Source organism: Mucilaginibacter sp. cycad4 (assembly GCF_034263275.1).
Lineage (GTDB): Bacteria > Bacteroidota > Bacteroidia > Sphingobacteriales > Sphingobacteriaceae > Mucilaginibacter.
This window is the reverse complement of record NZ_CP139559.1, coordinates 1,959,664-2,017,334: the sequence shown is the minus strand read 5'-3', so window position 1 is coordinate 2,017,334 and position 57,671 is coordinate 1,959,664. Positions and strand designations below refer to the sequence as shown.

Sequence of the window (57,671 nt, the reverse complement as noted above, 5' to 3'; positions counted from 1 at the left end):
TAACGCCATCTCTGTATAAAAGCTTTTTCGGGTTTAATTCGCCTATCATACAACCGCTGGCTATTCAGCCTTAACTTTAATATTGGTACTTATAAAATTTCCGGAACCCGAGTATTGGCTCAATGGATCCGGTTTTGGCGGTACCGCCAAATCTTTGGCCGGGCTTTGCACCTCAAATTTTGCCGTAAATACACTTCCTTTCAATATAATATACTTGCCTGAATCCTTTGCTATCTTAGACAACTGACTGGCATCCAGGGCGGCAATTTTCAATGTTCCCGTTCCCGGTATAACAAACTGTGGGGTAACATATACGCAACCCGGCACCTCCACCTTTTTTTCGTCGCCGGCCAGACATACTTTTTTGCCATTAACGGTAGTTTTCCCCGAAGCCATGATTTTGCCAGGCCGCACTGCAACTACAGCAGTTCCAAATACGGGCATAAATAAGGCATTATCCCCATCGGTGATGATGATATCAATCATAAAAGTTAAGCAATTTTAAATTCTTCATATTGTGGCTTCGTTGATATAAAACGGGTAAACCATATTATAGCGGTTATTGGTAGCCCGTATGGTATACTCAATAGCTATTAATAATTTCCCGGGGTCATTATTATCAACGCTTACCCGCACCCCTTCTGTTTTTACCCGGGGTTCATTATTCAATATCGCGTCTGATATGCTTCCCTCTAACGCATTGATGAGCGCCTGCCCCATTTCCTCAAAAATATAATTAGAAATATCGCAGCCATAATCCGGAAACATTACCCGCTCCATCAATGACGTACCCAATAAAATACAAAGGCTTTGCTGAATATCTGCTTCTCCGGAAACCATGCCGACACCGGCGCCTGCCGAGAAGAATTCAGGAGGGAAACCCCAGCCCCTGCCTAAAAACGCTTCATTATTTTCCATACGCTTATTGTATCATTCTTTATCATCTGCTTTTCGTTTTCAGGCAATAGTAATTTTATTTTGCAATGGTGTATTATTAATTATCTGTAAACGGCTACTTCATTAATGGATAATATTTATCTCATCCTTTAACCAGGCTGAAGATATCTGTCGTTTAAATCATGTCAATTGCCGATCCTTTTATTTTTACATTTTTACCTTCGATGGCAATATTGCCGGCCGCGCTTACTGTAATATTTTTATCGCTTTGCAGTGTAATTCCGTTATCGCTTAATTTTACAATATTGCCGGTAATGTCTTTTAGTTCAATAAACTTATTCTCCTCATCAATCAATACTTTGTTATTCTCAGATGTGAGAATACTCAATGTTTTCTTCTCATCGTCGAACAGCACTTTCATTCCTGAGCGTGTAGCAAAGCCCTTTTCAGGATTTTTTTCAACGGGGCTTATTGGTGGCGTGTTTTTTTTGCCGTACAACGATCCTAAAATTACAGGGTGACGCGGATCGTCATTAATGAAACCCAGTAATACTTCATCATTTGCATCGGGCCAAAAAACAGATCCGTGGTTTACCCCCCCGTCTAACGCAGCTAACCTTGCCCAAACCGTTTTGCGTTCGCCATCTACTGCCGGTATTTCAACTTTTACTCTGAACTGTTCTTCCGGATCAGCTTCAAATGCCTGAACAATACCTATTTGAAGACCGTTTACTCCGGGCAAAAGCCCGGCAGCTTTTGAATCGGAAGTATGAACCACAGACGAAAACCAATCAGCCGAAAGACCGAACTGAATCGTTGTGAACCAGCCTTGGGGGTTAAACCGGTGCCTTACACCTGTAACCAGGTTTTCCCCGGAAAATTTTGCGCCAGCCCCTTTTAATTCAAAGATATCGCCGATTTTAACTGCTGTCGACCCATCTATCCTGAAACTGCCCTTTAGCATAGAAAGCCTTGTTTTTACCATCCACGCATCTGCCCATGCCTTTGCTTCGCCGGGAGACGCGGGTATGGTAGCTATCAGGTCATTGTCGATACCACCCATTGCCGACGCAACAATTGATGCGCTTAAATTGCCTTGCTTTAACACCACATCCGACGCATTCGATGTTTCGGTCATTTGATTGGCCGAGGCGTCCCAGGTTCTGCTTTTTATGGAAGCGTATTGGTTTCGGCTGTCCATTTGCAATTCGAAATCAAATACCTCGTCTTTGCCAATCTCAACAGCGTATTTAGCCGCGGCATCTAAATCCGGCCGTTGCGCCGAAATAACACCGTTTGTTGTTTTAACCAGCAAACCGTTAACTTCTGCCCGACTTAGCATCATATCCCAATTAGTTGTATTGTATTGGACTATTTGACGATGCGATGTGCTGGTGGCATCAACGCTGCCTACTGATAGCCCGCAGTCTTTGATCAGTTTACTGATCACGTCCTGATCTGTTATATCGTTAAATACATAACTTTTTCTTTTGCTGGTCATTTTAACAGCGCGGTCACTAATCTCCACGCTTAGTACGCCACTTGATCCTGATTTTTTTAGCGAATGTTTTATAACAATCCCCTCGAAAACTACTTTTTCCCCGGCAGGTTGATCGGCATACCATAATTTAATTTCGATGGGCTTACCCGGGTTAAAAAAACTGGTATCGCTGATGATAAATGCCTGTTTAGCAAAGTCGCCATCTAATAAAGTCAGTTCCGCATAAGCAATGCGGTTAACATCATTCACAATATCAATATTTACCAGTTGATAATAAACCGGCATTATTTCGCCTTCGCTTTTTACAGAAAATGTTGCCGAACTCATATTTATTTTTTAACGGGCGGAAAAAAGAGCTCTTGCCCTGGCTGAAGGCTCCGGAAATTATCGAGCTTGTTGGCCCTTGCAACTTGTATATAACAATTCCCGGTGCCATAAATCTCTTTGCACAGTAATGGCAAAGTATCATGCGCTTTTACCACTCTTTTGTGCGTAAGATCGGGCGAGGTTTTATTTTCAGATTTAACCCGCTCACTGTCTTTCAGATCACTTATAAAAGTAGTATCCAATTCAGCACGCAATGGTTTACCGGCTTTATCAAATAACGTATAGCTAATGTTAACGCTTTTTAACCGGCACTTAAAAATAAGAGTGCCCCATTCTATTTTTAAAAATTTGGGCTCGTGGATATTTCCATCCATGTACGCTGCTAACTCTAAAAATTTATTAACTTTTTTTGAAACATCAAGATTGGCATTGGGTGCAGATGCTACATAATCAGATACGCCTGTACCGTCAATAATCAACTTAAAACCCAAATCGGATGGCTTGCTTAAAGCGTACTTAGCACTTTTCCCACTGGTGTTAATGCCCTGTGCCTGACTATATACATTTTCATATTTCAATGCATACGACTCGGGATTGAACATCACATCAAACGTATCTACAGGCACACCACTTCTTTCAATGGTACGATAAACTTTTATCTTTAATTTCTCAAGTTTATTAAGACTGATCGAGGCCATTGCTATCTTTTTTTGTTATTTTCAATAATCCTGATCACTTCTTTTACGCACTCTTCAACCAAAAGGGCATGCTCCGTTGCACTTATTGCAGGCGCGGGTGTCATCTCCCCCTCGTCCCGAATGATGGTGGCCCTTATTACCAGCTCTCTAATTTCAACAGCCATATTTTATACTTCAACATTTTGAAACATCGTATATGCAAGCTCCATAGTTTCTATGATTACGCTGCTTGCATTGGCGTCCAGGTCGCCAAATGACCATTTAACAGGGAACGCTTTATGAAACAGCCAGCCGGTAGCTGGTTTATTTTGATCATTATACACAGTAACCAATACGCTGGCGGGCGAAAACTTAAAGAAAGTAAACACATCATTAAAAGATGTTTGCACAGAAGATTTGATAACAATTCCCCTCTCCAGGATCAGGTTACCATAATCGGCACGTTTCGGAATGCGGTGTGTGTATAAATTCTCCCCCCCCTCGGTTATACTTCCCATAGTCATGTCGGCCCGAAGCCCGGAGACTTTTTGAAAGCGGATGTCCACCATGTTGGGTTGAACGCCACCTTCGAAAAAGAAAACCCCAAACCGGTAACTTAAAATAAGATCAGGATCCTTTAGCTTCATCAGTTTATAAATATTCGATATTGAGGTCGCGAACAATAAGCTCCATGTGCTCTATTGCCAATTCATTGCTGGAGGCGCTGAACGAGGGCGCATCTATTTTTAAGGGCATTGCACTTATCAATTTCCATCGAATAACCGGTATTCCCATTTCATCGCAAAGGTCAATAAATATGTCTTTTAATGATTTTTCCTGTAGCCACATATTTAGCTCTTTCCTATGGGATGTCATGCCCCTTTTAAGACTGATAGTTGCCTGGTTTTTTTGCGCACGAATAATAGTTGGCCCGGTTAAGTGGCTCATACCATCCTTATACACCACCTTTTCGTAACTGATATTAAGTCCGGATACTTCCGAAAATGACATGGTTCGCGTACCTATCGAAACCTTATAATTATAGGCCGGTAGCAAATAGCCGGTTTTTATGGAAATCATAGTAGCAGGTAACTCAATGTGCATTAGTTTTCACTCATTTCCAGGCTGCTTGCCATCAATTCCATCGATTCGATAGCCACTTCATTAGAGTTTGCGTTGAAACTTGGAGCCGACAACTTGACCGGGAATGCGTTGATCACTTTCCAGCGCACTACCGACTCACCTTTTTCATCACAAAGGTGAACGGTTACATCCTTTTTTTCGGTACGGTTCAGCTGTGTTGCATTAACCCAGTGGTATAACGCCTGCATACTTTTGCCTTTTACATAACCTTTTTTAAGGGTAATATTAAGCGGTTTTCTGGTACCGGGCATTAGCATAACGTTGGGGCCGGCAATGCCCGAACCAACCTGGCTCTCTTTATAGGTTATAGTTTCGAAAGAAAGTTCAAGTCCTGATACTTCGGAGAAGGCAATGGTGTCGGCACCAATATCTACTCTGTAGTTATATACCGGAAGCGGATAGTCTGTTTTGATTTGATCTTGAGATAAAGCCATGATTGCTATATTGTATTGGTTAAAATATTTGAGTTAGTTATGCTTCCTGAAGTTTATGCGAAAACCTAAGGACGATAAACTCGGCCGGCCTTACCGCTGCAATACCAATATCAATTATCATTCTTCCTTCAAGTATATCCTGTGTAGACATTGTTGAACCCAGGCCTACATTTACAAAGTACGATGATTTGGGTGTTGAACCGGCCAAGGCGCCCTGTTGCCACAGGTTATATAGAAAACTCTCTATCATACTTTTGACTTTTAGCCAAGTACCGGAATCATTTGGTTCAAAAACCGCGAAAAAAGTTGCTTTCGCCGCCGAATCTTCTATCATGTTAAACAGCCTGCGTACCGAAACATACCGCCACTCATTATCGTTACCGGCAAGCGTTCGTGCACCCCATACTATGGTGCCCCTACCTGTAAACGAGCGTATAGCGTTGATAGACTTGCCACTTGTCGTGTCTACATTTAAATCCTGCTGGGCCTCTGCCGTGATCTTTTCGAGCGGGCCTATCACTGCATTTAAACTGACATTGGCGGGGGCCTTCCAAACGCCACGTTCGTTGTCCACTGTAGCATATACCCCGGCTATAGCAGGCGATGGGGGAAGTTCGACCCTAAATTTAAGATCATTTAATTCGAGTTTAATCTTACTGTATAAAGCGCTATCCCTGGCTTTAAAAGAATCCAGGTTAGTTTCTTTATTAACCAGTTGTTCCCGCACCTGCATAGCTGTGTTCCAAACGGCTGTCGCGCTATTGCTGATCACTGTCTGGTCAATAGTGGCTTTTTCTAATTTTGATGAAACATCAAGCGCAGCCTGCTTTTCTGCAGTTGCTTTTTTCGCTGCAGCAGCGGCAGCGTCCTTTTTTACAGTTGCAGTTTTTGCCAATTCATTTAACGCTTCTTTTTCGTCGTCTGACGCAGCTGCTGCTTTTTGTTTCGCGGTTGCTTCCGAAGCAGTTGCGGCATTTAAACTTTCTATCGCTGCTTGCTCTTTGGTTATCGCTTGTGCTGTTTTAGTTTTTGCCTCTTTTTCTGCTTTCTCTGCTATTGTTACTGCTGCTTCCGCATCGTTCTTTGCTTTTTCGGCGAGATCTAACTTTTTGTTCGCAGCAATTACTGCGTCAGTTAGCGGGATGGCAGTGCGTGTGTCAATAACTGTTACATCAGTATCCTCTACCACGTAACTTAACGAAGTTTTAAGAAAAGGATAGTAGGCCGCGCCGGATTTTAGATTATTGGCACCAATGGCACTTCTGAATACAACATCAGCAGCTTCTCCCCCATCCACTTTTTTTAATACGTCTATAATACAAAACCTGTTTTTAAATTTCTTACAATGATCTAAAGCAGTACTGCATAAACTATAATAATCAACAGTACCCAGCGAACAGGCTTCAGAGAGTACAATAAGTGTTGGCTCCTCCTCTTTCGCAAGGGCCTTAATCCCGTCTTCAAATCGTATTTTTTCCTTTTCTGCGGTGTGAGAACCCAGTGACAGGATATAGCAAAAGCTCCCGCCGTTTTTAAAAAACAGGTCGAGTGCATAATACAATTTGTGGCGTGGCTCAACAACTGTCGCCACCGGCTTTTCGGCGTTGTCTTTAATGGTTACATTAAACCTGGTTTGATCCGGACCGCCAAAAATCTGTTTGTATTCCAACATACTACTGATCCGTATTGGAACTATGTCGTCTGTGTCACTATTTTTAGGTACAACCTTGGTATAGCCCAAAAAGGCGGGTATAGCTGTTGATCCTTGTACAATGGATGGTGGGAGCGTTGAAATTTCATCAATATAAACACCGGGCGTAGCATAATTGGAAACTGGCATAATTGGAAAAGGTTTAACTAATGTTAAAGGTAAAACAAAAGGTTAATATTTAATTGAATAGGTTAATAATTTTAATACCGTTTTCTTGAGCATTAGGGTTGGGTAAATGGTTCATGACGATCACATTATTGAATGAGTTTCTTAAACGGATGTTTTTTTTGCCGGTGCGGCTTAAGACAATCTCTTTATCTGATTCAAATACCGAAATAATTGCGGCCGGAAAACCGGCCGCCAATGCGCCGGCTATCGAATCGTTTGTTTGACTATCTGAATTTTGCTTAATGAATGCTACCCCGGGTAAGCTGCTATCGATAACCGGATGGGGAAGATTAGTATTAGTAAGCACGTAAAATTTCCACTTTACAATCGGAGCTTCGAATTTTAAGGTGACAGAAACAGGCGATGGTGAATTAAAAGTAAGCCTCATCACGCCAAATACCTGAGGGCTGTTTTGGAGATTAAACTGTGATTTAGAAACAACGGTTAATTTTAAATCGGGTTTATCCTTTTGATTAATGAACAAATAAATTTCGTCATCCTTTTTGGGAATCAGCCGGGTATAGGTTGAAAATTGATTATCAGTTGCTGAAATAAGAAAATCAAAAAATTGACTGGCTGCCGGTTTGATCTGACTTGAGGCATCATTTTCTTCCCCGGCCGAAAAAATTATAAATTCTATTCCATATTTTGTCAGTAGTTTGAATTTTTTCAGCAGCCGCCCGCATTGCGGCGTTGGGCTGATACTAATTCCGGGGGCCTGCCCCTTGTCGAAGTAGTCGTGCTGAATATTGATGCTAAGTTTTTTGTCAAATACCATTATTGAGAAACGAAATTAGTCTGAATTCCGCGAACACTCCCTGAAACTTCCATGGATTGATCATCTTCAAACACCAACAGGCTTACTTTGTATAATGCCGAAGGCTGGTAAGGTGCTTTTAGCGAACTCCATAATTCGTTCCGTTCGTTAAAAGGTAATGTTATCAATTCCATTCTTAACTTATCAATGCCGGGGCTTAAATTCGGTGTATTGTGATGATCGTGTACATTATTACGCTGAAAAAACCTGATAACCAATGATAAGAATTTCATGGTTTGTTCATAGTCGGAAAAACGAACGACAAACAACACCATCAGATTAAGCTGGATAGCGGGGTTCCCTCCTGTTTTGATACCTTTATTTACTGTGCCCTCAAATCGGTTTGCGGCACGCATATTTTTCTCCTCCTCAAAATTAACCAGAATAGGTGTGACAGAATTTACAGGAAACTGGTCGGGATCTAAATTAGCACCGTCAGGGAACATAACCTTGTCTTCAGGCGAGCTGGTTGTCAGCCTGCAATAATCGTTAAGCTTGTCTTTGAGCACAACCAGCACATCGTTGATCATCTTACCGGAATTAGGTTAATGTAGAAAATTTGGTTTTTGGTATAAGTTCTAAATATAGAAGATAATTATAATAAAAAGGCTTTTTTTAAAAAATATATAATTATCACCATCATCTGCATAATAAGCCATATTGGTTGAGCTGTGCGACGTTGTACTTGCAGGAGACGAGCCAGTGCGGCTGCTCGGGAAATAACTCAAAAAAACGGCAACATATCGTTTTATAAGCGGTTTATTATACTGCCGATAGCCTATGCTTACCGGCAGGCCATGATCATATGTTCATTGCCTGCTTTCTTGGAGACGTTAAATCCAATGAATAGCCATTTAACTCGATATTTTCGTATATTGTAAATATTAAATAAATTGTCTTACTATGAGTACAAACGCCGGCAAAATCCAACAAAACAGAGGCCCGTCAGCCGGTAAGGTAACTGTTCAAAAACAAAACAGCGATTGCGCGGCTTTTAATTTGGTTGACAACAGACCGGAAGCTATGGCGCAAAAAAACTTGCAGGATGTCATAAATAACAGCCCGCGTGTACAGCAATTGAAAGCTTACCAGGAAATGGCAGATAATACCACTCTGATGAATCAACGGAAGGCCTGTCAGCCCGCGGCGCATAATAACAGGGCTAACACAATACTGCAACAGAAGGAAAATATATTACAGGAACCTGCACAGCAAAAATTTGAGCCGGTACAAAAGCAAGCCAATAATACAGGCCTGCCCGAAAATTTAAAACAAGGTTTGGAGCAACTTTCGGGTTATGCCATGGATGATGTAAAGGTGTATTATAATTCGTCGCAACCAGCCCAGCTAAATTCTTATGCATATGCCCGCGGAACCGATATACACATTGCGCCCGGGCAGGAAAAACATTTACCGCACGAGGCCTGGCATGTAGTGCAGCAAATGCAGGGCCGGGTGTGGCCCACCTTACAAATGAAAGGCGGCCTTGCGGTAAATGATGAGAAGGAACTGGAGCGGGAGGCTGACGTAATGGCGATGGCGGCCATTCAATTTAAGAAGGATGTGCCGGCTAAGGAAATATACCATACTAATAAAAGTCAATCTGCCGGGCCTATCATGCAGATGAAAAAAATCTCTATAGATGACATTTGTATTTTGGGGCGAAAATTCAATCCTGATTTCAAAGATATAACCAGGGTAAAAGCCATAAAAGCGTTAAAAAAATTCGTCGATTACGCTGAAGATGGTTATGATGAGGAAGATGTAAAGAATCTAATGGAATTGAATGTTTTTTATCTTAATTTGATAAAACATCAAAAAGCCATTTCAATGATTGACAGCTCACTTGTGTTGGCCGCTAATAATGCAGATGGCAGCGTTGAAGCAAATACTGCCCGATATATAAGAGACAGGAATGTTAAAGTATATGCGCTGAACAAAATTGGGCGAAAATATTTCCCTGCTATTCCGAGCCTTTTCTTCTACCTGGGCACACCTCTTGCGATTGAGAATATCATGGATGAAGGAAACAGAACTATAGAAGCCGGTACAATGCAAGGATTTAGAAGAGGCGATGCTATAGCAGTTGTAAATGCTGAGTCGTCAACCAAAGAAGATGTCTTAACTACCCTTATTCACGAGTTGCAACATATTGTGGACGGTACCATGAACGAAATTGATGATGCTGACGGTAAATTAGCAAACAAAGAAATAAGACGCAGAGCAGGACTTCTTTATTTTAAAACTGAAATCAGAGCACATATTATTTCAAAAGAATTCCGTCCCGATCAATTTAAGGAATTATATAATTACTTAAAAGAAAGTTATCCCTTGATAAAGAAGCTTGTTAAGGAAGATGAAGAAAATAGACATTATAACAGGAAATATAAAAAAAGATGGAAAAGAAAGGGAATAAAATCAAAACCGACACCTTTTCTTGATATTATTGAAAGTAAAGAGGCTGGTCTTGAAAAAATTCTTGCCGAAAGCCACAACAGATATAATGAGGCGCCGGGAGCACGGGAAGAAAAAAAAGCTAACGAACAGAGAAAGGAAGAGAAAAAGAGAGCGGACGACCTACAGAGAGCTGACCTTAGTAAGTCGATGGAACAAATAGTAGCAGATATAAGGGCAAGGAGAGCGGAAGAGAAAAAAAAGGAAGCAGATGAGTTGGCAGACCGCATTATACCACCACCTCCTAATGAGGCAACGTTGGAAGAAGAGCCGCCACCGCCGCCACCACCTAATGAGGCAACACTTGAAGAAGAGCCGCCACCGCCGCCACCACTGCCTGGTGATACAACGATTGAAGAGCCGCCACCGCCGCCGCCGTCAGATGATAATCATTAAGAAAAGGCAAAACCGCCCTGCTATTGACGGTACCACCAGCTTTTAAGTGATTTAAAATATAAAGGATTTGGTGTATTAAATGTTATATAACACCAAAGCCCGATACTGGCGTGGATCGGGCTTTGGTAGCTAACCGGGAAATTTTCAGAATTTAGAGGCGTTTTTACGGCTCATTGGGCCCACTATCCAAAATTTAAAAATCAAACAGTGTCAGTGCCATCTATTTTAAACCTTATTTAGTTGCGTTTTGCAGTCTGAAAAGAACGTTTTGCAGATTCTGAATTTTGCTTATTTAATCGTTACGTCCTGCGTGGCTGTGTTCAAGCCTTCTCCTGAAGCAGAAAGAAGGATTTTACCTGGTTCCAGGCCCTTTATCAGAAATGCAGCAATCCCGGCTTCAGCTTTCATTTCTTTTTCTCCAATCACATTCCCGCTACCGCTTATGTTTAGCCTGATCAAATTGGTTGCAGTTGGAACCTCAGTACCGTTTTCGTCAGTTACTGAAGCATAAACAAACGCCACATCGTTTTTGCCTGCAACAAGTGGCTTGCCACTGTAATCAACCGATAATTTAATCTGTGCAGGCTTTCCGGGTGTCTTTCGTTCGGTGGTAATTACGGGTTGCCCGTCGATATAACCTTTTGCGGTTAATGCACCAGGCTCATAAGCTACATTAAATGTAAATGGCGCATGTTTAAGATTATTGCTCATGACGCCCGTATCTGGTTTTTGCTTACCTATCAACCTTCCGTTCAGCAGCAGCTCCACTTCATCACAATTGCTGTAGATCTTTATACCATTGGTCGACTGGCTATTCCAGTAATTAGCGATGAATAACATTGGCTTGCTTTCGGCAACATCCCTTTGACTTTGGTAAAAGTAATAAGCAAACTTAGGCAGCCTGAAAATATCCATAATCCCCGATGATTCAATATCGGGTGCATAACCTCGTTTATAATCAAACATGAGCCAGTTGGCATCGCCGGCAATGTTCCCGTTAAGGTTATCGTTATGCGATTCCTGGAAATTTATCGCTTGCTGCAACATTCGCTTTTCGCCATTACCGCGTAGCTGACGCGATGTTTTTTCTTCGTCGGTAAGGTCTTTATACTGGGTTTGGTTAAAACCCGCGTTCTGGGCGTAATATTCCCAATCGCCATATTCGGCTATCAGGATAGGTTTTTGGTTAAACTTTTTCCAGTAATCAGGCGCTTTGGCGTGCTGGCGGGCGGGGATAAATACATCATAAACCGCATTCATCCAGCCACAGGTATAGGTATCGGCATAAGGCAATTCCTGATGAACAATGGCCTGCGCCTTTTCCATATAATCGCGCTTCATTTCGGTTTCATTAAGCGAGGCTTCCCACAGGATAATGGAAGGATGGTTCCTGTCGCGGTGCAGCATATCGGTAATAGCCTGTAAACTGTTCTTCTGAAAAGTTTCATCGCCAAAAAATTGCCAGCCGGGGGTGGAATCCATCACAAAAACACCCAGCTCATCGCAGGCATTTAAAAACGCAGGTGATGGCGGATAATGCGAGCAGCGCACAAAATCAAAGCCCGCCTGTTTTATTTTATAGGCATCGCGATATTGGGCATTATCGCTCATGGCATAACCTATATAAGGGTATTCCTGGTGGCGGTTGGTGCCGCGTAATACATATTTGCTGCCATTAAGGTAAAAACCGTCGGCTTTAAAGCTGATTTGCCTGATCCCGGTTTTTATCGATACCGAATCAGCCAGCATACCATTACTTTCAACACTTACCACCACTTTATACAATTGGGGGTGTGCAGGCGACCATAACTCTGGATTTGCCACCGTAAGGCTTTGCTCAAAAGTATTGTTGTTGTTTGGCTTGATAACAGCAGCAGGCATGCTAACCGCAGCAACAGATTTCCCGGAAGCATCATAGAGTGTAGCTTTTAATTTAACAGCTTTCTTTGCAGCATAATCATTTCGCACCTGGACCTTAATATTCAGGCGTGCGCTTTTTGATGAGATGTTATCATAATGCAGCAGTACCCCGCCACCGTTCACCTGTCCGGCGCTAACGGCATCGGTTATATAAACCTTATTTTTTTTGATAAGCCAGGCATTGCGGTAAATGCCGCTATAAAAGTTAAAGTCAAGGTCTTTAATGGGCTTGCCCGGCGGAATCACCGGGTTGTCCTGGTTATTGAGCCGGATGACAAGGCAATTTTCTTTGCCATACAAAGCCTTATTGCTGATATTGATATAAACAGGCAGGTAACCGCCAATATGTGTTTGCAGGTGTTTACCATTTAAATAAACATCAGCCAGGTTCATGGCCGCATCTATACGGATGGCGATGTATTTGCCGGCGTCTTTTTTATCCAGGGAAAAAAACTTGCGGTAAAAACAAATGCCCTGCCATTGCTGTGCGGTTTTAATAACCGGCTCAATATTGGCAGTATGCGGCAGGCTCACCTGCTGCCATGATGAAGCGCCTGTGTGGCTAAAAAGTTGATCATTAATACTGGTATCTGCGTTTTTCACAAACTGCCAGTCATTATTGAAAAGGGCAACAGCTATTTTTTTATCGCCTTTGCTTTGCGCTTTCACGGCTGCAACCGTGCAGGCAGCGGCAAGGGCCAACAGAATAATTTTCTTCATTTAGTGGAGCTTACTGGCTAATGTGGTATTGATTTTTGATGCTATCATAGGTGGCCATGTGTCCGTTGGTATTGCCTTGTTTATCAACAAAGGTTTCGCCCCAGCTAAAGGGCTCCCAAATAAAAGTGCCTTTAACTTTATTACCGGGTAATGAAAAGGCTATATCATTTACCTCGCGTTTGTGCTGTGAATATTCGGCAACCATCACATCCTGCTTATAGCGGGCGGTGAGGCTGGTGAGGTTATTTTTTAAACTATCGGGGGTGCCATGCCATTCGGGATAGTATGATTCGCCGATGATGTCGAAATTTACCCCGCGTTTAAGCATGTTATCAACAAAGTAAATTGATTCGGCATTTTGCCCGCCGCAGGCTATGTGCAGCATGATCCTGATGTTACCGCTCACCCCTCTTACACCGCTGATGCCTGCTTTTAAGAAACCTGCTAAGGTATCCAGATTTTTCAGTCGGCCATCGGGCCATAAAATGCCGTGATTAATTTCGTTTCCTACCTGCACCATATCGGGCAGTGTGCCCTGCTTTTTAAGAGCCAGCAGGGTAAGCTTTGTAAATGCTTTGATAGAATCCTGCAATTGCTGGTTGTTAAGTTTTTTCCAGGCAGCAGGCTTGTATTGCTTACCCGGATCGGCCCAGGTATCGCTATAATGAAAATCAAGTAAAAAGCCCATGCCGGCTTCTTTAATCCGCAAAGCCATCTTTTTGGTATCCTCCAAACCGCAGTAGCCTTTTGCCGAGTAACCGCTATCGGCCTGCGGGTTATTGAATATGCGCAGCCTTACATAGTTAAAGCCATGATCTTTCAAAATGGTGAATGGATCCTTGCTTACACCGTTATCATAAAACTTGCGCCCTTCGGCTTCCAGCTGTGGGATAAAGGAGATATCGGCCCCCATGATCTGCTTAAACTTAGCCGGAACATTTTTTGCCGGCGAAGGCTTATAAGCCGATAGTACCCCGATGCTTACCAGGCCAATTGCTATTAATACCAGTTTGCTTGTACTGATCTTCGTTTTCATATAAATTGTGTTAATAATCAAAATTACATAGTAAAATTGGTTGGGTGTGTTTGTTGCTGCAATCAAAGTTTCGCCGTCGCTCGCCTCCAGGCAAGTGGCCATTTCCCAGGCCTCTGGCCTACTTGTATCACGGCGGCCGGAGGCCGCTTGATAGTCGCCACTCGGCAGGAGCCGAGCGGCAGCGGCATATCTCAATACACCCAACCAATTAAATTTTAATGCACAAAGGCATCCATGGCAACGGTTGGTTTGCCGCTGCTATCAAACGCGCCCATGGTATAACCCTGCCAGCTGCCATAAGCTTCCGGCTCCCAGTAAAACACGCCCAGGCCGCCCGATACCGATTTTGTTTTAGTTATCAGATCGGTTAAAAAGGCTTTGCTGGTTGTTGCTGCCGATACATCCATACCGGCCTCACAAATCATTACCTGTTTGCCATAACGGGATACCATATCCTGCATATTGGCCAATACCTGGCTGTTAACTGTCGACCAGGTGCTGGTTGACGGATATACCGAAAACCCGCAAACATCCCAGCTGGCACCGTTTGATTTAAGGCCGTCAAAGATCCAGCGCGTGGTGGTGTTGTTAAAGCCATTAGCCACATGCACAATAACTTTTGCCGATGGAAAAATGGCTTTGGTGGCATTGTAACCGCAGTTCACCAGCCAGGCAAAGTTTTTAAAGTTTGTTGCCGATACCGAAGCGCGGCCGTCCTGCCATAACATGCCATCGCTGGTTTCATTACCTACCTGCACCCATGTTGGGGTTATCCCGTTTGATTTAAGAGTATTTAAGGTATTGTAAGTGTAATTGTACATGGTGTTCATTAAACTGGTAAAGTCAAGACTGGCCCATGCAACAGGTTTGGTTTGATTACCCGGATCGGCCCAGGTATCGCTGTAATGAAAGTCAATGAGGATACTCATGCCTGCCGCCGCGGCCCTTTTGGCTTTAGCCACCACATCGGCGGTTGAATTATAGGTTGATGAGGGATTTACCCATACCCGTAAACGGATGGCGTTAATACCTTTACCACCTAAAACGGTAAACAGGTCCTGCTGAGTGCCGCTGCTGTTGTAAAACTTTTTGCCCGACGCCTCCATCTGCGTTACCCAGCTCACGTCCGAGCCGTAGGCAAATGTGGAAGTGGCTTCGGTTTTCAACTTTCCTGCGTCCGTGCTTTGTGTAGCGGCAGTTTGTTTGTTAGCTTCTTTGGTGCAGCTCATGCTTAGGCAAAGCATTACGGCTGATGACAGCGTGATGATTTTTTTCATAATTAAATTGATTTATTGGTATTTGTAAAAAATTGGTTTCGTGCTGAATGGCATAAACTATTTAAATGCATCAAGTGCCACGGTTGGCCTGCCCGATGCGTCAAACGCCCCGAGACCATAACTTTGCCAGTTATAGGCCTCCGGTTCCCAATAAAAAACTCCCAATCCCTGCCCGCCATTCACTGCACCAACCTTGCTTAACAGATCTGTTAAAAAGGCTTTGCAGGTTGCTGCTTCGGCTACGGGCATTCCAACTTCAACTATCATTACCGGAGAACCGTACCGGGTAAACATATCATTCATGTTAACCATGCATTGTGCATTATAAGTTTGCCAGTTAGTTGTTGAGGGATATAAGGACATGCCTATAATATCCCATTTGCCGCCATTGGCTTTAAGGCCATCAAACATCCAGCGAAACAGGCTGTTGTCATAACCATTTGCCAGGTGTACAATTAGTTTTGTAGTACTGCTTACTGATTTTACCGCATCATAGCCTGCAGCAACCAGCGCCGCAAAATTGGCCATGTTTTTTGAAGCGCGGCCGTCTTCCCAAAGCATGCCATCATTGGTTTCGTTGCCAACCTGTGCCCAGTCGGGCGTAATGCCTTTTGCTTTAAGGGCATTCATTACGCTTATGGTGTAGTCGCTTAGTGCAGTTTTGAGATCGGTAAAACTGAGGCTTTGCCATGCAGCGGGTTTAGGCTGTTTACCCGGATCGGCCCAACTGTCGCTGTAATGAAAATCGATCATGATCTTCATGCCCAGTTTTTGTGCACGCACAGCCTTGGCAACCACATCGTCGGTATTGCACCAGCCATCGGTTGGATTAACCCAGGCACGAAGCCTGATGGCGTTCATCCCCTTATCCTTCAGGATCCGGATCAGGTCCTGCTGCGTACCGTCTGCATTATAAAATTTATAGCCCGATGCTTCCATTTGGGTAAGCCAGCTTACATCGGCCCCTTTAACAAGGGCCGATGTGGTGGTTTTTGTAGTATCGCCCGTATCAGGTTTTTTCGTGCTGGTTGAGCCGCCATCCTTTTTACATCCTATCGCTACCGTTAACAGCATCATTCCGGGCAATACAATATTCCTGATCTTCATAGCAATCAATTAATAACCTGGTGTTTGGGTCAATTTGCCTTTACTGGCGGTAATTTCATAAGTTGGCACCGGGAACAGGTATGGGCCCGCAGTTTTACCTACCGATGTTAAAGCACTTTGCCACTGGCTATGCCTTACCAGGTCCATCTTGCGCTCGCCTTCAAAATAGGTTTCCCAACCTTCTTCTTTTAGCAGCCAGGTATCAAAAGCCTGTTTGGTAGCAGTGGCCGATGAAGGTACATTACCTATAGCAGCGCCGCCATGAGCTAAACGCACCTGGTTCACCAGGCCAACAGCTTCGGCGGTGGGCCCGCTGTTTTGGTTAATGGCTTCGGCAAGCTGCAGCATTACATCTCCTAAACGTGCTTTAGGAATGTCATTACCCTGGTAAGCGTTTAATGATGCGCCGCCAAGATCAGGATATTTAGCAATGACCGGACCCGATAAACCGTTTGCCTGGTTGCGTACCACACCACTTTTGTTGGTATAGCTTGCCACCAGCAGGTTGCGCCTTTTATCAGCCGCATCAAACGAATTGTAAAATGCCCAGGTTGTTGATAACGGTGCATCGCCGCCTGCAAATGAATCTTTTACACGGTTGCCCGGATAATCTTTTGGATAGGTATAAAAAGCCCACGGATTAAAGCTGGCGTGGTTTTCGTTGCCGTCCTGGTCGGGTACGCATGATACTGCCCACATGGTTTCGTTGTTTCTTTCGGTAGCTTCCATGAAAAGGCTTGAATAGTTATTAACTAATGAATACCCCATGGTCATGATCTGTCTGCCTGTTTTTTCGGCATTTACAAAATCCTTTTCGTTCATATAGGTACGCATCAATACGGTAAGCGCTATAGCCTGGTTAAACCGACCGTAATCTGATGGTGATTTTGGCAAATTTGCGGCTGCATAACTAAGGTCACCAACTATCGATGCTAAAAATGCTTCGCGAGTTGGACGGGTCAGGTCAGTCTCTGCCGAGGTATTGATCTTTGATGCATCCAATATCACCGGCACCGGGCCATATAATTGCAGCAGGTAATACATATTCCATCCGCGCGACATGCGGGCTTCTGCAGTCAGCTCCTTTTTTGCAGCGTCGCTGATGGTTGATTTGTTGATATCGTCAATGATCTGGGTGATGCGGGTTACAAACCTGATCTTTTCAAAATGATTATTGCCCGTGCCCTGGTTTGCCAGGAAAGTAAAACTGGCAGTACTGAACTGGGTAAAAATACCTCCCCATCCTGTAAAAACGTTCATCTGATCGGTAGGGTAATCAAACATCATGATATCGCCGTACTCGGGGCTAAACCAATCGTTCTGATAACCCGCCGGGTCATTATATCCCCATTTCGACTGAAATGGTTTGTAAACCTCGGTAACATAATTTACAAAGTCAGTCTCGGTTTTAGGAAAGTTGGTGGTCGATAATGAGCCATAAATTTGCGGCTCCAACCCTTTTTTACAACTGCTTACCGTTACAGCAGCAGCCATTAAGCATATGGTTATAATTTTTTTCATGTTGATTGCTGTTTTAAGATTAAAAACCGGCCCTTAAGCCAAATGAGAACGTCCTGAACATTGGATACGGAGCATAGCCGCCTTTAACACTGGCATAGCTCACTTCCGGGTCAACACCTTTGTATTTGGTAATGATGAACAGGTTTTGCGCATCGGCAAATACGCGTACCGATTTGGTGAACTTATTTAACCAGGGCGAGTTAAAAGTGTACCCCAGCGTAAGATTGCGGCAGCGCACAAAATTGGTGCTTACGAGGTTTATGTCCGAACCTTGCGGCAAACCGGTGGCGTTTTCAATATAGTTTACGCCCGGCCTTGTACCACCTTGATTAACCGATGTCCAAACGTTAAGCGCCTGCACGGTACCGCTCTGGGTACTTGATACGATGCTGTTAGGATCGCCCCAGGCATTGTTGTAATTGGTTCCTTTACCACCAAACTGGCCGTAAAAGAAAATGCTCAGGTCAAATTGCTTGTAGTGAAAATCGTTACCGAAACCAATGCTGATCTTAGGATCAGGGTTCAGTTTGGCGATATCAGCACCTGTTAATTTGCCGTCACCATCGGCATCAACATAAATTGGTGAACCTGGCAGGTTGGCACCACCCGCGGTTGGCTGCGATGCCGGTACAGTTTGGCCGGGCTGTAAAAGGCCTTTTGTTTTAAAATAATAGATCTCATTTACCGGGTCATTAACTGCCTGGTAAGTTACGTCCTGATAGGCAAGCAGATTATCATACACAAAGCGGCTTTTCCACCTGTAGGTATAATGAGATACGTTTATGGCCGAGTTCCAGGTAAAGTCATGTAATTTCAAATTTTGCGTGCTCAGCGAAATATCATAACCCTGCCTGTACTGGTGGCCGCCGTTAACCGGCTGGGTTGACAGGTACGAAAGCGGAGCGGTTGGGCCTGTTGTACGTAAAAGGTTGGTGATATCATCCTTAAATACATCAACCGAACCGGTTATCCGGTCTTTAAACAAGCCGAAATCCAAACCAATGTTCTTGTTCTCCGTTTTTTGCCAGGTTAATTCCGGATGATCAATAGCGTAACGGGCTATGGTTGCATAGTTTACAGCTCCATTGGTGAAAAAGATGGTGTTACCATCAGGAGCATAACCTCCATAACCTGCCGCGCCGATAGTGCTGCCGGTTGTACCCGCGCTGGCACGTAGTTTAAGCAGGCTCACAAAGCTTACATTCTTCATGAAATCCTCGTTGGTGATCTTCCAGCCCATAGATGCTGAAGGGAACGAAGCATATTTTGTATTAGGGAAAAACAAGCTGTAACCATCATAACGGTATGACAGGGTTAGCAGGTATTTATCCAAAAAGCTGAACGAGCTACGTGCAAAATATGAGCGCGTTTTGCTGGCTGTTTTTACCGAAGTGATGCCGATATTGGCAGTTGAGGCTGAAAGATTGGTTGCACCAATTACATCAGCACCGCCGGCACCCTGGCTGCCAAAAGCATTGTAGGTATTTTTATACTGGCCTACACCTGCAACCGCATCGATATTTAAAAACTTGGCTATGTCTTTTTTAAAGGTTACCGTGGCCTCTAAAGTCTGGTTTTCGCGGTTGTTATAGTTCATGGATGCCCGCGACAGGTTTTGTGAGAAATAGAAAACCGTGCTTGGCACAAAAAAGGTGCGGTTAGCAGCCTCATAATTATCACCAAACAACAGGTGACCGGCTAACACACCGGGGATAATTTTCAGATCGGCAGATAAATTGGCGTTTAATGAATGATAGCTGGTATTATCCTGCACATCCAGTAATGACACCGGGTTGGCAATTACACCGTAACGGGTATAAGCACCGCTTGCATCACGTACAGCTACATTTGCAGGATAACCCAAAGCAGCCTGAATGATACCGAAGCCTTGTGTTCCCGAACCGCCTGTTTGCCCGCCCGATGACGAGTTTAAATAGCTGTTTGTATTACCGGTGAAGTTTGCATTCAGCGTTAAGAATTTAGCCGGGGTAAATGACAGGTTAGCGCGACCGGTGTATTTATTCAATCCCGCGCCTTTTAAAGTACCGTCTTCATTATAATATCCGCCCGAAAAATAGTAGGTAGCTTTTTCGCTGCCGCCGTTGATGTTTACCTGGTGGTTATTGATAGCGCCGGTACGGAAGATCTGGCCCAGCCAGTCGGTACCGTTTCCTGCTGCTGCAATATCGGATGCACTGTATTTTGGCGTTGGCAAGCCCGATTGTGGGTTAGGTCCGTAAGGCTGCTGTTGTTTGCCTGCCAGGTATTGATCAACAATAAGCTGGTTATATAAGGTTTCGTACTGGTTGGCTTTTAGCGGCTGCAGATATGGATAATTTTTCTCGAACGAATAGCTGCCGCTGTAAGTAATGTTCAACCTGCCTGCCTTACCTTTTTTGGTAGTGATCAGGATAACACCATTTGCGGCATTTACACCGTAAATGGCTGCGCTGGCGTCCTTCAGCACCTCAATAGATTCCACATCATCAGGGTTTAAACCGGCCAGGCCGCCACGGCTTACACCATTGGTTTCGCCGGCAATGGTGCCGTTGCCCGGTTCAAGGCCATCACCCGGAAATATCACCCCATCAACCACGTACAGGGGGTTACCACGGCCACGGATAGACAGGTTGATATTACCGCCCGGCTGTGAACTTCCCTGCGATACCTGCAGGCCCGAAGCCCGGCCAAACAGCAACTGCGGAATGGAGCTATTTGCTGCCTGCGGGATCTTTTTAGGATCGACCTTGGTTACGGCAGTGGTAATGTTTTGGCGGGTAGTTGTACCATAGCCGATAACCACCACCTCGTTAAGGCCGTTTTGCTTAGTATCTAAGGTTACATTTAAGGTACTGCCGCTTACGGTTACTTCTTTAAGATCGTAACCCAAACCACGGAACAATAATACCGTACCGCTGGCTGCTTTAATGCTGAATTTCCCGGCAGCATCGGTAGCCGTTCCCTGCGATGTACCTTTGATACTGACAGCAATGCCGGGCAGCGTTGTACCGTCTTCCTTTGAGGTAACCGTACCCGTTACGGTTTGCTGGGCATAAACACCGGAGACTGAAAGCATAGCCAGTGCAAACACCAGCAGGCATAATCTTCTCCAAAATTGAAAAGTAGAGTTTTGCATATTTGATTTTTTAATTGGTTTAAAACAGGCTTCTTACTCCCAATACTGATGCATGCGACAGCGATTTAAGCGTGCGGAATTAATTGCTGCAAAAATCAGCGGCCACACACAACATCATCATGAAAGGAAAAAAGCAATTGGTTTACTGTACAAATGACAGGTTTAAATAATGATTGGCTTTGTGCAGATGTTCATTTTTTTGGTTCAAACTGTTATTTATTGAGTTAAAACCATAAGCGGTGGCTGGAGAAATGGCTTTTGAAACATGTATACAAATTAGAAAACGATGAATGAAAAATTTTCACATTAATTTTTCCGAATTAATCGAATTACACGAATTAGAAAACTGGGCAAATTTGACATTCGTGTAATTCGATCAATTGTGACGAACTTGAAAAGCATTAGTGTGAAAATTTTTCTTCACGATTATTAAAGCAGATCATACTATTTATTTGAATGCGCTCTTTTTTAGCTGTATTTTTAACATTTATTATTAATATTGCTCAATACCAGTTGAAACCCAATAATTGCTATTGTTTTTTTAGTTCGAATTACCCGTGCCTCGTAATAAGATATTTAAGCTAAACAATTGGCCGTGCAGCATAGGGATGCTTGCCTGCGGATTGGTCACTGCTTTATTTTGTTTTATACAACCGGCATCGGCCCAGGCGCCCAAACTAAAATTCAGCCATATTAACAGCCTCCAGGGCTTATCAAACAGTACCATCGAAGCCATTTACCAGGATAACCGCAAGTTTATCTGGTTTGGTACCCGCGACGGGCTTAACCGGTACGATGGTTACCAGATCACCATATTTAAAAACAACCCTGCCGATGTTAATTCCATCAGCGATAACTACATCCGCTGTTTGTTTGAGGATAGCCGCCATAATTTGTGGGTGGGCACCAGCAACGGGCTAAACAAGTTTAATCCGTTCAAAAACACTTTCACCCGTTACAAGCATAGCAATACCGATAAACAAAGCATTTCAAACAATGCCGTAAACTGTATTTATAATGATAAAAAAGGTAACCTGTGGATAGGCACTGCCGATGGCTGCCTCAATAAATATGACACGGTAAGTACCCGCTTCGGCCATTTTTATGATGACAGCAGCATAACCAGGAATGAGGGAAGCAGGCAGATCAATTGTCTTTACGAGGATAGCCATAATAACCTTTGGGTAGGCACCGGCAGCGGCTTAAAGATTTTTAACCGCCGTAATAATACATTTAGCACCGCAATAAACGGGTTCGGGGTTATCAACAACCCGGTAAACCGCGTGCAGGAAGATAGTTTACATAACCTTTGGCTGGGCGTTGAGAACGAGGGTCTCATGGTATTAAACTTTAAAGATAAAACGCTTAAACATTACCGCCACGAACAGCAGGTTAACGGCAGTTTGGCAAACGACCAGGTTAAAAGCCTATTGGTGGATAGGAAAGGCAATATCTGGGCCGGGGGGATCAACGGTGGTTTAAGTTTGTTTAATCCTCAAAATAACACTTTCAGCAACTATCAAAACGTATCCGAAAATTCAAGCAGTTTATCGCAGCGTACGGTATCGGCCATTTTTGAGGACGACCAGAGTAATTTGTGGGTAGGCACGCATCGTGGTGGAGTCAATTTGTACACGCCTAAGGCCTACAAGTTCAGGTTGCTGCAAAACGAGCCGGACAACAACAGCCTAAGCTATAACGATGTGCGGGCCTTTTGCGAAGATGAAGCTCACAACATATGGATAGGAACCGATGGCGGCGGGTTGAATGTTTTCGATCCGCATAAAAACACATTTAAACGCTACCGCTATAACCCGAACAATAACAATAGCCTTGCCGCAGATGCCGTGCTGGATATCATGGTAGATAAAAATAAGGTATGGGTGAGCACCTGGGGCGGCGGTTTGAACTGCCTTAATAAAGCAAGCGGCAACTTTACACGCTTCACCGCCAACCCTGCTGATAAAAACACCATCAGCTCAAACTACGTTCAAAAATCATTTAGAGATAGCGATGGCAATTTTTGGGTGGCAACCTATTATGGCGGGCTTAACCTGTTTAATGAAACTACAGGCAGGTTTACCCGGTTTACCGAATCAGTCGATAAAAAGGGCCGCATCCTGGGTAACAATATTGTATCTATCAATGAAGATCGCAATAAAAACCTTTGGATAGGCACAGATGATGGCGGGCTGAACTGCTATAACCTCCGCACTAAAAAAATCAGTCATTACTTTACTCATCTCGAAAAACTGCCCGACCTGCGGGTGATTTTCGTTGACCACATCGGCAGGCTATGGCTTGGACAGGCGGGGCTCTATTTGTTTAACCGGGCAAAAAACAAATTTGAGATCTATACCAGCAAAGCCGGGCTCGGGAATGAATTTATCAAGAGCATGGAAGAAGATGCCGCCGGCAACTTCTGGATCTCCGGCTCAAATGGGATGATCAAATTTAACCCCTCAAACCTGCAATTTACCCGGTATAATGCCGCCGACGGTTTACAGGGACAAGAGTTTGAAGCCAACTCATCGTTAAAAGCAAAAAACGGCTACCTGTATTTTGGCGGGGTTGATGGCTTTAATATTTTTAACCCTTCGGCCATTGTTGGTAACCATTATATTCCGCCGATTTATATTACCGGGCTACAATTATTCAATAAAATAATTGAGCCCAACACGCCGGGATCACCGCTTTCGGGTGATATCAGTCTTACCAAATCGGTTACGTTAAGCCACGGGCAATCAACCATAGCTTTGTATTTTGCGGCCCTCAATTATACCGCTGCCGAAAACAATAAATACAGCTACCGGCTGGAAGGCCTCGACCCTAACTGGTACTATACCAATGAGCGCAAAGCTGCCTACACCAATTTAGAACCGGGCACATACACCTTTACAGTAAGAGCTGCCAATAACGATGGCTTATGGAACCGTACCGGCACATCGCTGGTGATTATCATCACCCCGCCGTTTTGGGCAACCTGGTGGTTCAGAACACTGCTGATCGCCGTTATTATGTTCAGTATCTATGAAATACTACGGTTTAAGAAAAACCTCGATCTGCGCAAGATAGAAGAAAACAAGCGCGAGGAGATCCACCAGTTGCAGCTGCAATTTTTCACCAATATTTCGCACGAGTTCCGTACGCCATTGTCGCTGATATTAGGTCCGCTGGAAACATTGCTGGAAAAAGGAAAATCGGCGACAAGCCAGTATTACGAGGTAATGTACCGAAATGCCAACCGCCTGCTGTTGCTTATCAATGAGCTAATGGATTTCAGAAAAGTTGAATCGGGAGCACTGAGCCTGAAAGTGATGCCTGGTAATATAAACTCCTTTATTGAGGAGCTTGCCGCCGAATTTAAAGAGGCAGCCCTGCAAAAAGGTATCACCTTAAATGTGCTTTTGAACAATAGCCCGGACAATACTTGGTTTGACAGGCAGGTTTTGGAAAAGATTGTATTGAACCTCATCAACAACTCGTTAAAATACACTCCTGCAAATGGCGTAGTTACCATTGAGGTTTTGGATAACAAGGAGGCTTTTAAATCCGGCTTTGAAAATGAACTGGTATTAAAAAATAACTTTCGGGCGGGCCGTTATGCTTATATCAGAATTTCGGATAATGGCATCGGTATATCTAAAGATTCCATCCAGCATTTATTTGAACGCTATTACCGCATCACCGAAACACATTTAGGCTCAGGCATAGGTTTGGCCTTTGTAAAAAGCCTTACCGTTTTGCATAAAGGCGATATTTATGTGTATAGCCAGCGATATGCCGGTACCGAGATTATCATCGGTTTGCCTGTGGCCGAAAGCGATTACGGACCGAAAGAAAAATGGAGCGAAACCACAGAACCGGGCGGTACAAGGCTGGAGAGTATCCAGATGGAGCCCCTTGCCCCCACCGGGCCGCTTTATCCTGTAAAAGCGACATCAGCCAACAGCAACCACAAATACCGGATCCTGATAGTTGAAGATAATGACGAGATCAGGGCATTTATCAAAAGCTCGCTTGAGGGAAATTATGCTATTATCGAAGCTATTGACGGAGCCGATGGCTTAACCCAAGCCAAAGAACAACTACCCGACCTGATCATCAGCGACGTGATGATGCCGGGCATGAACGGTATTGATTTTTGCCATGCCATAAAAGAAGACCTGGATACCAGTCATATCCCCTTCATTATGCTTACGGCCAAAACCAATTTACAGGCCGAAATAAAAGGTATTGACTCAGGCGCCGATCTGTACCTGCCCAAGCCCATCAGCATTAACCTGCTTACCCTAAGCATCCGTAATATTTTTGAACAACGGCAAAAACTGAAGGAGCGCTACCTTAAAAATCATCATATTGAAGCACGGGAGCTGGTTCATTCATCAAAGGATAAGGAATTTATGCATAAGCTGCTATTAATCATTGATAAGGAATTGAGCAACCCCGACCTTGATGTAGACCAGCTTTGTAATACCATTGGCATGAGTCGCACCAAGCTTTATCACAAGATCAAAGAAATATCAGGCCAGGCGCCAAACGAGTTTATCAGGAGCATCAGGCTGAAGAAGGCCATTGAGATCATGACCCATGAGGATGTACTGTTAACAGAGGTAATTTATCGTGTAGGTATCCAAACACAATCGTACTTTACCAAAGCTTTTAAAAAGGAGTACGGAAAAACACCAACACAATTTTTGCAGGATCTGCAGCCGGTCAGGAAGAAATAAGCTTTTACCTGTGCCTGAAAATAAAACCTAAAAATACCCGCATATAGAAATCAACCCAACATGAAATTAAATTAGTAACCACTATCTGTTAAACTGACCATTTCGCGTCGCTCGCCGGCCCATCAATTCAATAAAAGCCCCCCCGGAACCCAGGTATGTTGGCCCGGGTTCCGGGGGGGGTAGCACAGAATTGCGTATTTACTGTTCGCGATTCGAAATATCCGGGAAACGCCTTTTCCTTTGTCTTTCTGGTCGCTTATCTGAACTATAGGAATTATATTTTCACAAAGCCCCATTGCTGATTACGGCTTCCGGAATAAGTCCATTGCTCAACTGCAATGCCGTTGTTAAGCGAAGCTCCGGTAACGTCCAGGGCCTTCCCGCTATTTGCGTTGATAATTTTATAATATCCGTTGTCGGTTAGCTGAATTGACCATTTCTGATTTGCGCCGCCGCTGTAATCCCATAACTCTACCTGACCGCCGTTTCCGGTGTTCCAGCCATAAACTTCCAGGCACTTCCCGGTGGCATGCATAGGTGTTAATCTATAGTAGCCGCCTCCTGCATCTTCTACTTTAAATTGTTGGTTTGCACCTGCTAAATAGTCCCATTGGTCGGCCTGCGTTTGATTGGCCGTTCCCCAACCCGCAAATTCCAGGGCTTTAAAACTGTTTCTGCTGTAAATCTGGTAAACCTGCCCAACCTGGATGGTTGACGAGGTATTATTTTGCACTCCTTGCGCCACAGCAGCATAGCCTTGCTGATCAGCTATATTATTGTTTTGCCTGCTGATGATCCTGAACGCGTTATTACCTGTAGCGCCGTCATCGAAGTAAAACGGACGTAAGCCATATTGCAGTGCCTTATGTGTAACATAATTAAGATAGTATGCCCTGCCTGCCAGATGCAACGTCAATGCATCCCCCGTCAGCGTTGTTGACCGGCGGATAGCTCCATACTCGCCCAATATAACCGGAATACCTTTATCGATAAACTTAGATTTCATCAAAGGAAACTCTGTAACAGCATCCGACTCTTCACCATAAGTGGGATTTCTTGAAGCATCAGTTGTAGAATGATAACCATTGCCCCAATAATAGAACATATTGCCCCAGCTTGCATCCGCAGACAAACCTGCAAAATTAAAGGGAGTATAATAGTGTACTTCAACCATCAGGCGATTGGATGCAGGATCTGTAGGCAGAGTATTCATTAAACTGTTGGTGTTGTCAATATTGGTACCTGGACCCTGAACAAGAAGAACCCTGTAACTATTATGCCCCCCGGTTGACCTCACTGCATTTACAAACGTTTGGTGATAGGAAAGGAGCACACTCATTCCTGTCGCATCTGATACATTTGGTTCATTTGCGCTGGCAAAAATCACGTGTTCATCAAAACCACGCATTTGAGTAGCTATTTGCTCCCAAAAAGCTTTTTGTTTGGCATTAACTGCGGCCTGCGCGGCGGTTGTACAATTATTCTCCAGCCATCCCCCATCCCAATGTATGTTTAATATCACATATAAACCGTCGTTAACGCAATACTGAACAACTTGCTGCACCCTGGTAAGCCATGATTGTTGGATTTGCCCGGTATTTTGGTCAGAATACTGATCCCAATCGCAAGGGATACGAACTGCGGTAAAACCTGCTTGTTTTACTTCGTCAATAAGCGCCTGGGTAACCAGTGGGTTTCCCCAATTTGTTTGGCTGCCTGTTGCCTCAAGTGAATTACCAATATTCCAGCCCAATTGAAACTTTGCTGCAAGCTGGGCGGCTGTACTGCCTACTCCGGTTTGATCTGGCGCAAGGGGCGATGTATTGTAATTTGGATAACTGGTTATAGCCAATGTTTTAACTGTTTTGGAAACAGGCGGCTTAACACCCGGGCTGTTAATTTGTTGCTTTTGGCACCGGGTAAACAATAAAATTGCGGCAACGCCGAAAAAATAGTTAACTGTTCTCATATTTAAATATTAATTGGTTTATAGCAAAAAAGAACAATTAAACAGAGCACATAAACAAACGCCTTGTAGCGATTGTGCTTCTGTTTCAAATCCGTGCAGGTTGTTTTTTGGTTTAAGCCACTCTTCGGCTATTGGTTTGGGAGCCAAATATATAGGCCGGTAAGGCCACAAAAGTGAATAAATAGGGTAACGAATGTTTAATTTAAAAGAAAATCTACCACTGGGCTGCTTTATTCCTTATACTATCGATACAATACAGGATAAAATATAACGAAAATTATTATTGACTGAGATTAAGACCGTTCTAAAGCAATTTAAATAAAATCCATTCGTTTTATTCCCGTAAGTTGTAAATAGTAGTAATTTAGAAGTTTCATTAATACCTCAACCTATTTCAAATGATTAACAAAATAGAAAAAACAGCCGTGACGCTGTCCGTAGGTTCGCCACTGCAAAATTTCGAGTTTTATACTTCTCTTACTTTGATAACGGCAATAGTGATTTTTCAAATCCGGTCTTCAACGAAAAAAAAGAAACCCTGAATACCATTTAAGTATCTATAAATTATTTACAAAATATGAGGCCAATGGTAAATATTGTACATCGGCATGCCAAACCATTTGCCAACCTGAGTACAGGCGGATAATATTGCAGATTGAATGTCTGCATTAAATTAAGTAAATATGCAGGCAGCTCAATTTAAGCTACCGAAACGAAAACGACAGGCTAATACGTTTCCTTTGCGAATTGATATAACAAACCATACCGGTAATATAATACAGGGTGATACTTTTAAATTAGTACCACCCTGTTCTCAATATTAAAATGGAATAACCGGAGATTTATTTAAGCTTTATGATATTGATAAAAGAAACATCATTCTCCCTGATAGGAAGTTTCTTTAAAACTTTACCCGAAGTATTTACTGTGATGTTCCCCTGCCAAACAGCTGCACCATTATTCTCTTTTTTAAGTTTGTCGACCTGTGCCTTTGTCAGTTGATTGGGTTTATTGAAAGACAGGTAACTTGTGTACGGATCATTTACTTTATAACCTGTTTGATAAATCTCCATTCGGTATTTGCCGCCGCTGGGCATACCGGATATAACCAATTCAACCTCCCCTTTTGATTTAGCGGGAAGGTTGCGGACATAGTAAGCCTGGTTATTGACAGAATCAGGTAAGGTATAAGTATAATCCCATAACAACACCTGAACATCACCTTTTTTGTTTTTACAGGCCCAGGATGAATTGTCCTGATCCACTATTTCCGTTTCACCTAATTTATTTAAAAAAGAATAAGCAAAGAACGCTGGTTTTTTTATCCCCTGAGTATTTAATAAACCGAAACCTCCGTGGAATGGCGTAAACCGTGGCCCAGCCTCTTCAAAGATATCAGTAAACGTCCAGTAAGACATGGAATTGGCTGCCGATCCGGTTTGCTTCAATTTTTCAAGGATATATGCAGCTTCATGATAGCTATCGTGTATGGGATCTGACGGAGTATAAGATGAGCTCCATTCAGTATAATGTAATTCGAGGCCTGGAATTGTGTAATTTTCTATTTGCTTGCGTGAATTCCGAACATCACCGCTAACGCTTTCATGGTTTTTGTCAAGAACGGTACCGGTTGAACCGTACTCATCCAAAAAGCCTTGTTTTACACCATAAGCGTGGGTACTTATAAAATCAATAGGAACTGAATTTTTGCTGCAAAAATCTATCATTTCAGGTACCCATGCCGCACCGGCAGTAGCCGGCCCTCCTACTTTATAGGCCGGGTTTACGCTTTTTATCGCCTTCGCGCTATATTGATACAATTTAAAATAGTCTTCTTGCGAACCAGTCCAGAAACCGTCTTTGAGGTTCGGCTCATTCCAAACTTCAAAGTACCATTTTTTAACTTCATCAGTTCCGTACCGCTCAGTAAAATGCTGGGTAAGGTTACGAATTAAATCCTCCCATTTTTTATAGTCTTTAGGTGGTGTTACATTTCCCCTCCACCAAAAAATTGTTTTACTGCCACTCGCCAGCGCCCCGGGCATAAAACCTAATTCTACAAAAGGCTTCATGCCAATACTCAAAATGTAGTCATACAAAGCGTCAACATATTGGTAATTGTATTCCGGGTTTCCATTGCGGTCCTCCCGGTAAACAGCCATATCATCTGTAAGCAGGCCATGCATCCTGATGTATTTAAAGCCACATTCTTTTCTTACAACGGCCAGTTGTTGTTGCCAGTCGGCCCTCAAGCCTTCATTTGCACGCCCCGCTCCTACACATAAATTAAATGAGGTGTTAAAACTTCCTTTTTCTTTTTTAAAATCGATGTTGATAACCCTTTTAGCTTGATTTGCTTTCTCAGGGCCGCTACCCTGGGCAAAGACGTTACTAAAAAACAGGCTTCCTAAAATAATGGGTAAGATTTTCATATTGATTTTTATATCTCCGTTTACAAGACTTGTCTGATAATTATGATATGGAATACAATATTGGTACGCAGCTATAAACGAAGCTAAACAATATTATATCAGAGGCGGCAAATTTATGTTGCAGCACGCTCCTTATTGTTGGTAAATAGGGATACAAATGTTAATTTTCAAATGATGGTATCTGCAATAACCTGCGCCCGCCTCTTCAACAGGTTTTAAAGCTGGTATTATTTTCGCATTTGTTAGCACTTTTCGGCGATTTTACCTTCAAATTTAAATGTCGATATCTGTCCTTAAACGCCTCTCTTTAACTTTTTTTGAGAATATTGCCGGCTCTGCAATGGCATTTTGTCTCCTATTATCGATAATGACAACTTTAACCTACTCATAATCAATTAATTAATTTCAATTAACATTTGTACCCCTATTTGGAAACAATCGATTGCGTTGCATCTCATAATTTCATCCTCCATAAAGCGGCATATTCTATACCAATGCCGTATGCCTGGTACCAGAACATGGAACAGGCGAGATAACCAATTTTATGAATACCCTAATTTAAACTAAGCATTATGCCAAAACGCGTATTGATACTTGTGTCATTCACAAGGTAAACCATTAAAAAATCAATTCAGGATTTATTGTAAATATCCCCTTAGCAATTGCGCCGGTGTGCTGTATAGCATTGGAAATCACCGGATGTGCACGCGCTGTGAGTTTTACTTCAGGATGCCAGCAGTGAAAAAGTACGTTAAGTCCAAATCTACAGCATCAAGTGTGAAACATAGTGGATAAATCAATGCCAAAACCAAACAAACAAACCAATTAACCAAACAATTATGAACCACAATTAACATGGAAAAAGATTTACGAAAAAGATTAAGACATGTAGTACTCCTGTTTACAGCTTTGTTGTTGTTAAACCTTACAGGTTACGCGCAAAGCACAAAAGTTACAGGTAAAATTACCAGTGCAGACAATAACCAGCCGCTGCCCGGTGTAACCATTAAAGTAAAGGATTCACCAACAGGCACGCTATCCGGTGTAGATGGTAGCTACACTATCAATGCAAAAAATGGGGACGTGCTGATTTTTAGTTTTATAAGCTACAATTCCCAGCAAATATACGTAGGCTCATCTACAGTTATAAATGTAGCCCTTAAACCTGCAACCAGCGATTTGAACGAAGTTGTTGTAATTGGCTACGGCACCAGGAAAAGACATGACCTTACCGGTGCTATATCGTCAGTAACAGCGGCAGACCTGTTAAAAGCACAGCCTACCACATTTGACCAGGCTTTGCAGGGAAGAGTAGCAGGTGTGGTTGTACAGCAGGTATCCGGTCAACCAGGTGGCGATGTGAATGTCCAGATCCGCGGTTTGGGCGGCTTTACAGGTGCTCCCCCTTTATATGTAATTGACGGGGTACAGATACCGCCGAATGGGCAGTCGGCCATTGCCGGCAACGGCACTAACCCTTTATCCAGCATCAACCCTTCAGACATAGCTTCGATAGATGTGTTAAAAGACGCTTCGGCTACCGCTATTTATGGTTCGCAGGCATCTAACGGTGTAATTATTATCACCACCAAAAGAGGTTCTGCCGGCCCTCCGCTCATTAGCTATGATGGCTACCAGGGCTGGCAAAAATTACCCAAGTATTATGATGTAATGGATTTAAGGCAATACGCCACTTTCATGAATGAAAAATCGGCAATTATCGGTTACGATATGCGGCCGCAATTTGCAAATCCTCAATACCTGGGTGTCGGTACCAACTGGCAAAAAGCGTTGTTTCGTACAGCACCTATGCAAAACCATAATTTAGCCATCAGCGGCGGTGATGCCAGGACAAAATATTATATATCGGGTACTTATTTTTCACAAACCGGGATAGCTTTAGGTTCAGATTTTAAAAGGACTTCTGTAAAAGCAAATATTGATAATAAAACTACCGACTGGCTAAAGGTTGGTATCAACCTGAATATGGCACATGTGGCCGAAAATGTTACTACTTCCAATACAGGCGTGATCTTGCAGGCGCTTAATCAAACGCCCGATGTAGCTGTAAAAAATCCTGATGGTACATGGGGAGGTAATGACCCCAATATTTATGGTGCTGTGGGCACTAACCCATTCGCGATTGCAACTATCGTGAAAGATTTTAAAAGCCGCTACCAGTTATTTAGCAATGCTTATGCAGAAATTCAATTCACTAAAGATTTAACATTGCGAAACGAAGTTGCCGGAAATTTTGACTTTGCAACTGAAGATTACTTTAACCCAAGCTACGTTATGGGGGCTTACACCAAGGCCAATAACAGCGGAACAGCTTCAAGCGCGCAAAATTTCTATAACTCAATCTCAAATTATTTAACCTACCAGCATACGTTTGCTAAAAAATATTGGGTAAACGTAGTGGCAGGCCATGAAGCCCAATTGCTCAAAAGTAGCGGAATATCAGCAACCCGCACCAATTTCGCGAGTAACAACGTGCAAACAATCAGCAGCGGCGATGCCACAACTGCAACCAATTCGGGCGTTAAAGGCCAGGGAGCTTTAGAAGCCTACTTTGGAAGGGCTAATTTTACCTACGATGACCGTTACTTATTAACTGCAACAGTACGGCATGACGGTTCGTCGAAATTTGCCGAAGCCAACCGATGGAATACCACATACTCTGGTGCCCTTGCCTGGAAGATTAACCACGAAAGCTTTCTTAAAAGTGTAAAAGCAATCAATGATCTCAAACTGAGGCTTGGTTACGGATTGGTAAACAATCAAAACATTGCTGAATATGCTTACGGTTCAACTTTAAGTACAGTATCCACCGGTTTGTCTGGTAATTCGCAAATAACTACAACAACAGGAAACCCGAACATCAAATGGGAAACTACAAAATCATATAACGTTGGCCTGGATGCAAGTGTGTTAAATGGAAGGATCAGTTTTTCTGGCGATGTTTATTACCGCAAAACCAATAACCTGTTGCTTAGCCTTACCTTACCTTACTACTCGGGCACGTTTGCTGCCGGCGGTTATTCACCGGGCGCTGTGCAGGCTCCATACGTAAATATCGGTGCGGTGAGCAATAAGGGGTTTGAGTTTTCACTTTCTACTCAAAACATCCGGTCAAAAAATTTTAATTGGACCACGAACATTAACTTTTCGCGAAATATCAACAAAGTGCTTGCCTTGGTTGATGGCACTCCGGCAATTTACGGTTCTGTTTCCAAAACCGTTGTTGGCCGCTCAATCGGCGAATTTTACGGGTACCAGGTACTGGGCATTTATAAAAATGCAGCCGACTTCACAAAATACCCCGCCTTGCCCCAAAATGGCAGCGGCGCTATACCTATAACGCCTGGCTCAGGCGGTGTTTGGGTAGGTGATGTTATTTTTAAAGACATTAACGGCGATGGTAAAATTGATGCCAACGATCAAACCTTTTTGGGCTCGCCCATGCCTAAATTTCAATTTGGCATCAATAACAGCCTCAACTATAAAAATTTCGATCTGAATATTTTTATGGCTGGCAACTATGGCAATAAAGTTTATAACCAGTTAAAGGTAAATGGCGATAACCCTAATCAAAACTTCGGCTATTTCCCATCTGTGTTTAACTATGCCAAAATTGGTTTGATTGATCCGGCCGGTTCTACTTCGGATATCAACAATGTATTTATTACAAATCCTTCAACCAATATTGTCAGGATTAGCCAGAGCAGCGGTAATGATAACCAGCGCTTTTCTGATAAATACGTCGAAAACGGTTCGTATTTAAAGTGCAAAAGCATCGCTTTAGGGTATAGCTTTTCAAATAACCTTTTAAATAAAATCAAACTACGGTCACTAAGGGTATATGTCAACGTAACCAATGTGTTCACCATTACCAAATATACCGGCTACGATCCTGAGATTGGCTCATGGAACCCATTAGCAGCTGGTATTGATAATGGATATTACGCCCAGCCGCGTGTTTACACATTTGGCCTTAACGTATCCTTAAACAATTAAAATCAAGATTCATGAAACGCATCAAAATAAATATAGTCTTGCTGGTTATCAGTATAATTATGATAAGCAGCTGCAAAAAAGATTACCTTAACCGCCCTCCTTTAACCGGTATCACCACTGATAATTTTTACAAAAGCGGTGCTGATTTAAGATTGGCTACGGCTACCCTTTATGCCCAGCCCTGGGCCAATTGGAACAATTTCCCTCTGCTTGGTGTAGGAGATATCATGAGCGGCAATATGTTACAGCCTTATAACAGCGATCTTGTTCAGCTTACTACCTTTTCCATCACGCCGCAAAACGGAACGCTAACGTCGGCGTGGCAGAGTTTCTACAATATTGTAGCGCATTGCAATATCAATCTAAAAGCCATTAATACCAAGATGCCCGATAGTGTAGCCGTAAAAAGTAAAACAGGCGCGCTTGGCGAAATAAGGTTTATCCGTGCTACTTCCTACTTTTACCTTGCCCAGTTATGGGGCCCTGTACCTATTGTAGAAGATAACGACAAGCTGATTGCTAACCCGTTGGTACCTCGCCATAAGCTTGAGGATGTATATAAGTTTATTATCAATGATTTAAGATATGCAGTTGTTAATTTGCCCAGAACTGATCAGCCCGGCCGTGTTACCACATGGTCGGCCCAGGGTATGCTGGCAAAGGTTTATTTAACCCGGGCCGGTTTAAATCAAAAAGGCTCACGCAACCAGTCTGATCTGGACAGCGCTGCGTACTATGCCGGTAATGTTTGCAAAACCAGCGGTTTATCTCTTTTACCAAGCTACTACAATCTTTTCAGGACGCAGTATAATGACAATTCTGAATCATTATTTGCCTATCAGTGGGCGCCTGGCGTACCTTACGGACAAGGCAATTCCATACAAGCCCAGTTTGCACCAAGCAGCAGCCTTGTTACCGGCGGCGGCGGCTGGGGCGGAGCAATTGGCCCAACGATTGATCTTGCAAACCAGTATACTGCCCAGGACTCGGTACGCCGCAAAGCGACATTTATGCTTACCGGTGATAAGTACCCTGAGCTTAACGCGGCAGGCGGAGGCTATACAGCAACAGGGGTAAATGTTAAAAAACACATAGTTGGTACCGCAGCGGATAATAATTCGCCGACTATGGATCTTTGGTCATCGATCGAGCATAATACAGTATTACGCCTTGCCGATGTATACTTAATTTATGCCGAAGCTTTATTAGGCAACAACGCATCTACCACCAACGCGGATGCATTGCTATACTTTAATCAGGTACGCAGCAGGGCCGGTGTTGATGTTGTTACCCAACTTACTCCTGATATCATCATGAAAGAAAGACGGATTGAGCTGGCGTTTGAAGGTCAGTACTGGTTTGACCTGGTGCGCCTTTCTTATTACGATCCTAACAAGGCAATATCAATAATTAGTAAACAAATAACCCTTACAAATGACCCTGATCCTAATAACAGGTATGTGCCGCGTTCGCAATTTAGTTATGATCCGGCCACCGGAGTAAAAAAAGCATCTAATAATAGCCTGATCATAACGCCGCCGACCATTAACACATTTACGCTGCCTATACCGGCAAATGAGCAAACGGCAGACCCTAAGTTGTTAGAGGCCCCTGTACCCTATTATTAATTGCATTCAGAATCGTTTAGATAATTCTTAAAATCATGAAAAAATTAAATCATATTAAAAGCTGTTTGCTGCTTGTCTTGCTTGCTACAGCCGCATTTATGCAATCCGGCTGTAAAAAGGATGCGACATCATCATCAAAAGGGACTCCTGTAATTACCTCTATTCGTAATTATGTGGCTCATCCCGGGGATTCGCTGCTGAGCAGTGTAGGCACCGGCCAATGGGTAGTTATTTCAGGTAAAAATTTAAAAGGTGCACTTGCTATCAATTTTGACGGCGTAAAAGGCTCTTTTAATGATGCCTGGTTTTCAGATACCAGCGCTATCGCCCTGATCCCGGCTGTTATTGCGTTCCCGACGGTACCTTCAGATAAGCTGAATACCATACAATACATCACCAATCACGGTCAAACTACGTTTTCGTTCCCTATAGTTGCGCCCGCTCCTACTATTTCAGGCGTTTCTAACGAAGACGCTAACCCGGGCGATTCGGTTAAAATAAACGGGCTTAGCTTTTTCTTTGTTAAAAGCGTCATTTACGGCGGAATTAATATTACCAATTTTAAATCGTCAAATGATGGTACAAGCATCAGCCTTGCTGTGCCTGCAGGCATTACGCAAACAGGTGGTATTGTAAGCGTTGAAACAAAATCAGGTAAAGCTGCCACTGTTTATTCGATACACAATTTAGTAAACGGGGTATTGAATAATTACGATAACATTAATAATTTCTCGTGGGGTTCGGGAACTTCTAATAGTGCTGCCTCCTACCCTGGTAACACCGGTTATTATGGGATCATGAAAGCATCAAATGTTCCTGCCGGCGATGGTTCGTGGTGGAATGACGGCAGGTCGATCAATACAAACTCGGCGCAGTGGATACCTCAGGCCAACATGAAAGATACATTAAGCCATTATGTTTTAAAGTTCGAAATATCAGTTACCAAACCATGGACAAACGGCTCGATCCAGATAGTAAAAGATTACTCATGGACTTATTCAGCTCTTTATCATCCATGGAAAACCTCTACAGGGGCAACAGTTCCGTTTACTACCAAGGGCTGGCAAACAGTTACTATCCCATTATCAAATTTTGTTGACAGTAAAGGCTTTCCGGCACCAACGCTTTCAGATCTGCTTGGTTCAGCAGGAGCCGGGGCTATCAACGTTACATTTACTAATGATGGCTCAAGTACTGTTCAAAATTTTGAGGCAGCTATTGATAATATCAGAGTCGTAAGAATTAAATAAGCGAGAGAGTTAGTTGATTATAAATGAATGCGCGGGGCCTTAACAGGTTCCGGCATTTTTTTTCAATCGATGCTTTTGATATTAAAATTTAGGAAATCCGCGATACGGAACTAATTCCGGTAAAAAATTTAATATGGCTGCTCATCACATAAAGCAGTTAATTTAAAAAGTAAAGTTAGTTGAATATAAGTGAATGCCTGGGGCCGTAACAAGGCCCCGGCATTTTTTAACGACGAAAAGCTAACAATGCTATGTACATCATGATTTTTATAAACTACTCTGTGTGCATCATATGACTACATCATAGTTGTTTAAATACATACCTAACCCAAACCAATAATCGCATGCAAAAACAAACAAAGAATTTATTACCAACCATTTAAAAAAAATGAAAAGAACATTTTTGTTAAAACCAGTATTTTTAATAGCAATTGTATTGATTTCGTTTTTTTCGTGTAAAAAAACGAATAACGCCCCGCCAGAACTTACTGTAAACCAAACAGCAATAACTTTTACACCCCAAGGCGGTACGCAGGATTTTTCTATTTCCTGTAATGCAACATGGAATATCGTTAATCCAGGCTCCACCTGGCTGCAGTTAAGCACTACCTCAGGCAACAGCGGCAGTATCGTTATTCATATCAAAACGTTATCAGAAAACGGTACAGGATCAACCCGTTCCAGTACCTTAACCATAAACTCCTCAAACGGACAGGCACGAACCTTAAAGGTATCTCAAACATCTAACCTTTTTCCCAACTACAATACATCGCCAATCGCCCCTGATGCAACCGGGATGAGCAGCAACGCCGTTCAGCTCGCCGCGAAGATCAAACTGGGGTGGAATATTGGTAATACGCTTGAAGCCTCTGGCGGCGAAACAGGCTGGGGCAACCCGCTGATCACCGAAGATTATGTAAAATTTGTAAAACAGCAAGGATTTAATGCCATACGCCTTCCCTGTGCCTGGAACATGGGGCATTTAAGTAATACGGCAACTGCGCAAATAGATCCAAACTGGCTAAAAAGGGTAAAAGAAGTTGTGGGCTATTGCGTAAACAATGATATGTATGTGTTGCTGAACATCCATTGGGATGGTGGCTGGCTTGAAAATAACATTACCCAAGTCAAACAGGACTCTGTTAACGCTAAACAAAAGGCATTTTGGGAACAAATTGCAACGGCTATGCGCGATTTTGACGAACACCTTATGTTTGCCAGCGCCAATGAGCCGGCTGCAGATGATGCCGCGGCAACAGCAATACTTTCTACCTATCATCAAACCTTTATCAATGCGGTTCGATCAACCGGTGGTAAAAACGCCTACCGTGTATTGGTACTCCAGGGCCCTTCTACTAATATGGAAAAAACGAGTGATTTTATGACTACTCTTCCGCAAGACCAGGCTACGGCCAAGTTGATGGTTGAGGTGCATTACTACTCTCCATTTCAATTCTGCTGCCTGCTGGACAATGATGCGAGCTGGGGTAAAATGTTTTATTACTGGGGTACGGGGCACCACTCGGCCATCGAACCTGAACGAAACGCTACCTGGGGCGAAGAAGCCGATGTCGACGCCTCATTCAACCTGATGAAGACAAAATTCGTTGACAAGGGAATTCCTGTTCTTTTAGGTGAATACGGCGCCTACAGGCGCGACAACACAGCACATGTTCCTTTAGATTTGCCAACACACGAAAGTTCGGTAGACTATTGGAATACCTATGTTACAAAACAAGCGAAAACCCGTGGCATGCTGCCATTTTATTGGGATACAGGCGGCGCTCTGGACAGAAGAAATTATACTGTAAAAGATCAGCGTACGATAACCGCTATCAAACAAGGAGCAAATTAAAGAAATGCCCGGGACTTAACAAAGGAGGGCACTGAAATAGGGTCATTTTTCAAAAGAGGCTGTTTTTGTGTCAGCTCATTTTTTTTGACTTATTCAAATACTTAAGCGATATATAGCTTTGGGGTTGGATTGGCTCTACTAACAAAAAGGGGGTTAACAGGGTTAACATAATTCAGGGTTAACATTTACTTATATTATTAACAATCAGATAGTTAAGTGTTTTTTATGTAAAAAACATGTTAACCCCCTTTTTTGTATAAATATTACGGGCTAAATTTCAATTCACAGGGGCGGTCAATTTGATTTATGATACAGCCTCGTCTTTGCCTAAGTTAAATTAAACTATGTTATTTACTTACCGGGCCGTCTAATACAGGCATGGTTACCGTAGTTATCTCAGTTTGTTGGATATCATTCAGTTGATCAAATACAACGATACTGTTTGTACCCTTTTTAAGCCAGCAGCCTGGCAAATAAAGCGTTTGCTGCGGGCCAATTTTCCAATAGCGGCCAATGTTGATCCCGTTTACGAATACTATGCCCTTGCCCCAATTCTTCATGTCTAAAAAGGTATCCCCCAGCTTAGTAAGGTCAAATGTTCCCTGATAAAGTGTTGGATGGCTGATTGTGTTCGTTGTGCCTGCCCCGAGCGCCGGTACTTTATCCATAGGCAGCTTATACATTTGCCAGTTGCCGGTAATTTCATGATCGTCAATCTTCACCGGGCTGATAATTCCTTTAAGATTGTGAATGATCTCGCCTCCGTAATTGATCCGGCCAAGGTTTTCAACCAAAATATCCAAACGCGCATTAAACGGAATGTTTATAGGGCAGCTGAATTTGTTACTTTGCCTGTTAAGCTCCGCAACTTTTTCACCATTTATATATATAGTAGCATAATCCCGCACACCTTCCAGGTTTAAAGTGCCGCTGATGGGCTGGGTAAATTTACGGCTGTATAATACATAGCCATGGCCCTGGTTAAGCGTTTCAAATGTTTGCGGAGTATCGCTTTCTACCGCCTGCTGATCTTTCGCCATTTCCAGCAAATCGGCCGTTTTGGTAAGCTTAATAGCCGGGATCTGGATCACAGGGACCTGCACAGGCACTTCCGGAATAGCATAGGCTGCATACTTTTTCATTAGGTTGCGGATAGCTGTAAACTTGGGAGTTACCCATCCTGCCTCACTGATAGGAGCGTCATAATCATAGCTGGTAATATCTGGCTGAATTTGATGTTCCTTGTCATAATTGGCACCGCTTGTGAAACCAAAGTTGGTGCCACCGTGCGCCATGTATATATTAAATGATACGGTATCTTTCAGGTACTTCTCCAGGTCTTTAACTACCGAGGTTTCCGATACTTTTTCAAATTTTTCGCCCCAATGGTCAAGCCAGCCGGGATAGTATTCGGCCACCATATAAGGGCCTTTACCGTCGTTATATTGGTTAATGAGTTTCTTCAGATTTTTGGTATCACCTTCGCCATTGGCAGTTGGCAATGCCCCTTTAATTACGCCGCCTTCAAACAGCCAGTCGCCATCTGAAGTAAACAATGGCACATCAACGCCGGCTTTTAAAAGCAGATCTTTTATAGCTGCGCTATAAATTTTATGATCGGCAAGCGGCACATCCTTACGCTGGGCTACATATGATCCAAATTCATTTTCGGCCTGAACCATAATTATCGGCCCGCCATGGGTTATTTGCAGATCTTTAACCTGCCCCATCAATTTATTAATGTAAGTTTTGCATGAATCAAGGAAGCGATCGTTTTTGCTGCGGATAACCAATTGCTTATCATTTTGGAGCCACCAGGGATAGCCGCCAAATTCCCATTCGGCACAAGCGTAAGGGCCCGGCCTTAATATCACCATTAAGCCCTCCTGCTGTGCGGTTTTTACAAACTCGCGGATATCGCGATTATCAGTTTTAAAATCCCATACACCAGGACTAACTTCATGATGGTTCCAGAAAACGTAAGTGGCAACCGCGTTCATGCCCATTGCACGAAGCATTTGCAGGCGTTGCTTCCAGTAAGCTTTAGGAATTCTTGCAAAATGCATTTCGCCCGAGTGGATTTGGATAGGTTTTCCATCATAAATAAAATTACCATCAGCAATTTTAAAACTATGTTTCGCCTGGCTAAAAACCTGTGAGGTAATGAGGGTTAACAGTAATAAAGAGAGAAGTATTTTTTTCATTTGCATTTGTAGGGTTGAACATGATTGACCGCGTATTAGGCGTACTAACCATTATATTTTTGAGCTCCTAAATTATAAAGGTTAAATAGTAATGCCTAATTTCCTGCGATCTTAATTTAGCGCAAACGTTTGCTGAACTTGATACGTGCAAGATAAATAGATCGGGAGAACATGTTAACCTAACCAATGGACTGATGAATAATGAGGAATAAAGTACCGAAAGAGATTAAGACGCCGGAAAATAAAAACCATCACCAGCTTATCTTAAAGTTCAAGCCTTTGCAAATCAGCATTTTCCCTAAGCTTATCAATTGCCCGGTTTCTTAGCTGCCTCACCCTTTCCGCGCTAACACCGAGCCGGTTACCGATTTCGGGGGCTGAGAGCTCGCTGTGCCCATCAAGGCCATAATGATACAATATAACAGATCGTTCGACATTGTTTAGCTTGCTGAGCAAATCATCAAGCTGTTGTTTAAGTTGGAATGCTTCCAAAAGGCCCTCTATTCCGGGTTCATCAGTATGTAAACGATCAAGCAGGCTATATCCGTCATTGCCGGGCGTATTGGCTTTATCATACGAATGAGTAAAGGGAGCTGCATGCAAAGCTTCTTTTACTTTCCATTCAGCAGTTTCCAGGAATGCGGCGATCTCATCCTGAACAGGCAGTCGTTCAAGTTGTTGCTCCAAAACGCCTGTTGCCCTGTTAACATGTACTATCATATCCACCTGGTTGGCAGGCAGGCGGATCATCCGCGTTTTATCAAGGAGAGCTTCCATGATTCGCTGCCTGATCCACCAAACTGCATATGATATAAACTTGAAGCCGCGGGTTTCGTCAAACCGTTTCGCGGCTTCAAGTAAACCCAAGTTACCTTCGCTTATCAGGTCGCCCATGGGCATGCCCTGGTGCTGATATTTTTTTGCCACAGAAACCACAAAACGCAAATTGGCCTTTACCAACTTATGCAAAGCCGACAGATCTCCCTGCCTGATCTTCCCGGCTAACAGAACTTCTTCTTCCGCATTGATAGTTGGCTCACGAACAATATCACTAAAATACTTCTCCAGCGAAGCAGCATCCCGGGCAGTGATTGATTGGGTAATATTCAGGTCTCTCATTAAACCCTTATTTAATTCACTGGAGCAGTATTGCTGTTATTTTTATAAACAGGTGTAAGATGATCAAGCATTTCTGCAGTCATAGTAACAAGATCATATTCAGGACGCCAGTTCCAGTCGCTCCTCGCCTCGGTATCATCGACACCGGCCGGCCATGAGTTTGCAATGGACTGGCGCTTGTCTGCGTTATAGTTAATGGTAAAATCTGGCAGGTGCTTTTTCAGCTCTATGGCAAGTTCGGCAGGTGTAAAGCTTAGAGCGCCAATATTATATGCCCCGCGTTCTTTGAGTGCTTCCACCGGGGCGTTCATCAGTTCAAGCGTAGCCCTTACTGCGTCATCCATATACATCATAGGTAATGCAGTATCGAGGTTCAGGTAGCATTCGTAAGATCCATTCTGCAAAGCTTCGTGAAATATAGCTACCGCATAGTCTGTAGTACCACCTCCAGCCGGGGCGCTGTAACTAATTAATCCGGGGTAACGCAGGCTGCGTACATCCAACCCGTAATGCTCCCTGTAATAGGCACACCATTGTTCGCCGGCCTCCTTGCTGATACCATAAACCGTTTGCGGATCAAGTACAGCATCCTGCGGACTAATTTTGCGTGCTGTTGATGGCCCAAATACAGCTATACTACTTGGCCAGAACACTTTATCTAATTTATGATCTTTAGCTGTTTCCAATACATTAAGCAGGCTTTGCATATTCAGGTGCCATGCCTTTAGCGGAGACTCTTCTCCTTTGGCTGATAAGGTAGCTGCCAGATGATAAATTTGAGTTACACCATAGGTAGCAACCAGGTTTTCCAGCTCATCTTTATCCAATACATTTAACTGATGATATGGCCGCTCTAAATCCGGGATTGCTGCAGCATCATGCAAGTCGGTGGCAATTACCTGTTTCCGGCCATAAACGTTCCTTAAAGCGGCAACCAGTTCCGTACCGATCTGTCCGCGGGCGCCGGTAACAAGGATTACCGGTAATGGTTGATTTTTGTCGTGTTTCATAGAATTATGATGTAAAATTGTATATTCACAACCTCATAATCCATACAGTACTTAAAATTTGGTTTTTTAGACTAAAAACTTATTTAAAAACAGGTTTTAAAACTTTCGGTAAATATTTAAAGCTTATATTTTAGTTTTTATAACTTTTATGCTTAATCAACTCGACGAAACAGATATCCGCATACTCCAGCTGTTGCAGGAAAATGCACGGCTTACCGGCCAGGAAATAGGCCTTAAGCTTAACAAAACCACTACCCCTATCAATAACCGCATCCGCTCATTGCAGGAACGCGGCTATATCAAAAAGTATGTTGCGGTACTTGATCATGAAAAGCTTGAGCTGGATTTCATGACTTTTACCCATGTGCAACTGAAAGACCACAGTCAGCACAGCTTAAGCCATTTTGAAAGCGAGATCATTAAACTCCCCGAGGTGCTGGAATGCTATCACCTCACCGGCGATTTTGACTTCATCCTTAAGGTTACCGTAAAAGATCGCAAAGAGTACTATGATTTTTTGATGAACCGACTTTTCGCGGTGGTCGCCATTGGCAAGGTAGAAACCAAGCTGGTGATGAAAGCTGCGAAAACAGAAACTGCACTGCCAATCGGCAAGCAGTAATTTCAGTGCATTAAAAATAGGTCTCTGTAGAAGCAACAAGCGTAAGCAGTTCAAGTTTAGGTTCAACCTCTAAATCGCTGGCCTCAAGCTCTTCAGCAAATTTATGGAATGAAGCCAGCCCCTGTAATACGAGGTGGGCTTCTTCATTTTCGAGCTGATCAAAATGCATAAATGTTTTTCCATCGGGTAATAGCCATGCGGTATATTTAATACCGGGATGATTTAAGGTTTTCAACTCGTCAACAATAGCAGCGATGTTCCGCTGATTGGTGGCTGCAAACTCCGGGCGTGTGGTGTATTGTACTCTTACTACTTTCATATCATAAAATTAAGACCAGCACTGTCACTGTTAAACAGGCAAAAGTGCCAACAAACGGGGGTGTTTGTGACAAAACTGAAAACATCACGGAAACCTTCCTACACTAAGGCGCATCCATTTATATCCTTTTAATGTCATTTATGCGCTTTAAACACATAGAAACATTTCTATATGTTAATGTTATTTTACCTTTGTACTATATCGTTGATTATATATCATCGATGGCAAAACAATGGACAACAAAAAAATAGAGAAAATATCCAGGGCGCTGAGCGATGCAAACCGGATAGCTATTTTACAACAGTTTAAAAAAAGGAAGGACTGCCTTTACTGCGCAGAGGTAAATGATCTGCTTGACCTTACGCAGCCCTCCGTATCACACCATCTTAAACAGCTGGTTGACGCCGATTTATTGCTATCACAAAAAGAAGGCCGCAACCTTAAATATGTATTGAATCAACAAGTGCTTGACGAGTACATTGCCTGTCTGAACGAATTGAAAAGTTAAGCATTAATATTTCAAAATTTACCCCGCTATTTCAACTTCAAAACATCGAAATATTCAAATATTTAAATACATCTACTCATGAATAAATTAATCTACATTATGGCCTTTGGCGCCTTCGGTATCATAACCACGGAGTTCGGAGTTATCGGCATCCTGCCTGACCTGGTAAAAGAATTTCATATTTCGATTGATACAGCAGGCTGGCTGCTTAGCGCCTTTGCATTAACTGTGGCGCTTGCGGGGCCATTTACCAATATGCTTACGGCGCGTCTTAACCGAAAATTTGTGATGTGCCTGGTATTGGGGATCTTTGTTATTTCTAACCTGTTATCGGCAATAGCGCCAAACTTTACAATACTTATGATAGCCCGAATTTTACCGGCATTTCTGCACCCGGTATTCTGGGCTGTATCCATGACTGCCGCTGCAAAACAGGCGGGGCCGAAAGATGCACCAAAAGCTATCTCCATAGTAATGGCCGGACTTAGCGTTGCTACCGTACTGGGGGTGCCATTAACCACCTATATGGCAGATCTTTTTAATTGGAGGGCATCTTTTATCTTATCAGCCGTTATTAACTTATTGGCCTTTGGTGCGCTGACGCTGTTTGCACCGTCAATGCCGGTTAATGAAGAGCAGGCAAGCCCCAAAAGCCAGGTAAAGCTGCTGCGGAGTGCACACTTATGGGTTAAGCTGCTGGCTTCAACCATTATACTGGCGGGCATGTTTGCCACCTATGGTTATCTTGCCGAATACCTGGATAAGGTTTCGCGTATGAGCGGGGCCCAAATTAGCATCATGTTACTGGTATTTGGAGGTACAGGGATAGCAGGCAACTGGCTTATGGGTATAGCGCTCAGTAAAAACGTAACGCTTACAACGCGGCTGTTTCTACTTTCATTGGTTGCAACCCATATCCTGGCCTATCTATTCGGTGGGAACTTTATTCCAATGGTTATTATCCTTTCGGTTTGGGGATTTATACATACCGGAGGATTTCTGGCGGCCAACATACAGCTTACCCATGGCATTCAGGAACCAGCGCTTGATTTTGTAAACAGCCTGCTTCCCTCCTTTTTTAACGCAGGTATTACATTGGGCACACTATTGGGCGGTTTTGTGATTGCCCACTATGGCATTCACCAGGTAATATGGATGACAGTACCGCTGCTTTTACTTGCATTTGGTATGAGCTTTATCACCTCAAATGCTAAGCAAAAAGCGGCGTCGGCGCAAATTGAAGAAGTACCGGAGGGTGAACCTGTACAGGTAGCCATTTATGAATAAGCTCAATTATAAACTACAACCATATTTACAACCATATTAAAGTAAAAAGTCCCCGGCTAACACCAGGGACTTTTATCATTCTTAATTTTTAAACAGTTTAATATTAAACACCGTAAAATAATTACCCGGGTTTCCGTTACCAACCAGGTTACCCAGAAATCCAATGGATACCACCTGTGGCGAAGAAAGTGTAAACGTGAAAGTTTTCACATCCCTTGAACTCGGACTGGTTGTACCTGCCTTTGCGCCGTTATACATATTTACAGACCCCAGCGCTGTTGAAAGGTCTGCAAGTATCGGGATGCCGTTACCTCCGGCAGCTGCGACACAATAAACCGATGAATTTGATTGAACTTCCGAATAGGCATCAAATGACACAGTATAACTTCCTGCCGACAGCGGCGAAGATGTAGCCTGGTACACTATGCCGTTTACAACAGGCGTATTATTCCATGTTTCCCAGTTAATAGTGCCCCCGCCATCGGAGCTATAGCCCCCATTGGTACCGCCATCTTTGTTTTTGGCTGCCGCGTTGGTTATCCATGGCGCAGCAAGCGTTCCCCAACGCCCGTCAAAGGTATTTCTTTGAAAAGGCCCTGTGTTTGATAGGTAAGCATTGGTTACATCGATTACTTTCTGATCTGTGTAATCTACATAAAAAGTATCAATAGCCGTTTTATTGGGTTTAAAACCTGTACGGTAACTAAGCGCTTTTCCAGCGTTAAATTTAGGCAGGGATGTGCTTAAACCAGTTGGCTGCGATACAATTATTGTATCACGTTGTTTGTTGGCAGCATCGGTGTATTTGAGTTCTATTGAAACCAATCCGTCATCGGCATTCACATCCGCCCAGTTAATTAAGGCCGATCCATCTGTTTGTAATTTGACCCCGATTATACCCCGGTTGATAAGTGAACTTTGGTAAAGACTACCATATACGTTGGCAGCTAATGTAACCGGCACGGAAATATGCCCTCCATTATCAAAAGTGCGGACTTCGAAGGTCATTGTACCTTCGGGTAAATTAGGTATAAACAATTTAGCCGTATCAACCCCCGGTGTACGGGTAACCGGCGTTTCTATCGAATCCTGTTTACTATTCCAGTATACCCGGTATTTCACAATTTTAGGATCGGATGTAAACAGGCCGGTTAGCAAAACGCGGTTCCTGCCCGAAAATACCTGTACCGAATCCATTTTACCCGGGTATATAATTGCCCCATTGGGCTCATATTTCTTTTTATAATCATCCATTTTAGTACAGGCGCTCATAATGAAAGCAGCCAGCACCAACAGATAGTATGATGTTATTTTATATAATTTCATGATTGTAATTAAATTGATAAATGCATCGGCCTTACTACTTTCCAAACATGGTAAATTCACTGATACTCATGAAGTATGAACCTGTCCAGTTACGCAAACTCCTGATTCTGATGTACCTGTAAGCACTTAACCCGGCCGGGAAATCAAAACCCCATCCATCATGTGCATATTTGTAATCGGCAGCGGTTTCTGTACCTGAAGGCGAACCAGATGGTTTTACAATATTACAGGTTAACAATTTTGTCCATGAAGCATCAAGTGCACCGTTCACATTCGGCGAGTTCGACCCCCAGATCTCAAAATCACGCAGATTCCCCCTTACATAGTACACATTACCTATCTCAATGAAAGGATTAAGGATAAAACGGCTGAATACCCGTTGCTTACCAAGATCGATCGTTACCATTTGCGGGCTGCCGGCGCTCTCAACTGTAAAGAGACAATTTGGCCAGCCGCCGGTAAAGTTTCCATCAAAAATTTTGGTTACATCGGTATATGAATACAGGTTGGTGGCATCACCAGGCAAAACATAAGTTGACCAATCCGATTTTGAAAACTGTTCCTCATAAAACGGTGTGAGCTTTAAAAACAAAGTGTCGGACTTATTTAAAAACCTATCCCGCACAAAAAATGCGTACTTACGCTCAATAGCCGGCTGCCCTCTTACAGCAGCCTTTATTGAAATACTGCTGCTGTAAACATTGTCCATCCCTTTTGTCTGTATATATAAGCCATTGTTAGCGGTGTCAACCATTGGCACAATAACCAGGTTGTCCTGACTGATGTTATCACAAGCAATGTTAAAACCGCCAAAAGTAGGAGTTATTTTAAGCGACCGGTAAGCAAGAAGATATGGAGGAGTTAACGGGTTTGCTGTAACACTAACAGGTGCCGAAACCTTTTCGCTTGAATTTACAGCGTAAAGCTTTATCACATGCGCCAATGTATCACCAAAGCCATCAACAGTTAAGGTATTGGTATAGCGTGATGCTATTACCTCACGTGTTTTACCAGGAGAAGTTTCATAAACAGCTTTTACGTAAAACAGATCATTATCACCCGGCAGGCTATATGTTAAACTGGCTTTGCCATTTTGGTTTTGCACCTGCACATTGGTAACAACCCCGGGCGCATTATTATTGGTTATAGTAGGTTTATTAAGTGTTTCCTGCTTACAGCCTGTTATTATTATTGCTAATAACCAGATCCAGAAAGCAGCTCGTAATTTCATTGTTTCCATGTGAATGTTTTTATTGTTAAACATTATTATCGCTATATATTTACCAGTTAGGGTTTTGAACCAGGTTTTGGTTAACCAGTAAATCGCTTTCTTTTATTGGCCATAAGTAATCGCGCGGAATAACAAAGTGCCTCGAAAAAATCAACCTTTCGCGGTAATATAGCTGAGGTGAATTTTCGCTTATTGTCCATCCTGTTACGTTACCGTTGAGTTCAATTCCCGCTGTTTTCCAGCGTAATAAGTCCCAAAAACGGTGACCTTCAAAACAAAGCTCAAGGCTGCGCTCGCGCTGAATGATTGATCGCATTCCTTCTTTTGTAGTGTATTTGGTTGGATTAATGCTGTAATTAGTCCAGGAATCCTGAACGGTGGACAGCCCTGCCCTCGCCCTTATACGGTTTATGTAAGTATATACATCAGCTACCGGGCCCTGAGCTTCATTTAATGCTTCAGAATAAAGTAAATACAAATCAGACAAACGCATTTCGGGCCAAGGGTAGTTGATATAAGTAACTGTTGCCCATTCATAATGCCAGTTAAGGGCTTTTTTCATGTAAAAACCTGCAATTGGTATAGGTGAAGATTGGCCTACTTCGGCACCACGGGCCTTCATCCACCAGGTATCTTCATCAGTTTTAGTTGGGCTGTTGGCCATGTACCAAACTCCTCGGTCAAATCCAAGATCGGCATAATAACGTGGTTCACGGTCAAAATTGAGCCTTGCGGTTGTTTCGCCCTCTTTAATGTTAAAGCGCTCATCATGAGTGCCAATCCTTAACTGTGCTATATCGCTAAAATCAAGCGTTTTATCTTCATTAATAGGCACCCCGTTTTTAGTATAAAACATTTTAGCCATTTTTAACGTAGGCCCAAGTAAGGGACGGTTTGCTGATTTAGCGGCATCGGCATTGTTAAAATCATACTGGCCCGCGCACATCGACTGGAAAAATGAATTGAAGTTGATGTTATTATTAGCAGTCAATCCCCAAATCAGCTCCTCATTCCACTTTTCGCTCATCGCGTTCCTGATACCCATTTGTGTCATAGTGGTTTGACTAAGCGGATTTGTAGGTACGGGAAACGTATACAGGCGTATATTTTGCGATTCGCAAAAATCTATTGCCTCTTTGCAGGCATCAGCTGCACGCTGCCATTTCTCAACGCTAAAAGCCGGGTTGAATAGCTGCTCCCCATCTTTATTCTTAAATGAGCTATAATCCGGATTGCCATTAAACAAGGGGCTCGCTGCGGTCACTAATAATTTGGCTTTCATACTCAAAGCTGCTGCTTTGGTAACACGTCCAAGTTCACTGCCTTCATTCCGGATTGTTAAAGGTAATTTTGCAGCTGCCTGATCATATAATCCGGCTATATAATTAACCACTTCATCAACCGGGCGGCGCTTTACCCGTATATCATCAATAGATGCGTCAATAGGCAGGTTTTTATCAATAATAGGTATAGGCCCGTAAGCCCTGAAAAGCTGAAAATGATAAAAGGCTTTTAAAAACTGCGCTTCTGCTATCCAGCGCTCTCGAGTGTCAATATCCAAATCAAGCACTTTGCTTTTGTCGCTTACATTTTCAATAAAAACATTACAATCACGTATGGCTTTATAATTTGCGGCGGCATCCCTGGTGCCATTCATATAATTGGCAATTGGGTCTGAAGAAGTTTGAAAACCTCTCGGCAACTGGAGTACATTTGTTGACCGTATGTGATTTGCAGGGTCTTCTACCCAAACTTCATCACCTGCGGTAAGCCCAACGTTATAAGTGGGATCTGTTTCCGTCGGCAGATATGAGTAGCAGGTAAATAAATATTTTTCGGCCTCAGTTTGTGAAACAAAAGCATTAGCTATCGTTGATACGTTATCAGGAACAACATCCAAAAACGATTTTTTACAGGATGATACTGGCACAATCATTATTAAGATCATTATTACCAGGGAGATATTCCCTTTCGGCGTGTGACTTAATACTGAATGCTTGATTTTTTGTATAAAATTACTTTTCATATAATTAATTTGAAAGCTTTTAAAATTCTACCCGCAGGCCCACGTTAAATACTTTTTGAATTGGATAACCCAAGCCAGATGTTCCCATTTCGGGGTCCCAAAGCTTAAAGCTACTGAAGGTCAGTAAGTTTAAGCCGTTTAAATAGATACGTGCGCTATTCAAATGGATAAATTTGAGCTGGCTCTTATTGAAATTGTATCCAAGTTCTGCCGACTTAAGGCGCAGGAACGAGCCATTTCTTAACCACCACGTTGATGTTGGAGAATTTGGTGTTGCACTGTTGTTGGCTTGTATGGTATTGCTTAAGCGTGGCCAAAACGCATAAGGATTACGGTTATCTTCCGACCAATGATCATCGGCAATTGATTTTAACAGGCCGCTTTGGTTACCGGTGTTAAGACCGTTATCCTGCCGGCCGCTCACTAAATAAAAAGGAGAAATGTCTGCCGAATTGATCACGAAAGAAGATCTTGCCGAGCCCTGGAAAAATGCGCTGATATCAAAGTTTTTATACCCAACAGAAAAACCGAAACCGTATATAATTTCAGGCACTTGCGGATACCCTATTGGCACTACGTCTGAGCTGGTTATTTTTCCATCGCCATTCATATCGCGGTATTTGATGTCGCCGGCTTTGTAATCGCCAAAGCTTTGTACAGGTGAGTTGGCCACATCTACGTTGTCAATAAATAACCGCTCGGCAATAAGGCCATATATCTGGCTTAAAGAGTTACCTACCTTGCTCAGGTATTGCAGGTTACCGGGATAAACAGGTTCTTCATTTTTCAACAGCTTACTTTTAGCATAGGTAAGTGTACCGCGCGATTGGATCCAGAAAGAGTTGGTGAAATTTTTCTTATAATCCATCGCAATATCCACCCCTTTACTGGATGATTTGCCAGCATTCGCGGATATATCGGCCTGTAAACCCATGGAGGTGGGGATGGTGCTGCGCACCATCAAAATATTATCACGCTTTTGTTGATAGGCATCAACAGTTAAGGTAAAGTTTTTGGCAACAGTTAAATCCATACCTATGTTGGTTTGCCTTGATTGCTCCCAGGTAATATTTTGATTTTCATAACGATTGGTAACTACGCCAGGCCTGCTATACAGGTAGTTGGTACCAAACTGACCGTAGGAGCCGTTATTTAAATTTACATCAGAAAGGTAGAAGAAACGATCTTCCGCCTTTCCTATCTGATCATTACCGACTAAGCCATAGGTAAATCTGAATTTAAGGTTATCAATAGTTGAAAGTAATGGCTCAAAAAATTTCTCGTTAGATACTACCCAGCCTGCCCCAACTGACGGGAAAAAACCGAAGCGGTGATTACTTGCAAAACGCTCAGACCCATTGTAGCCAAAGTTAAATTCAAACAGATAGCGGTTATCATAACCATATGTAAACCTGCCTGATACCCCCTGGTTGCGTGATGGCAGTGATAATTGTAATGTTTTGGCGTTACCGGTTAGGTAGTTACGCATAGTACCAATCAACAGCCCGCTAACAGCGTGTTTTTGAGCAAAGGTGCGATTATAGGTTACCGCCGTTTCAACATATGTTATAGAGTTTGAAATATTTGCAGCGGGATCCTGATTGTAAGTCAAGTACTCGGTTGGTGTATTACCAACACTGCTGCCTACCAACCCATTATTAAGCAATGTTAAACCATTAAATGTTCCGTTAAGTACGTCTGATTGATAATAATAAGGGCTATACTGGCGTGAAACGGTGAAATATGAATATCGGGTTGTGTATGCCATAGCCCTTGCCGATAATCCCTGGGTAATAAAATCAAGCTTCTGACTTAAGCTTAATTGCGCTGTGAGTGTACTGGTATTTGAGCTTTGGAAACCGGACAGCGATTGCGCGTATGGGTTCATATACAAGCCCCCTCCGGGTATAATAGCATTCCCGAAAAGCGGGTGGTTTACATATGGTAATAAACTACCCGGATAAATTGCCGGAAAAGCCACCGGGTTACTCCAAAGGGCGTTTAAAAAAGTGTAACCGCCACCACCGATAGGGCCGTGATAACTATCAAACTGGCCTTTTAAGCTCACCACCGCCTCGGTGGTTTTAGTAAGGTTTAAGGTAGTATTTGATAAAATAGAGTACGATTGCAGCTTAATATTATTACTGAAATTGTTAAGGCTATTCTCGGCCAGGTTGCCATTGTCAATATTGTAGGTCATGGCCAGGTAGTACTTAGCTTTTTCAGAACCACCGCTGGCGTTCATGTTATACCTTTGGTTATTGGTTTTAGTTTTGATAAGCTGCTTAATCCAGTTGTTGCTGGGATATAATAGTGGATCATCACCTTTTGCCGTGTGATCTATTTTATTTTGAGAGTAAGGCAGGATACCCAGTGGGTTACGTGTAAGCACCGCCTCATTGGCCAGTGTCATGTAACTAATATTATCGGCCAGATCGATATTCTTGACGTTTGATGATGTTGAATTTTCACCACGGATATTGAATTTAACAGCGCCAGTCTCACCGCGCTTAGTTGTAACCAATATTACACCGTTTGCCCCCCTTGCACCATATAGTGATGAGGCTGTAGCGTCCTTCAGCACTGAAAAGCCCGATATGTCATCTGGCTGAAGCCTTGCCAGATCGGTGGTGCCCATTTCAATACCATCGATCAATATCAGCGGATCAACCTTACCAGCTCCAAACGTACCCACGCCCCTGATAAAGAACTGGGCATTATCAGCACCCGGTTCACCGCTTCTTTGGTAAGAGATCATCCCCGGTACAACGCCCGCCAACATGGTGGTAAGATTACTTGATGGCCCTTTGAGCTGTTTAGGGTTTATAGAGGTAATCGAACTAACAAGGCTCGCCTTTTTTTGCGTACCGTAGGCAACTACGGTAACTTCTTCAAGGCCATTTTTATCAGCGCCCATTTGCACGTTAATTTTATAAACGCCGCTGGCAGATAAAGGATAGTTTGAAAGATCAAATTCCTGCGATTTTGACCCCACAAATGAAAATACGATGATTGAACTTCCCCCCTCCTTCAAATTAAGGGTATATTTACCATCAATATCTGATTGTGTACCATTGGTGCTCCCCTTAACCTTAACAGTTACACCAGGTAAAGTAAGGCCCTTATCATCAGAAACAATCCCTTGTACTTTTTTGGGGCCCACGGTCCCGGCAGGCTCTTTTTTGGCAGGAGTTACAACGGGCGCCGGTTCACCCTTCTCAATAACAATGAGCTGGTCGCGTACTACATAGTTCAGGTTTTTCCCTTTTAAAAGTACACTGAACACTTCTTTTAGCTCAGCGTTTTTAAAATCTACAGTAACAAGTTCTTTGTCGTTCAAGAGAGTGTTACTGTAAAAAACGGTTAGGCCTGTTTGCTTTTTGATTGATTTAAACACTTCGGCCAAACTGATGTTAGCCTTTTTAAGTGTTACTGGTCCCGTACCCTGCGCCTGCACAGCGCCATACCGGGTTACCAACAAAAGAAAAATAAAGGGCAGTATAAGCCGCCGGCTGAATAGAATTCTCTCCATATTTATTGGGTTTACGATTTGGTTTTCTCTAAGACCTGATCCTGCTGAAACGGGTGAACGGAAATAAGAAAAATTGTATTTTTTTTATTACAATCCGGGAGCACACGGCTAATTATCAACATTTCAGCACATTATCCGGAATATCTATTCGATTCATGAAGGCAAACAAATCCTGTAAAGCTTAAAAGCCAGGCATAAAATGATCCGGAAAAACAAGTGTACTTTAACTGGAGGTTGTTGCCTTTGTTATATTACTTTATATGCAGAACGCCTTCTTTCAAAATAGCGGTAACACCAGCCGATGCTTTAATATTTTGAATAAAAACATCAATTGGTTTATTTTTTTGAATGGCTCCGCTAAACGCTTCATCCGCTTTTGCCGGGTTGTCAAAAACTACTTTGACATCAAACCAGCGTAACAGCACATCACTTATATCATGAAGCTTGGTATTATGGAAATAATAAATATCATTCATCCAGGCCAGTTCAATAGCAGGATCAAATGGCTGGGCCAGAAACCCCGCACCGGAGGTATAAACAGCCTGGTAGCCAGGCTGCAGATGTATGTTTTGTTTATCCCTGCCACTTGTTGATACCGAGCCTTCAACCAAAGAGGTTACCGTTTCATCAGCCTGGTAAGTATTCACATTAAACTCCGTACCTAAAACTTTTACATCAGTTTGGCCGGTATGTACAATAAACGGATGGGCAGCATTTTTAGCAACTTTAAAAAAAGCTTCGCCTGTTAAATACACTTCCCTGGTTTTGCCTAAAAAGGAAAACGGGAAACGCAGGCTTGATACCGAATTTAGCCAAACCTGTGTACCATCTGAAAGTACTATCCGATAGTTTAATTTTGAAGGAATAACAAGTGTGCTCCACTCTTCGCTTTTATTATTATCAACCTGATAACTTAACCCGTTAGCGCCTTTCTTTAAATGTGCAAATGGCATATTGATCACCTTCCTGCTTGTATCAGACAAGTCGATTTGCTGTCCGTTTGCCATCCGCAGTTGGATGACCGGTGCTTTAAAATTCTTTTTAGCAATAGCAGGTTCATTAACAGGAATTTGACGCCAGTAATAACCCAAGGTGAAGGCAATACATAGTAAAGCCGCTACCGAAAGCCATTTCAAAACCTCTTTCCGACCGGAGCTAATTGACCTCACCGGCTTTATTTCGGACTCTATTTTATCCCAGGCCTTGTTTTCATCAATACTATTAAAGAAAGTTTGGGCTTTATGTGAAGTTAGTGTATGTTGCATTTCATCCCACAGTTGTTTTACCTGGGAATCATTTTGTATAGCCTCATTAAGCAAATGGCTTTCTTCCTCACTTATTGTGCCCGCAATTTGCTCAATTATTAGCTCCTGAAAATACGCTTTATTGTATGTCATTATTAGTAAGACCTCATTATGGATAAAAGGGTGAACTTATTTGGCACTTTTTAACCCCTCTTTTAAAGTTTTTATTGCTAATTTTAAATGAGTTTTTAAAGAATTTATGCTAATCCCCATTTCAAGGGCTGCATCCTTATACTTTTTATGCTCATAATGTACCAGGGTAAAAGCCTGCATCCGTTGTATCGACAAATCAGCCAGCACTTTTTCAGGATAAATTTCTGGTACAGGTACCTCTTCCTCTTCTATTTCGGTAAGTGTGTATTTATAATCAACTAATTTTTTTTGCGTTCGTGTTTCGCTTTCAACTTTTTTCAGGCACCGGTTACGGATTGCTGTGGTTAAATAAGCCTTTAACGACGAATTAATATTGGCGTATAATTGTCTCTCCCAAAGATCAACAAAAAAACCCTGAACGGTGTCCTCGGCTTCCATTTCATCCCGTAAAATGTAAAAAGCCGATACATTAAGCAGCTTATAGTATTTTTTAAATACTGCTTCAAAGGCCTCCTTGTTCCCCAATTTTAATTGCTCAATAATATGAGCATCGTTCAAAATTTCCATGAATTGGTCTTAACTGGTTTATAATTAAATAGGTTGGGCTATTATAGAAAGCTAAATGTAAAAACTTTTATTGTCAAAACAACAATTATTAAAAAAATATTGAAAGTCGCCTCTTTATTCAAAACCAGGGCCTCTAAATAAGCCCCTTCTTATAAAATACGCTATTTAAAAAGTTAAAGTTTATAGCAGAATCATCCTAAGTTTATTATGGCACACAGATATTCGTCGGTTTTAAGAAAAATAACCGAAAGCAATCGATATCGCACTGTAATTAATGTAATAAAAACAATTAAATAACAGAATACCGTTCTTTTCTTAAAATCTGCGTTTTCAACTTACCCCCCGCTTAGAAGCAAAACTTACCCTCCACGGTTTCTTATTTGCAAAATGGGCAAAAACGCAGGCTGTATTTCACATTTCGTTTAATCCGTTTTTTGTTTTTAATTTTGTTTTGATGATGAACGACTTACAAATTAAACTTCACAAAGGGCAGCTTGATGAGCTAAAGGATGAACCTGCCAGCTTATTGAAGTTTTTAAATGTTTTATTTGAGCCTTTTTCAGAAAACTGTAAACAACTTAAATATGCCCTCGAGCGGGAATTCAGACCCGAAGGCTCGCCCGAAGTGGTCAGTTTAAATTTTGACCGGATCAAATTTGATCAGCACACAGGCCAGGGAAGTTTCCGGATAGTACTGGATATCGACTATGCCTTCGGATGTGAAGACCTGGTTACCCATAAAAAAAATCAAACATCAGAATGGACCTTCCTTGTTGATTACAAGCTTTTAATCATAAGTTTTTATAGTTCCCCTTATACTGACAGCCGCACAACGGCCGATGAATTTTAATTATTCCTATCAACTAACTCAAACAGGCTGGTATTAGATCTTTAACTACATGATTGTAATTTTTTTTAAAGACCCTGGTGTTTTTCACGATGAATCTTTTTCTGCCTTATAACTTATGGTTAAAATAAAAGCTCTTATTTCCATACTTCCTATAGCGTTTAACATATGCGAAAATCAGCCAATAAAGTATAGGTTACATATTTAACCTTACATTAAAGAAACAGCCATTCAATGGTAATAATCACTGAATGATTCTATTGTTTTTATCATTATCATTGTTCTTCAAAACCATTAGTAGCAGATGATATTGATTTTAAATTGATAAAGTCCGGCACACTGATGAAAATAACTATATGAACGTTTTATCAAGGAAGATCCTGCTTGCTTTTTTAGCATTTACTATAATTTTAGTCATCGCCGCTCTTTTTGTAAGAGACAGGATCACCGAAAGATTAGCCCATACGGCTCAGATCTCTCACCTTATGGACCTTAACAACTCCCGGCCGCAACAAGCACTGTTGTTACTTCACCAGGCCGAAGATTTGTTTCA

Annotated in this window: 41 protein-coding genes (2 of these 41 only partly in view); 11 read left to right on the top strand and 30 right to left on the bottom strand. The window is 42.7% G+C overall.

The window, feature by feature from the left end; all coding sequences use genetic code 11:
- The 12 genes from SNE26_RS08200 to SNE26_RS08145 all read right to left on the bottom strand — a co-directional run.
- Positions 1-49: the 5' end (the start) of a baseplate J/gp47 family protein gene (locus tag SNE26_RS08200; protein ID WP_321558871.1), read on the bottom strand. Its footprint begins 3,788 nt before the window's first position; only the first 49 of its 3,837 coding nucleotides appear in the window; the start codon lies at positions 47-49; its stop codon lies off the left edge, out of view.
- A gap of 11 nt (positions 50-60) precedes the next feature.
- Complete coding sequence (locus SNE26_RS08195) at positions 61-486, bottom strand: hypothetical protein (RefSeq protein ID WP_321558870.1); 426 nt, start codon at positions 484-486, stop codon at positions 61-63.
- 24 nt (positions 487-510) lie between these two features.
- Positions 511-918: a GPW/gp25 family protein gene (locus SNE26_RS08190; protein ID WP_321558869.1), complete on the bottom strand. Its 408-nt coding sequence runs from the start codon at positions 916-918 to the stop codon at positions 511-513.
- Between the two features lie 154 nt (positions 919-1,072).
- The gene (gene vgrG, locus SNE26_RS08185) at positions 1,073-2,725 is read right to left on the bottom strand and encodes a type VI secretion system tip protein VgrG (RefSeq protein ID WP_321558868.1); all 1,653 of its coding nucleotides are present in this window, start codon (positions 2,723-2,725) and stop codon (positions 1,073-1,075) included.
- Positions 2,726-2,727: 2 nt separating this feature from the next.
- Positions 2,728-3,423, bottom strand: a complete 696-nt coding sequence (locus SNE26_RS08180) for a hypothetical protein (RefSeq protein WP_321558867.1) — start codon at positions 3,421-3,423, stop codon at positions 2,728-2,730.
- Positions 3,424-3,425: 2 nt separating this feature from the next.
- Complete coding sequence (locus SNE26_RS08175) at positions 3,426-3,587, bottom strand: DUF5908 family protein (RefSeq protein ID WP_321558866.1); 162 nt, start codon at positions 3,585-3,587, stop codon at positions 3,426-3,428.
- A 3-nt stretch (positions 3,588-3,590) separates the two neighbouring features.
- Positions 3,591-4,049 (bottom strand): phage tail protein, encoded by a 459-nt coding sequence (locus SNE26_RS08170; RefSeq protein WP_321558865.1) that lies wholly within the window; start codon positions 4,047-4,049, stop codon positions 3,591-3,593.
- A 4-nt stretch (positions 4,050-4,053) separates the two neighbouring features.
- Entirely contained in the window at positions 4,054-4,482 is a 429-nt protein-coding gene (locus SNE26_RS08165; RefSeq protein WP_321558864.1) for a phage tail protein, read from the bottom strand.
- Positions 4,483-4,505: 23 nt separating this feature from the next.
- Positions 4,506-4,979, bottom strand: coding sequence for a phage tail protein (locus tag SNE26_RS08160; protein WP_321558863.1), 474 nt, complete (start codon positions 4,977-4,979; stop codon positions 4,506-4,508).
- Between the two features lie 37 nt (positions 4,980-5,016).
- A complete protein-coding gene (locus SNE26_RS08155) occupies positions 5,017-6,819 on the bottom strand; it encodes a phage tail sheath C-terminal domain-containing protein (protein WP_321558862.1) in 1,803 nt (600 codons plus the stop codon).
- 49 nt (positions 6,820-6,868) lie between these two features.
- Positions 6,869-7,636 carry a hypothetical protein gene (locus SNE26_RS08150; RefSeq protein ID WP_321558861.1) on the bottom strand — a complete coding sequence of 256 codons (768 nt, stop codon included), beginning with the start codon at positions 7,634-7,636 and terminating at the stop codon, positions 6,869-6,871.
- The gene (locus tag SNE26_RS08145; RefSeq protein ID WP_321558860.1) at positions 7,636-8,205 is read right to left on the bottom strand and encodes a DUF4255 domain-containing protein; all 570 of its coding nucleotides are present in this window, start codon (positions 8,203-8,205) and stop codon (positions 7,636-7,638) included. The genes SNE26_RS08150 and SNE26_RS08145 overlap by 1 nt, the downstream gene beginning before the upstream one ends.
- 493 nt (positions 8,206-8,698) lie before the next feature.
- Here SNE26_RS08145 and SNE26_RS08140 point away from each other — a divergent pair, with 493 nt between their 5' ends.
- Positions 8,699-10,525 (top strand): DUF4157 domain-containing protein, encoded by a 1,827-nt coding sequence (locus SNE26_RS08140; protein ID WP_321558859.1) that lies wholly within the window; start codon positions 8,699-8,701, stop codon positions 10,523-10,525.
- A gap of 288 nt (positions 10,526-10,813) precedes the next feature.
- On the opposite strand, the gene SNE26_RS08135 is transcribed toward SNE26_RS08140, so the two are convergent.
- From SNE26_RS08135 to SNE26_RS08110, 6 genes are all read right to left on the bottom strand, one after another.
- Positions 10,814-13,165 carry a glycoside hydrolase family 2 TIM barrel-domain containing protein gene (locus SNE26_RS08135; protein WP_321558858.1) on the bottom strand — a complete coding sequence of 784 codons (2,352 nt, stop codon included), beginning with the start codon at positions 13,163-13,165 and terminating at the stop codon, positions 10,814-10,816.
- A 10-nt stretch (positions 13,166-13,175) separates the two neighbouring features.
- Positions 13,176-14,201: a glycosyl hydrolase 53 family protein gene (locus tag SNE26_RS08130; protein ID WP_321558857.1), complete on the bottom strand. Its 1,026-nt coding sequence runs from the start codon at positions 14,199-14,201 to the stop codon at positions 13,176-13,178.
- A 215-nt stretch (positions 14,202-14,416) separates the two neighbouring features.
- Positions 14,417-15,478: a glycosyl hydrolase 53 family protein gene (locus SNE26_RS08125; RefSeq protein ID WP_321558856.1), complete on the bottom strand. Its 1,062-nt coding sequence runs from the start codon at positions 15,476-15,478 to the stop codon at positions 14,417-14,419.
- Positions 15,479-15,535: 57 nt separating this feature from the next.
- Positions 15,536-16,585, bottom strand: a complete 1,050-nt coding sequence (locus tag SNE26_RS08120) for a glycosyl hydrolase 53 family protein (protein ID WP_321558855.1) — start codon at positions 16,583-16,585, stop codon at positions 15,536-15,538.
- Positions 16,586-16,594: 9 nt separating this feature from the next.
- Positions 16,595-18,106: a RagB/SusD family nutrient uptake outer membrane protein gene (locus tag SNE26_RS08115; RefSeq protein WP_321558854.1), complete on the bottom strand. Its 1,512-nt coding sequence runs from the start codon at positions 18,104-18,106 to the stop codon at positions 16,595-16,597.
- A 19-nt stretch (positions 18,107-18,125) separates the two neighbouring features.
- The gene (locus tag SNE26_RS08110; RefSeq protein ID WP_321558853.1) at positions 18,126-21,242 is read right to left on the bottom strand and encodes a SusC/RagA family TonB-linked outer membrane protein; all 3,117 of its coding nucleotides are present in this window, start codon (positions 21,240-21,242) and stop codon (positions 18,126-18,128) included.
- A 608-nt stretch (positions 21,243-21,850) separates the two neighbouring features.
- Here SNE26_RS08110 and SNE26_RS08105 point away from each other — a divergent pair.
- Positions 21,851-25,972 carry a two-component regulator propeller domain-containing protein gene (locus tag SNE26_RS08105; RefSeq protein WP_321558852.1) on the top strand — a complete coding sequence of 1,374 codons (4,122 nt, stop codon included), beginning with the start codon at positions 21,851-21,853 and terminating at the stop codon, positions 25,970-25,972.
- Positions 25,973-26,246: 274 nt separating this feature from the next.
- On the opposite strand, the gene SNE26_RS08100 is transcribed toward SNE26_RS08105, so the two are convergent.
- Positions 26,247-27,941 (bottom strand): cellulase family glycosylhydrolase, encoded by a 1,695-nt coding sequence (locus SNE26_RS08100; protein WP_321558851.1) that lies wholly within the window; start codon positions 27,939-27,941, stop codon positions 26,247-26,249.
- Positions 27,942-28,783: 842 nt separating this feature from the next.
- A complete protein-coding gene (locus SNE26_RS08095; protein WP_321558850.1) occupies positions 28,784-30,373 on the bottom strand; it encodes a cellulase family glycosylhydrolase in 1,590 nt (529 codons plus the stop codon).
- 855 nt (positions 30,374-31,228) lie between these two features.
- Between SNE26_RS08095 and SNE26_RS08090 the strand changes: the two genes are divergently transcribed.
- The 4 genes from SNE26_RS08090 to SNE26_RS08075 all read left to right on the top strand — a co-directional run bounded on the left by SNE26_RS08090 (position 31,229) and on the right by SNE26_RS08075 (position 39,123).
- Positions 31,229-34,390 carry a TonB-dependent receptor gene (locus SNE26_RS08090; RefSeq protein ID WP_321558849.1) on the top strand — a complete coding sequence of 1,054 codons (3,162 nt, stop codon included), beginning with the start codon at positions 31,229-31,231 and terminating at the stop codon, positions 34,388-34,390.
- 11 nt (positions 34,391-34,401) lie between these two features.
- Positions 34,402-36,018 carry a RagB/SusD family nutrient uptake outer membrane protein gene (locus SNE26_RS08085; RefSeq protein ID WP_321558848.1) on the top strand — a complete coding sequence of 539 codons (1,617 nt, stop codon included), beginning with the start codon at positions 34,402-34,404 and terminating at the stop codon, positions 36,016-36,018.
- A gap of 35 nt (positions 36,019-36,053) precedes the next feature.
- Positions 36,054-37,268, top strand: a complete 1,215-nt coding sequence (locus SNE26_RS08080) for a glycan-binding surface protein (RefSeq protein ID WP_321558847.1) — start codon at positions 36,054-36,056, stop codon at positions 37,266-37,268.
- A gap of 388 nt (positions 37,269-37,656) precedes the next feature.
- Complete coding sequence (locus SNE26_RS08075) at positions 37,657-39,123, top strand: cellulase family glycosylhydrolase (protein WP_321558846.1); 1,467 nt, start codon at positions 37,657-37,659, stop codon at positions 39,121-39,123.
- Positions 39,124-39,470: 347 nt separating this feature from the next.
- Here SNE26_RS08075 and SNE26_RS08070 read toward each other — a convergent pair whose 3' ends face one another.
- The 3 genes from SNE26_RS08070 to SNE26_RS08060 all read right to left on the bottom strand — a co-directional run bounded on the left by SNE26_RS08070 (position 39,471) and on the right by SNE26_RS08060 (position 43,456).
- Positions 39,471-41,327, bottom strand: a complete 1,857-nt coding sequence (locus tag SNE26_RS08070; protein WP_321558845.1) for a beta-galactosidase — start codon at positions 41,325-41,327, stop codon at positions 39,471-39,473.
- Between the two features lie 264 nt (positions 41,328-41,591).
- Positions 41,592-42,446 (bottom strand): RNA polymerase sigma factor RpoD/SigA, encoded by an 855-nt coding sequence (locus tag SNE26_RS08065; protein ID WP_321558844.1) that lies wholly within the window; start codon positions 42,444-42,446, stop codon positions 41,592-41,594.
- Positions 42,447-42,457: 11 nt separating this feature from the next.
- The gene (locus SNE26_RS08060) at positions 42,458-43,456 is read right to left on the bottom strand and encodes an NAD-dependent epimerase/dehydratase family protein (RefSeq protein WP_321558843.1); all 999 of its coding nucleotides are present in this window, start codon (positions 43,454-43,456) and stop codon (positions 42,458-42,460) included.
- Between the two features lie 148 nt (positions 43,457-43,604).
- Here SNE26_RS08060 and SNE26_RS08055 point away from each other — a divergent pair, with 148 nt between their 5' ends.
- On the top strand, positions 43,605-44,078 hold the full coding sequence (locus tag SNE26_RS08055; protein ID WP_090525447.1) for an Lrp/AsnC family transcriptional regulator: 474 nt from the start codon (positions 43,605-43,607) through the stop codon (positions 44,076-44,078).
- A 10-nt stretch (positions 44,079-44,088) separates the two neighbouring features.
- On the opposite strand, the gene SNE26_RS08050 is transcribed toward SNE26_RS08055, so the two are convergent.
- On the bottom strand, positions 44,089-44,397 hold the full coding sequence (locus tag SNE26_RS08050) for a hypothetical protein (protein ID WP_321558842.1): 309 nt from the start codon (positions 44,395-44,397) through the stop codon (positions 44,089-44,091).
- Between the two features lie 232 nt (positions 44,398-44,629).
- Between SNE26_RS08050 and SNE26_RS08045 the strand changes: the two genes are divergently transcribed.
- Together SNE26_RS08045 and SNE26_RS08040 are read left to right on the top strand one after the other, a co-directional pair.
- On the top strand, positions 44,630-44,905 hold the full coding sequence (locus SNE26_RS08045; protein WP_176624557.1) for a helix-turn-helix transcriptional regulator: 276 nt from the start codon (positions 44,630-44,632) through the stop codon (positions 44,903-44,905).
- Positions 44,906-44,983: 78 nt separating this feature from the next.
- The gene (locus SNE26_RS08040; protein ID WP_321558841.1) at positions 44,984-46,192 is read left to right on the top strand and encodes an MFS transporter; all 1,209 of its coding nucleotides are present in this window, start codon (positions 44,984-44,986) and stop codon (positions 46,190-46,192) included.
- Positions 46,193-46,273: 81 nt separating this feature from the next.
- Here SNE26_RS08040 and SNE26_RS08035 read toward each other — a convergent pair whose 3' ends face one another.
- From SNE26_RS08035 to SNE26_RS08010, 6 genes are all read right to left on the bottom strand, one after another.
- Positions 46,274-47,518 (bottom strand): DUF4998 domain-containing protein, encoded by a 1,245-nt coding sequence (locus tag SNE26_RS08035; RefSeq protein ID WP_321558840.1) that lies wholly within the window; start codon positions 47,516-47,518, stop codon positions 46,274-46,276.
- A gap of 34 nt (positions 47,519-47,552) precedes the next feature.
- Positions 47,553-48,758 carry a DUF5000 domain-containing lipoprotein gene (locus SNE26_RS08030; protein WP_321558839.1) on the bottom strand — a complete coding sequence of 402 codons (1,206 nt, stop codon included), beginning with the start codon at positions 48,756-48,758 and terminating at the stop codon, positions 47,553-47,555.
- A gap of 40 nt (positions 48,759-48,798) precedes the next feature.
- Entirely contained in the window at positions 48,799-50,685 is a 1,887-nt protein-coding gene (locus tag SNE26_RS08025) for a RagB/SusD family nutrient uptake outer membrane protein (RefSeq protein ID WP_321558838.1), read from the bottom strand.
- Positions 50,686-50,794: 109 nt separating this feature from the next.
- Positions 50,795-54,307, bottom strand: coding sequence for a TonB-dependent receptor (locus tag SNE26_RS08020; protein WP_321558837.1), 3,513 nt, complete (start codon positions 54,305-54,307; stop codon positions 50,795-50,797).
- Between the two features lie 251 nt (positions 54,308-54,558).
- A complete protein-coding gene (locus tag SNE26_RS08015) occupies positions 54,559-55,704 on the bottom strand; it encodes a FecR domain-containing protein (RefSeq protein ID WP_321558836.1) in 1,146 nt (381 codons plus the stop codon).
- A 36-nt stretch (positions 55,705-55,740) separates the two neighbouring features.
- Positions 55,741-56,271 (bottom strand): sigma-70 family RNA polymerase sigma factor, encoded by a 531-nt coding sequence (locus tag SNE26_RS08010; protein WP_321558835.1) that lies wholly within the window; start codon positions 56,269-56,271, stop codon positions 55,741-55,743.
- Between the two features lie 454 nt (positions 56,272-56,725).
- Here SNE26_RS08010 and SNE26_RS08005 point away from each other — a divergent pair, with 454 nt between their 5' ends.
- Together SNE26_RS08005 and SNE26_RS08000 are read left to right on the top strand one after the other, a co-directional pair.
- Positions 56,726-57,121, top strand: coding sequence for a hypothetical protein (locus tag SNE26_RS08005; RefSeq protein ID WP_321558834.1), 396 nt, complete (start codon positions 56,726-56,728; stop codon positions 57,119-57,121).
- A gap of 353 nt (positions 57,122-57,474) precedes the next feature.
- A protein-coding gene (locus tag SNE26_RS08000) for a HAMP domain-containing sensor histidine kinase (RefSeq protein WP_321558833.1) crosses the window boundary here: on the top strand, positions 57,475-57,671 show its 5' portion. It continues 1,495 nt past the right edge of the window; only the first 197 of its 1,692 coding nucleotides appear in the window; it begins with the start codon at positions 57,475-57,477; the stop codon falls past the right edge of the window.

Excerpts from the sequence above, each read along its gene's own strand:
- SNE26_RS08035 (WP_321558840.1), bottom strand. The coding sequence starts at position 47,518 with ATGAAATTATATAAAATAACATCATACTATCTGTTGGTGCTGGCTGCT.
- SNE26_RS08015 (WP_321558836.1), bottom strand. The coding sequence starts at position 55,704 with ATGACATACAATAAAGCGTATTTTCAGGAGCTAATAATTGAGCAAATT.
- SNE26_RS08045 (WP_176624557.1), top strand. The coding sequence starts at position 44,630 with ATGGACAACAAAAAAATAGAGAAAATATCCAGGGCGCTGAGCGATGCA.
- SNE26_RS08075 (WP_321558846.1), top strand. The coding sequence starts at position 37,657 with ATGAAAAGAACATTTTTGTTAAAACCAGTATTTTTAATAGCAATTGTA.
- SNE26_RS08085 (WP_321558848.1), top strand. The coding sequence starts at position 34,402 with ATGAAACGCATCAAAATAAATATAGTCTTGCTGGTTATCAGTATAATT.
- SNE26_RS08010 (WP_321558835.1), bottom strand. The coding sequence starts at position 56,271 with ATGGAAATTTTGAACGATGCTCATATTATTGAGCAATTAAAATTGGGG.
- SNE26_RS08095 (WP_321558850.1), bottom strand. The coding sequence starts at position 30,373 with ATGAAAATCTTACCCATTATTTTAGGAAGCCTGTTTTTTAGTAACGTC.
- SNE26_RS08020 (WP_321558837.1), bottom strand. The coding sequence starts at position 54,307 with ATGGAGAGAATTCTATTCAGCCGGCGGCTTATACTGCCCTTTATTTTT.
- SNE26_RS08060 (WP_321558843.1), bottom strand. The coding sequence starts at position 43,456 with ATGAAACACGACAAAAATCAACCATTACCGGTAATCCTTGTTACCGGC.
- SNE26_RS08040 (WP_321558841.1), top strand. The coding sequence starts at position 44,984 with ATGAATAAATTAATCTACATTATGGCCTTTGGCGCCTTCGGTATCATA.
- SNE26_RS08120 (WP_321558855.1), bottom strand. The coding sequence starts at position 16,585 with ATGAAGATCAGGAATATTGTATTGCCCGGAATGATGCTGTTAACGGTA.
- SNE26_RS08100 (WP_321558851.1), bottom strand. The coding sequence starts at position 27,941 with ATGAGAACAGTTAACTATTTTTTCGGCGTTGCCGCAATTTTATTGTTT.
- SNE26_RS08145 (WP_321558860.1), bottom strand. The coding sequence starts at position 8,205 with ATGATCAACGATGTGCTGGTTGTGCTCAAAGACAAGCTTAACGATTAT.
- SNE26_RS08030 (WP_321558839.1), bottom strand. The coding sequence starts at position 48,758 with ATGGAAACAATGAAATTACGAGCTGCTTTCTGGATCTGGTTATTAGCA.
- SNE26_RS08150 (WP_321558861.1), bottom strand. The coding sequence starts at position 7,636 with ATGGTATTTGACAAAAAACTTAGCATCAATATTCAGCACGACTACTTC.
- SNE26_RS08055 (WP_090525447.1), top strand. The coding sequence starts at position 43,605 with ATGCTTAATCAACTCGACGAAACAGATATCCGCATACTCCAGCTGTTG.
- SNE26_RS08080 (WP_321558847.1), top strand. The coding sequence starts at position 36,054 with ATGAAAAAATTAAATCATATTAAAAGCTGTTTGCTGCTTGTCTTGCTT.
- SNE26_RS08175 (WP_321558866.1), bottom strand. The coding sequence starts at position 3,587 with ATGGCTGTTGAAATTAGAGAGCTGGTAATAAGGGCCACCATCATTCGG.
- SNE26_RS08180 (WP_321558867.1), bottom strand. The coding sequence starts at position 3,423 with ATGGCCTCGATCAGTCTTAATAAACTTGAGAAATTAAAGATAAAAGTT.
- SNE26_RS08115 (WP_321558854.1), bottom strand. The coding sequence starts at position 18,106 with ATGAAAAAAATTATAACCATATGCTTAATGGCTGCTGCTGTAACGGTA.
- SNE26_RS08110 (WP_321558853.1), bottom strand. The coding sequence starts at position 21,242 with ATGCAAAACTCTACTTTTCAATTTTGGAGAAGATTATGCCTGCTGGTG.
- SNE26_RS08125 (WP_321558856.1), bottom strand. The coding sequence starts at position 15,478 with ATGAAAAAAATCATCACGCTGTCATCAGCCGTAATGCTTTGCCTAAGC.
- SNE26_RS08190 (WP_321558869.1), bottom strand. The coding sequence starts at position 918 with ATGGAAAATAATGAAGCGTTTTTAGGCAGGGGCTGGGGTTTCCCTCCT.
- SNE26_RS08130 (WP_321558857.1), bottom strand. The coding sequence starts at position 14,201 with ATGAAAACGAAGATCAGTACAAGCAAACTGGTATTAATAGCAATTGGC.
- SNE26_RS08195 (WP_321558870.1), bottom strand. The coding sequence starts at position 486 with ATGATTGATATCATCATCACCGATGGGGATAATGCCTTATTTATGCCC.
- SNE26_RS08025 (WP_321558838.1), bottom strand. The coding sequence starts at position 50,685 with ATGATTGTGCCAGTATCATCCTGTAAAAAATCGTTTTTGGATGTTGTT.
- SNE26_RS08165 (WP_321558864.1), bottom strand. The coding sequence starts at position 4,482 with ATGATTTCCATAAAAACCGGCTATTTGCTACCGGCCTATAATTATAAG.
- SNE26_RS08155 (WP_321558862.1), bottom strand. The coding sequence starts at position 6,819 with ATGCCAGTTTCCAATTATGCTACGCCCGGTGTTTATATTGATGAAATT.
- SNE26_RS08070 (WP_321558845.1), bottom strand. The coding sequence starts at position 41,327 with ATGAAAAAAATACTTCTCTCTTTATTACTGTTAACCCTCATTACCTCA.
- vgrG (WP_321558868.1), bottom strand. The coding sequence starts at position 2,725 with ATGAGTTCGGCAACATTTTCTGTAAAAAGCGAAGGCGAAATAATGCCG.
- SNE26_RS08005 (WP_321558834.1), top strand. The coding sequence starts at position 56,726 with ATGATGAACGACTTACAAATTAAACTTCACAAAGGGCAGCTTGATGAG.
- SNE26_RS08170 (WP_321558865.1), bottom strand. The coding sequence starts at position 4,049 with ATGAAGCTAAAGGATCCTGATCTTATTTTAAGTTACCGGTTTGGGGTT.
- SNE26_RS08105 (WP_321558852.1), top strand. The coding sequence starts at position 21,851 with ATGCTTGCCTGCGGATTGGTCACTGCTTTATTTTGTTTTATACAACCG.
- SNE26_RS08050 (WP_321558842.1), bottom strand. The coding sequence starts at position 44,397 with ATGAAAGTAGTAAGAGTACAATACACCACACGCCCGGAGTTTGCAGCC.
- SNE26_RS08160 (WP_321558863.1), bottom strand. The coding sequence starts at position 4,979 with ATGGCTTTATCTCAAGATCAAATCAAAACAGACTATCCGCTTCCGGTA.
- SNE26_RS08090 (WP_321558849.1), top strand. The coding sequence starts at position 31,229 with ATGGAAAAAGATTTACGAAAAAGATTAAGACATGTAGTACTCCTGTTT.
- SNE26_RS08140 (WP_321558859.1), top strand. The coding sequence starts at position 8,699 with ATGGCGCAAAAAAACTTGCAGGATGTCATAAATAACAGCCCGCGTGTA.
- SNE26_RS08135 (WP_321558858.1), bottom strand. The coding sequence starts at position 13,165 with ATGAAGAAAATTATTCTGTTGGCCCTTGCCGCTGCCTGCACGGTTGCA.
- SNE26_RS08065 (WP_321558844.1), bottom strand. The coding sequence starts at position 42,446 with ATGAGAGACCTGAATATTACCCAATCAATCACTGCCCGGGATGCTGCT.